Source organism: Moellerella wisconsensis ATCC 35017, assembly GCF_001294465.1.
Taxonomy (GTDB): domain Bacteria; phylum Pseudomonadota; class Gammaproteobacteria; order Enterobacterales; family Enterobacteriaceae; genus Moellerella; species Moellerella wisconsensis.
In genome coordinates, this window is the sequence record NZ_LGAA01000026.1 from 115,344 (window position 1) to 171,262 (window position 55,919).

72 protein-coding genes and 3 pseudogenes (2 of these 75 cut by a window edge) are annotated in these 55,919 nt (G+C 40.6%); 36 read left to right on the top strand and 39 right to left on the bottom strand.

Annotated features, from left to right (window positions below; all coding sequences use genetic code 11):
- The 12 genes from M992_RS12405 to M992_RS12460 all read right to left on the bottom strand — a co-directional run.
- Positions 1-196: the 5' portion of a phage tail tube protein gene (locus tag M992_RS12405; protein WP_053908878.1), read on the bottom strand. It extends 464 nt beyond the left edge of the window; only the first 196 of its 660 coding nucleotides appear in the window; its start codon is at positions 194-196; its stop codon lies beyond the left edge, outside the window.
- 46 nt (positions 197-242) lie between these two features.
- Positions 243-644, bottom strand: a complete 402-nt coding sequence (locus tag M992_RS12410; protein WP_053908880.1) for a phage tail terminator-like protein — start codon at positions 642-644, stop codon at positions 243-245.
- Positions 641-1,222 (bottom strand): hypothetical protein, encoded by a 582-nt coding sequence (locus M992_RS12415; protein ID WP_053908882.1) that lies wholly within the window; start codon positions 1,220-1,222, stop codon positions 641-643. Before M992_RS12415 ends, M992_RS12410 begins: the two co-directional genes overlap by 4 nt.
- A 1-nt stretch (position 1,223) precedes the next feature.
- The gene (locus M992_RS12420) at positions 1,224-1,577 is read right to left on the bottom strand and encodes a hypothetical protein (RefSeq protein WP_053908883.1); all 354 of its coding nucleotides are present in this window, start codon (positions 1,575-1,577) and stop codon (positions 1,224-1,226) included.
- 2 nt (positions 1,578-1,579) lie between these two features.
- Entirely contained in the window at positions 1,580-2,059 is a 480-nt protein-coding gene (locus M992_RS12425) for a DnaT-like ssDNA-binding protein (RefSeq protein WP_053908886.1), read from the bottom strand.
- Positions 2,060-2,097: 38 nt separating this feature from the next.
- Positions 2,098-2,337, bottom strand: coding sequence for an Ig-like domain-containing protein (locus M992_RS12430; protein ID WP_053908888.1), 240 nt, complete (start codon positions 2,335-2,337; stop codon positions 2,098-2,100).
- Between the two features lie 47 nt (positions 2,338-2,384).
- On the bottom strand, positions 2,385-3,338 hold the full coding sequence (locus M992_RS12435; RefSeq protein WP_053908890.1) for a major capsid protein: 954 nt from the start codon (positions 3,336-3,338) through the stop codon (positions 2,385-2,387).
- A 13-nt stretch (positions 3,339-3,351) separates the two neighbouring features.
- A complete protein-coding gene (locus tag M992_RS12440) occupies positions 3,352-4,125 on the bottom strand; it encodes a hypothetical protein (RefSeq protein ID WP_053908892.1) in 774 nt (257 codons plus the stop codon).
- Positions 4,126-4,237: 112 nt separating this feature from the next.
- Positions 4,238-5,359 carry a structural protein gene (locus tag M992_RS12445; RefSeq protein ID WP_053908893.1) on the bottom strand — a complete coding sequence of 374 codons (1,122 nt, stop codon included), beginning with the start codon at positions 5,357-5,359 and terminating at the stop codon, positions 4,238-4,240.
- Complete coding sequence (locus tag M992_RS12450; protein WP_082335439.1) at positions 5,356-6,726, bottom strand: DUF4055 domain-containing protein; 1,371 nt, start codon at positions 6,724-6,726, stop codon at positions 5,356-5,358. The genes M992_RS12445 and M992_RS12450 overlap by 4 nt, the downstream gene beginning before the upstream one ends.
- Positions 6,726-8,300, bottom strand: a complete 1,575-nt coding sequence (locus M992_RS12455; RefSeq protein WP_053908896.1) for a terminase — start codon at positions 8,298-8,300, stop codon at positions 6,726-6,728. The genes M992_RS12450 and M992_RS12455 overlap by 1 nt, the downstream gene beginning before the upstream one ends.
- On the bottom strand, positions 8,297-8,863 hold the full coding sequence (locus tag M992_RS12460; protein ID WP_053908899.1) for a terminase small subunit: 567 nt from the start codon (positions 8,861-8,863) through the stop codon (positions 8,297-8,299). The genes M992_RS12455 and M992_RS12460 overlap by 4 nt, the downstream gene beginning before the upstream one ends.
- A 512-nt stretch (positions 8,864-9,375) precedes the next feature.
- Here M992_RS12460 and M992_RS15665 point away from each other — a divergent pair.
- Positions 9,376-9,588, top strand: a complete 213-nt coding sequence (locus M992_RS15665) for a KTSC domain-containing protein (protein ID WP_162200745.1) — start codon at positions 9,376-9,378, stop codon at positions 9,586-9,588.
- 421 nt (positions 9,589-10,009) lie between these two features.
- Here the strand turns inward: M992_RS15665 and M992_RS12470 are convergent, their stop codons facing one another.
- The 3 genes from M992_RS12470 to M992_RS12480 all read right to left on the bottom strand — a co-directional run bounded on the left by M992_RS12470 (position 10,010) and on the right by M992_RS12480 (position 11,267).
- Positions 10,010-10,486 carry a lysis protein gene (locus M992_RS12470; RefSeq protein WP_053908904.1) on the bottom strand — a complete coding sequence of 159 codons (477 nt, stop codon included), beginning with the start codon at positions 10,484-10,486 and terminating at the stop codon, positions 10,010-10,012.
- 132 nt (positions 10,487-10,618) lie between these two features.
- Positions 10,619-11,092, bottom strand: a complete 474-nt coding sequence (locus tag M992_RS12475) for a lysozyme (RefSeq protein ID WP_053908905.1) — start codon at positions 11,090-11,092, stop codon at positions 10,619-10,621.
- Positions 11,076-11,267: a phage holin family protein gene (locus M992_RS12480; protein ID WP_174721775.1), complete on the bottom strand. Its 192-nt coding sequence runs from the start codon at positions 11,265-11,267 to the stop codon at positions 11,076-11,078. The genes M992_RS12475 and M992_RS12480 overlap by 17 nt, the downstream gene beginning before the upstream one ends.
- Before the next feature lie 208 nt (positions 11,268-11,475).
- Between M992_RS12480 and M992_RS12485 the strand changes: the two genes are divergently transcribed.
- Entirely contained in the window at positions 11,476-11,697 is a 222-nt protein-coding gene (locus M992_RS12485; protein ID WP_053908906.1) for a hypothetical protein, read from the top strand.
- On the opposite strand, the gene M992_RS12490 is transcribed toward M992_RS12485, so the two are convergent.
- The 17 genes from M992_RS12490 to M992_RS12555 form a co-directional block, all read right to left on the bottom strand.
- The gene (locus tag M992_RS12490) at positions 11,674-11,865 is read right to left on the bottom strand and encodes a hypothetical protein (RefSeq protein ID WP_053908907.1); all 192 of its coding nucleotides are present in this window, start codon (positions 11,863-11,865) and stop codon (positions 11,674-11,676) included. The two genes, M992_RS12485 and M992_RS12490, sit on opposite strands and share 24 nt — an antisense overlap.
- Before the next feature lie 325 nt (positions 11,866-12,190).
- Positions 12,191-12,694 carry an antiterminator Q family protein gene (locus M992_RS12495; protein WP_053908908.1) on the bottom strand — a complete coding sequence of 168 codons (504 nt, stop codon included), beginning with the start codon at positions 12,692-12,694 and terminating at the stop codon, positions 12,191-12,193.
- Positions 12,691-12,891: a hypothetical protein gene (locus M992_RS12500; protein ID WP_053908909.1), complete on the bottom strand. Its 201-nt coding sequence runs from the start codon at positions 12,889-12,891 to the stop codon at positions 12,691-12,693. Before M992_RS12500 ends, M992_RS12495 begins: the two co-directional genes overlap by 4 nt.
- On the bottom strand, positions 12,881-13,474 hold the full coding sequence (locus M992_RS12505; RefSeq protein WP_053908910.1) for a recombination protein NinG: 594 nt from the start codon (positions 13,472-13,474) through the stop codon (positions 12,881-12,883). The genes M992_RS12500 and M992_RS12505 overlap by 11 nt, the downstream gene beginning before the upstream one ends.
- A gap of 60 nt (positions 13,475-13,534) precedes the next feature.
- Positions 13,535-13,873 (bottom strand): hypothetical protein, encoded by a 339-nt coding sequence (locus tag M992_RS12510; RefSeq protein WP_053908911.1) that lies wholly within the window; start codon positions 13,871-13,873, stop codon positions 13,535-13,537.
- Entirely contained in the window at positions 13,870-14,013 is a 144-nt protein-coding gene (locus M992_RS15135; RefSeq protein ID WP_156317261.1) for a hypothetical protein, read from the bottom strand. Before M992_RS15135 ends, M992_RS12510 begins: the two co-directional genes overlap by 4 nt.
- A gap of 190 nt (positions 14,014-14,203) precedes the next feature.
- Positions 14,204-14,650, bottom strand: a complete 447-nt coding sequence (locus M992_RS12515; protein ID WP_053908912.1) for a recombination protein NinB — start codon at positions 14,648-14,650, stop codon at positions 14,204-14,206.
- Between the two features lie 224 nt (positions 14,651-14,874).
- The gene (locus tag M992_RS15140; protein ID WP_134473729.1) at positions 14,875-15,048 is read right to left on the bottom strand and encodes a Lar family restriction alleviation protein; all 174 of its coding nucleotides are present in this window, start codon (positions 15,046-15,048) and stop codon (positions 14,875-14,877) included.
- The gene (locus tag M992_RS15145; RefSeq protein WP_156317262.1) at positions 15,045-15,218 is read right to left on the bottom strand and encodes a hypothetical protein; all 174 of its coding nucleotides are present in this window, start codon (positions 15,216-15,218) and stop codon (positions 15,045-15,047) included. Before M992_RS15145 ends, M992_RS15140 begins: the two co-directional genes overlap by 4 nt.
- Entirely contained in the window at positions 15,215-15,475 is a 261-nt protein-coding gene (locus M992_RS12525; protein WP_053908914.1) for a hypothetical protein, read from the bottom strand. Before M992_RS12525 ends, M992_RS15145 begins: the two co-directional genes overlap by 4 nt.
- Positions 15,475-15,762, bottom strand: a complete 288-nt coding sequence (locus tag M992_RS12530; protein ID WP_053908915.1) for a hypothetical protein — start codon at positions 15,760-15,762, stop codon at positions 15,475-15,477. Before M992_RS12530 ends, M992_RS12525 begins: the two co-directional genes overlap by 1 nt.
- Entirely contained in the window at positions 15,762-16,418 is a 657-nt protein-coding gene (locus M992_RS12535; protein ID WP_053908916.1) for a hypothetical protein, read from the bottom strand. Before M992_RS12535 ends, M992_RS12530 begins: the two co-directional genes overlap by 1 nt.
- 25 nt (positions 16,419-16,443) lie before the next feature.
- Positions 16,444-17,823 (bottom strand): replicative DNA helicase, encoded by a 1,380-nt coding sequence (locus M992_RS12540; RefSeq protein WP_053908917.1) that lies wholly within the window; start codon positions 17,821-17,823, stop codon positions 16,444-16,446.
- Position 17,824: 1 nt separating this feature from the next.
- The gene (locus M992_RS12545) at positions 17,825-18,901 is read right to left on the bottom strand and encodes a replication protein (protein WP_053908918.1); all 1,077 of its coding nucleotides are present in this window, start codon (positions 18,899-18,901) and stop codon (positions 17,825-17,827) included.
- The gene (locus tag M992_RS15310) at positions 18,894-19,061 is read right to left on the bottom strand and encodes a hypothetical protein (RefSeq protein ID WP_169774238.1); all 168 of its coding nucleotides are present in this window, start codon (positions 19,059-19,061) and stop codon (positions 18,894-18,896) included. Before M992_RS15310 ends, M992_RS12545 begins: the two co-directional genes overlap by 8 nt.
- Positions 19,062-19,089: 28 nt before the next feature.
- Positions 19,090-19,416, bottom strand: a complete 327-nt coding sequence (locus tag M992_RS12550) for a hypothetical protein (RefSeq protein ID WP_053908919.1) — start codon at positions 19,414-19,416, stop codon at positions 19,090-19,092.
- A gap of 110 nt (positions 19,417-19,526) precedes the next feature.
- Entirely contained in the window at positions 19,527-19,736 is a 210-nt protein-coding gene (locus tag M992_RS12555; protein ID WP_053909092.1) for a helix-turn-helix transcriptional regulator, read from the bottom strand.
- Positions 19,737-19,855: 119 nt separating this feature from the next.
- On the opposite strand from M992_RS12555, the gene M992_RS12560 reads away from it, so the two are divergent.
- From M992_RS12560 to M992_RS15560, 5 genes are all read left to right on the top strand, one after another.
- A complete protein-coding gene (locus tag M992_RS12560) occupies positions 19,856-20,503 on the top strand; it encodes a LexA family protein (protein ID WP_053908920.1) in 648 nt (215 codons plus the stop codon).
- Between the two features lie 114 nt (positions 20,504-20,617).
- The gene (locus M992_RS12565; protein ID WP_053908921.1) at positions 20,618-21,766 is read left to right on the top strand and encodes an ImmA/IrrE family metallo-endopeptidase; all 1,149 of its coding nucleotides are present in this window, start codon (positions 20,618-20,620) and stop codon (positions 21,764-21,766) included.
- Positions 21,763-22,272, top strand: a complete 510-nt coding sequence (locus tag M992_RS12570; RefSeq protein WP_053908922.1) for a DUF4411 family protein — start codon at positions 21,763-21,765, stop codon at positions 22,270-22,272. Before M992_RS12565 ends, M992_RS12570 begins: the two co-directional genes overlap by 4 nt.
- 415 nt (positions 22,273-22,687) lie before the next feature.
- Positions 22,688-23,002, top strand: coding sequence for a transcriptional antitermination N peptide (locus tag M992_RS14830; protein WP_167308885.1), 315 nt, complete (start codon positions 22,688-22,690; stop codon positions 23,000-23,002).
- A 14-nt stretch (positions 23,003-23,016) separates the two neighbouring features.
- Entirely contained in the window at positions 23,017-23,148 is a 132-nt protein-coding gene (locus tag M992_RS15560; protein ID WP_255314233.1) for a hypothetical protein, read from the top strand.
- A 15-nt stretch (positions 23,149-23,163) separates the two neighbouring features.
- On the opposite strand, the gene M992_RS12580 is transcribed toward M992_RS15560, so the two are convergent.
- Complete coding sequence (locus M992_RS12580; RefSeq protein WP_053908923.1) at positions 23,164-23,718, bottom strand: super-infection exclusion protein B; 555 nt, start codon at positions 23,716-23,718, stop codon at positions 23,164-23,166.
- A gap of 217 nt (positions 23,719-23,935) precedes the next feature.
- Between M992_RS12580 and M992_RS12585 the strand changes: the two genes are divergently transcribed.
- The 27 genes and pseudogenes from M992_RS12585 (at position 23,936) to pflA (ending at position 42,821) form a co-directional block, all read left to right on the top strand.
- Positions 23,936-24,127, top strand: a complete 192-nt coding sequence (locus tag M992_RS12585; protein WP_147638188.1) for a hypothetical protein — start codon at positions 23,936-23,938, stop codon at positions 24,125-24,127.
- A 347-nt stretch (positions 24,128-24,474) separates the two neighbouring features.
- Positions 24,475-24,711: a DUF551 domain-containing protein gene (locus M992_RS12590; protein ID WP_053908925.1), complete on the top strand. Its 237-nt coding sequence runs from the start codon at positions 24,475-24,477 to the stop codon at positions 24,709-24,711.
- A 261-nt stretch (positions 24,712-24,972) separates the two neighbouring features.
- Positions 24,973-25,197 (top strand): hypothetical protein, encoded by a 225-nt coding sequence (locus M992_RS12600; protein ID WP_053908926.1) that lies wholly within the window; start codon positions 24,973-24,975, stop codon positions 25,195-25,197.
- The gene (locus M992_RS12605) at positions 25,194-25,400 is read left to right on the top strand and encodes a hypothetical protein (RefSeq protein WP_053908927.1); all 207 of its coding nucleotides are present in this window, start codon (positions 25,194-25,196) and stop codon (positions 25,398-25,400) included. The genes M992_RS12600 and M992_RS12605 overlap by 4 nt, the downstream gene beginning before the upstream one ends.
- Positions 25,397-26,323, top strand: a complete 927-nt coding sequence (locus M992_RS12610; protein ID WP_082335440.1) for a recombinase RecT — start codon at positions 25,397-25,399, stop codon at positions 26,321-26,323. Before M992_RS12605 ends, M992_RS12610 begins: the two co-directional genes overlap by 4 nt.
- Positions 26,320-27,015 (top strand): lambda exonuclease family protein, encoded by a 696-nt coding sequence (locus tag M992_RS12615; protein ID WP_082335441.1) that lies wholly within the window; start codon positions 26,320-26,322, stop codon positions 27,013-27,015. The genes M992_RS12610 and M992_RS12615 overlap by 4 nt, the downstream gene beginning before the upstream one ends.
- Complete coding sequence (ssb, locus tag M992_RS12620) at positions 27,009-27,509, top strand: single-stranded DNA-binding protein (protein WP_053908929.1); 501 nt, start codon at positions 27,009-27,011, stop codon at positions 27,507-27,509. The genes M992_RS12615 and ssb overlap by 7 nt, the downstream gene beginning before the upstream one ends.
- Positions 27,510-27,524: 15 nt before the next feature.
- Positions 27,525-27,803, top strand: a complete 279-nt coding sequence (locus tag M992_RS12625) for a hypothetical protein (protein ID WP_053908930.1) — start codon at positions 27,525-27,527, stop codon at positions 27,801-27,803.
- Between the two features lie 44 nt (positions 27,804-27,847).
- A complete protein-coding gene (locus M992_RS12630) occupies positions 27,848-28,141 on the top strand; it encodes a hypothetical protein (protein ID WP_053908931.1) in 294 nt (97 codons plus the stop codon).
- Positions 28,142-28,189: 48 nt separating this feature from the next.
- Positions 28,190-28,363, top strand: coding sequence for a DUF7167 family protein (locus tag M992_RS15150; protein WP_156317263.1), 174 nt, complete (start codon positions 28,190-28,192; stop codon positions 28,361-28,363).
- 2 nt (positions 28,364-28,365) lie between these two features.
- Complete coding sequence (locus M992_RS12635) at positions 28,366-28,653, top strand: cyclic-phosphate processing receiver domain-containing protein (RefSeq protein WP_047256720.1); 288 nt, start codon at positions 28,366-28,368, stop codon at positions 28,651-28,653.
- A complete protein-coding gene (locus M992_RS12640) occupies positions 28,653-29,108 on the top strand; it encodes an ASCH domain-containing protein (RefSeq protein WP_053908932.1) in 456 nt (151 codons plus the stop codon). The genes M992_RS12635 and M992_RS12640 overlap by 1 nt, the downstream gene beginning before the upstream one ends.
- A 77-nt stretch (positions 29,109-29,185) precedes the next feature.
- The gene (locus M992_RS12645) at positions 29,186-29,764 is read left to right on the top strand and encodes a hypothetical protein (RefSeq protein WP_053908933.1); all 579 of its coding nucleotides are present in this window, start codon (positions 29,186-29,188) and stop codon (positions 29,762-29,764) included.
- Positions 29,765-29,969: 205 nt separating this feature from the next.
- Complete coding sequence (locus M992_RS12650) at positions 29,970-30,206, top strand: hypothetical protein (protein ID WP_053908934.1); 237 nt, start codon at positions 29,970-29,972, stop codon at positions 30,204-30,206.
- Positions 30,199-30,489 (top strand): phage protein NinX family protein, encoded by a 291-nt coding sequence (locus M992_RS12655; RefSeq protein WP_053908935.1) that lies wholly within the window; start codon positions 30,199-30,201, stop codon positions 30,487-30,489. The genes M992_RS12650 and M992_RS12655 overlap by 8 nt, the downstream gene beginning before the upstream one ends.
- A 12-nt stretch (positions 30,490-30,501) precedes the next feature.
- Positions 30,502-30,696 carry a hypothetical protein gene (locus tag M992_RS12660; RefSeq protein ID WP_047256712.1) on the top strand — a complete coding sequence of 65 codons (195 nt, stop codon included), beginning with the start codon at positions 30,502-30,504 and terminating at the stop codon, positions 30,694-30,696.
- Positions 30,668-30,913 (top strand): hypothetical protein, encoded by a 246-nt coding sequence (locus M992_RS12665; protein WP_053908936.1) that lies wholly within the window; start codon positions 30,668-30,670, stop codon positions 30,911-30,913. The genes M992_RS12660 and M992_RS12665 overlap by 29 nt, the downstream gene beginning before the upstream one ends.
- Before the next feature lie 201 nt (positions 30,914-31,114).
- On the top strand, positions 31,115-32,161 hold the full coding sequence (locus M992_RS12670; RefSeq protein WP_053908937.1) for a tyrosine-type recombinase/integrase: 1,047 nt from the start codon (positions 31,115-31,117) through the stop codon (positions 32,159-32,161).
- Positions 32,162-32,200: 39 nt separating this feature from the next.
- Positions 32,201-32,425: pseudogene (locus M992_RS12675) on the top strand (type I secretion system permease/ATPase); the annotation flags it as partial.
- A gap of 179 nt (positions 32,426-32,604) precedes the next feature.
- Positions 32,605-32,898, top strand: a complete 294-nt coding sequence (gene ybfE, locus M992_RS12680) for a LexA regulated protein (protein WP_047256708.1) — start codon at positions 32,605-32,607, stop codon at positions 32,896-32,898.
- A 166-nt stretch (positions 32,899-33,064) separates the two neighbouring features.
- A complete protein-coding gene (fldA, locus tag M992_RS12685) occupies positions 33,065-33,592 on the top strand; it encodes a flavodoxin FldA (protein ID WP_047256707.1) in 528 nt (175 codons plus the stop codon).
- 399 nt (positions 33,593-33,991) lie between these two features.
- On the top strand, positions 33,992-34,444 hold the full coding sequence (gene fur, locus M992_RS12690; protein ID WP_053908939.1) for a ferric iron uptake transcriptional regulator: 453 nt from the start codon (positions 33,992-33,994) through the stop codon (positions 34,442-34,444).
- A gap of 501 nt (positions 34,445-34,945) precedes the next feature.
- Entirely contained in the window at positions 34,946-36,367 is a 1,422-nt protein-coding gene (locus M992_RS12695; RefSeq protein WP_053908940.1) for an MFS transporter, read from the top strand.
- Positions 36,368-36,574: 207 nt separating this feature from the next.
- Entirely contained in the window at positions 36,575-38,332 is a 1,758-nt protein-coding gene (gene ycaO / locus M992_RS12700) for a 30S ribosomal protein S12 methylthiotransferase accessory factor YcaO (protein WP_053908941.1), read from the top strand.
- A gap of 327 nt (positions 38,333-38,659) precedes the next feature.
- Entirely contained in the window at positions 38,660-39,517 is an 858-nt protein-coding gene (gene focA / locus M992_RS12705) for a formate transporter FocA (RefSeq protein WP_047256703.1), read from the top strand.
- A 71-nt stretch (positions 39,518-39,588) separates the two neighbouring features.
- Positions 39,589-41,871, top strand: a complete 2,283-nt coding sequence (gene pflB, locus M992_RS12710; protein WP_053908942.1) for a formate C-acetyltransferase — start codon at positions 39,589-39,591, stop codon at positions 41,869-41,871.
- Positions 41,872-42,080: 209 nt separating this feature from the next.
- Positions 42,081-42,821, top strand: coding sequence for a pyruvate formate lyase 1-activating protein (pflA, locus tag M992_RS12715; RefSeq protein ID WP_047256701.1), 741 nt, complete (start codon positions 42,081-42,083; stop codon positions 42,819-42,821).
- A gap of 286 nt (positions 42,822-43,107) precedes the next feature.
- Here pflA and serS read toward each other — a convergent pair whose 3' ends face one another.
- The 6 genes and pseudogenes from serS to lrp all read right to left on the bottom strand — a co-directional run bounded on the left by serS (position 43,108) and on the right by lrp (position 52,558).
- Positions 43,108-44,397, bottom strand: coding sequence for a serine--tRNA ligase (serS, locus tag M992_RS12720; protein ID WP_053908943.1), 1,290 nt, complete (start codon positions 44,395-44,397; stop codon positions 43,108-43,110).
- Between the two features lie 441 nt (positions 44,398-44,838).
- On the bottom strand, positions 44,839-46,182 hold the full coding sequence (locus tag M992_RS12725; protein WP_053908944.1) for a replication-associated recombination protein A: 1,344 nt from the start codon (positions 46,180-46,182) through the stop codon (positions 44,839-44,841).
- Between the two features lie 13 nt (positions 46,183-46,195).
- A complete protein-coding gene (gene lolA / locus M992_RS12730) occupies positions 46,196-46,816 on the bottom strand; it encodes an outer membrane lipoprotein periplasmic chaperone LolA (RefSeq protein WP_053908945.1) in 621 nt (206 codons plus the stop codon).
- A gap of 149 nt (positions 46,817-46,965) precedes the next feature.
- Positions 46,966-48,669 (bottom strand): annotated as a pseudogene (locus M992_RS15670) (DNA translocase FtsK); the annotation flags it as partial.
- Between the two features lie 801 nt (positions 48,670-49,470).
- Positions 49,471-51,144 (bottom strand): annotated as a pseudogene (locus M992_RS15675) (DNA translocase FtsK 4TM domain-containing protein); the annotation flags it as partial.
- A 919-nt stretch (positions 51,145-52,063) separates the two neighbouring features.
- Positions 52,064-52,558 (bottom strand): leucine-responsive transcriptional regulator Lrp, encoded by a 495-nt coding sequence (lrp, locus tag M992_RS12740; RefSeq protein ID WP_004918089.1) that lies wholly within the window; start codon positions 52,556-52,558, stop codon positions 52,064-52,066.
- A gap of 733 nt (positions 52,559-53,291) precedes the next feature.
- Between lrp and trxB the strand changes: the two genes are divergently transcribed.
- Both trxB and cydD read left to right on the top strand, forming a co-directional pair.
- The gene (trxB, locus tag M992_RS12745) at positions 53,292-54,251 is read left to right on the top strand and encodes a thioredoxin-disulfide reductase (RefSeq protein WP_053908947.1); all 960 of its coding nucleotides are present in this window, start codon (positions 53,292-53,294) and stop codon (positions 54,249-54,251) included.
- Between the two features lie 416 nt (positions 54,252-54,667).
- Positions 54,668-55,919 carry the 5' portion of a heme ABC transporter permease/ATP-binding protein CydD gene (gene cydD, locus M992_RS12750; protein ID WP_053908948.1) on the top strand. The gene runs 536 nt beyond the window's last position, so the window shows 1,252 of its 1,788 coding nt (coding positions 1-1,252); it begins with the start codon at positions 54,668-54,670; its stop codon lies beyond the right edge, outside the window.

Here is a 55,919-nt window from a genome sequence, read left to right on the forward strand (position 1 = left end):
ACTTGACACGTTTAGGGCCATTCAAAATTGGCCAGCTATCACTAATAATTACAATATCACCTACTTTAATATCACCCGGGCTAGCAACAGTAAGAACCACTTCGCTAGCATTTGTTGCGGCTGTAATTTTAATTTCCTCTCCGTATCCACTGGATACGGAAACAATCGAGCCATTAGGAATGTTATATTCCGCCATGATGAACCTCTTTTTGTATATAAAAAAACCGCCCTTAGGCGGTAGCTTATTTAATCGAATCACATCGATAAGATGTGCGTATTGGAATTATGTAATTAGCTTCTCTAGTGAGTGGTGGTAATTGATTTGGCTCACTATTGAGATAAAGTGTCTCGGTCAGCGTTAACCCATTTTCTAGCTGATCTTTAATGCTATCTGCAATGTGTGTTAATTGCTCCTCACCACCTCCCACCTTTCCAACTATATTAATTTGAATGACACCTTTGAAAATTGGCATATCGAGCGCAAGCCCGAGATTATCAGTAGCCGCCGGCATAATATGTATTTGCAAATAAGTGTCGTTAATACTATCGAATGGCACATTAGGCCATGCGACTTTTAACCCTTCTTGATTTGCAATTTTAGCGACCAATAGTCGTATAGATTGATTAATTTCAGACTGCTTCATAACTTCACCTCAACCACTGATTCTCTAAATAACTTATCAAAATCTTCAGCGGTGATGGCCACCATGCCATTCGGTGCTTGCTTTGAGTGCCCCATCTCTAATGGATAGGCATAAGGCACATTATTGGTAAAATAAATCGCATTAGTTCCAACTTTAAATTGCTCTAATACGTATTTACCCACCGCTTTGGTCATATTGCCTGATTTATCAATTCGTCCTGTCTCTCCGTCTGCCGGAGTATCGAACGTCACTTGCCAATTGCCTCGAAAGCGCCCACCGGTATAACCGGGTGGTGCGTTAATATCCATCGAATCATCAACGCGGACGCGCTTTTTTAATAGACGCTTTTTTGGCGTAAGATTATTAGGGTCTTTTCTCAACTCTTCGTTATGGTCAAATACAGCGCGGTTGTAGTCAGCAGCGACCTGATTCACATCCCAAAGTTCTGGATTGCCTACCGGTGACATTTGAACCAACTGAGCCAGAATTTTAAACCCCGTTGCCTTAACTACCGATTCCATATCCACTTGGGCATTATCAATAAACAGGTTAATTGACCGCATAAACGATTGTGACATGTCACGCCCTCAATTGAGATTGATAGCAAATCACAAGTTCAGCGGGTTTAATCGGATTAGGCTCTTGAACACGCAACCACAAGCCATCAACTAACACTCGGTCCCCTTTTTGAATAACCATTTCTGGAGAAAAGACCATTCTGATATCAGTCGACAAGATAAGCGTTCCATCAATATCACTGGGTTTGTATTGCACTTTCACCCCAGTGACCAGAAATTGAGTTTCCGCCTCATGGTGCTCTTTACCCGTATCATCATCGACCCAATATTTGCCATCACGCTTAACTTGATATGATGCGCCGTATTTTTTCAGCATGCGTAACGCAGTGTGATGACCTCGCTGATAAATATTCATGGCTACCTCATTGCAAATGTATTAATGGCAAATCCATCTGAAATATCGATCAGTCCAGACAATAAACCTTTTAACCAAGGGAAATTTGGCGCGCCAGTATTAGTTCCTTCCGCATATTGCACAGTAATCGCGCCCTCAATTCGCTCAGAGGTGATTTCAGCACCTAGCGTGGGCTGTAAGTCATTTTCTCTTGACTCAATAGCTAAACGGCATTGAGCTTGGATTAATTGCTTTGGAATGTCATTACTTGGGATTGCCACGCCATCACGAGATAATCCTGAACGTGGAAAAGATAAAGGTTGATCGGCATCAGTTCGTTTCCCTAACCATTTCTGTGACTCTAGATAGTCCATCGCCTTAATTAGTAATGATTCTAATCCTCCAACTACTAAAGTGATATTTCTATCCTCAGCATATTTCTTTAAATCATCAACACTGGCGTAGCTATTAAATGTTGGAGAATTTTTATCAGGAACAATCATGCTCACCTCAAAAAAAGAGGGGCACAAAGCCCCTTAAATTACTCGTCTGGAGAATTTTTTTCTGTAAATGTGATTGCATCAGTATTTTGTGCAACACCATTAACTGTGGCTGTGGTAATAAACTCACCCGGAGTATCAGAGGTCAATTTCACTGTCGCACCACCGGCTTTGCCCGTCTTAGATGAAGCAGTACTTAACTTACCACCTGTTGTAGACCAGTCTACGGTAGCCCCCTCAATCGGAGAGTCACCTTTGGTATAATTTAGCGATACTGTCACAGCATCTACACTGTCAGCGATAGCGGACGTTTTATCCGCTGACAGAGTTACTTTCCCACTTCAGCAGTCAACTTGATCATGACGCCTGCGGTTAGTTTGTCGCTAGTGAAATGTTTCTTCCAGTTACCCGCTGTACCTAGTTGTGTTAAATCAGGGTTCTTGCCTTTCGATTCATCCCAGCTATAACCCATTACACCAACGTTAACCACACCTTCACCACGATAGCCAATTTCCAAGTTCTCCTTGTCATTGATTTCATAAGAGCGGAAGGTCGGCTCTTGGGATTCAGTGATAGTCACAGCGCCTGGAACTAAACCAAAGATGGCATCTACTGGCGCTGTGTCTGTAACCAGAACAGGCTTACCTAACGTGCCCGGCTGTCCGCCGTAGATAACCACACCTGCCTCTTCATATACCTTATTGTCAATTGCCTGATCAACAATATCGAAGTAGGTTGTGGAGTGCATAACAAACAGATTTACACGATTAAACTTATCGCCGTACTTACGCAAGCCTTTGGTTAACGTCTTCTTGCCGTCTGTTGCAATATCTGCAGTCACTACCATTTCTTTGTTATTGCCGATCGCTGCACCTAAAGCAGCTAAAGAGTATTTAATATAGCCCTCTAGTGAAGCATCTGCTGCATCCGTACCAACCAGCTCAGAGAACTCTGATACATCACGTCCACGGCGTTTAAATGCTTCTTCTGTCGTTGCATAGGGGCCATATTTCCAAGGCGCTTTGACATCAATAGACTCACCTGCACCGATTTTTTTACTCTCAACATCTTTTGTTGAATCAACATCACGATGTTCAATCGAACCGCCGATCTGATAGAAAGCGCGTTTACGGAAGTCACCTTCAACAAACAGGTTATCCAGCACGATGGCACCATTAGAGGCCTGATTAAATACTGCTAAATTATCCTGACGGCGCTCTAAGAATGCCGTTTGTGCCAAGTCATTATAAATTACTAAATCGCTATTAGTCGTCGTAGCCATTGCTTATATTTCCTTACTCTTTTGGAAGTTTTAAATATGCGTCACGCCCGTATCGGCGAATATAATCGGCCTTATCACCTGCGGACATTTGAGAACGTTTGAGATGTACGCCACTTTGTTTATGTTTACCTGCATCGGTGCCAGAAGCTGCGGGGAATAAATGTGGTGCGCTTTCTTTCAGGGATTCAATCCATTCAACAGGGGATAGTGGTGTGCGACCATCTTTGCCCATGACTGGATTGCCATCTTCATCAACGGCTACGGCCTGACCTTCATCGTTGATTTGAAAAATGCCTTTGGCACGCAGAATTAAATCTTCTTGCGCACTGCTTAATGCTCCCGCCTTTCCTGCTGCTGAACGAATTTCATCGCCCAACACACGAGCGCGGAATTTATTGGCAAATATTTCAGCCTTTTCAACTTTGGAATTAGCCTCTTTCAATTGCTTATCAACATCACCACGCAAACGCTCAGTACGCTTATTAATGACTTCATCAAGCTTGCCATCAGCAATAAGCTTAGCTTCTTCATCATTTTCAAAGCGTTTAAGCATTCCTTTCACCGTGTCAGGATCAATGCCTTCAAAGCGTTTTAAATTGTCGCCTTGCTCTTTAACCTTTCCTAGCAACTCATCACGCTTGGCTTTTAGTCCAGATACCTGCTCACTTACCGCCTTATCAATAATAGCTTGAACTTCAGGGGTGATTTCTGGCGTTCCGGCACCTCCACCTTGCGAGCCATCATCAGCCGGTGAGTGGTATTTGCGTTCAATATTCATAAATAACATATGCTTCCCCTTGGGATTAATGTGCGCCTAGCGCGTTGTAATAACTCAGCCCTAAGCTGAATTTAAGTAATAAAAAAGGCCACCGAAGTGACCTTATTAAATAGTTTGTTGATTAGCTGTATCCAGCCTCTATAAATACTTGCTCGTCTATTTCTCTAAGTTGCTCTAGCGAAATAAACTCACCTTTATCTGTATAGAATTCAGAAGGGTGTATGCCGCCTTCTTTCATCAACCTAAATCGAGTTCCACCAAATATTTGTCTTTGCCGCCATTCAGGTTGTCGCTGTATCCAATCAAGAAAATTAGTATCTACTGGCACTTGCCCATCCATTGATGCGCGGGTTTCTGTATCAATTTCATTTGCGTCAATACCAAGCTCTCGCCATGACTTAGTGACTAAGGTTTCGGTAGAGCGGCAATTAAAATGAAGTTTTCCGGGACCTTGTAAATAAGGGATTTTGTGCCCTATTGGCCTACCTTCCAATGTATACCTCAACCTATCTCGAACAATGCAATCATGCGAGGTTTTATTGTCGAGAGTGGATAACCACTGCTTGCAATCAAAAATACTTTTATTTGCGTCAGCAAATTGCTCTCTCGCTGTTGCTTGTAAATGGCTAATGGCAGTCTTAGCTATTGTCATTGCATTAGCTCGACTGAGTTGTAATGCGCTATCTTTATAATCTTGATTTGCATGACCTCTAATTTTACGACCAATATCTACCGTACTATCACCGTTTAAATATCCATTACGAACGACATTATTTATGCGCGCCATGCGGTCTGACTCTAACCCACTTCTCCACTCCGATAATAATTTCCCCTGAAAAGGTCGAGACATTACCGCCGAAAGTAGCATTTCCTCGGTAATGCTCATCAATGGATATTGGCGTAAAGCCACATCAGGCAACAAAGCATCAAATAATGAGGAATAGTAACCAGCCTCATACAATGCGTACTCTCTCATTTCCTCTGTCAGTAACGAAAAAGCACTATCGACAGCCCGCTTGTTAATACTTCTAACACTAGAAAGTAATGACTCTAGTCGCCTTGCTGTAAAGCTATTAATATCAATCGTAGCATCATCCAAAGTCACAATAAGCGAAGCCGTCAATTCAGCATCAAATTCATTGAGCGCTTTTATCATGCGCCTTGCCACCCCGGTAGAATAGCGGCCAGAAAATAGAGAGTGGGCAATTAGCTCATCCATCAATTGCTCATTCACTGATTTCATACTTCACCTGATATTGTCGGATCTTGGTTATTAAGCTCATCTACAACCAAATCAACATCGTCAGCAGGATCAATCACATCATATTTCTGTAAGCTACGTACCAGATCAGATTTGCGAGTAGCACCAGACTGCCATGCAGCAACAATTTCTCGAAGCATCGCACTATCTGCTATGTGATTAACAAGGTCCTTGTTAATTTCGAACGAAATATCACTGGCCTCAAGCCCAAGATATTCAGCGCACCACACAAGAGCCTTACTGCATGCATCAGAAACGTTTGAGCAACAAATACTTAAAATAGAGGTCTGGGCATTTTGCTCACCAACAGATTGAATAACTGTTTTTACCTTACTATCCGCAGAGACTAATTGAGCACCTAACGCAACCATATAATCACGCTTACTGTCCATCGCTTCTTTGGCCAACATATTTGGCTGAGCTTGCGCGTAACCAAAAAAACCTTTTTCTGGCAACATAATTGGCGAACGAGAGCCAACCATAACGCCTTTCTTTTCTAGATGGTCACGCCAATCTGTATTCAACCCACCCAGATACGGTTGTATTTGTCCACAGAAGAACACTGAATCTTCATAATCAGCAGAGTTTCGATAATGCCCAAGATTAATTTTAGCTAAGCCGGCCAGCGGGGCTTCATCGATAGTATGATCATTGTTCTGGGCACCTATGAATGTAAACGGAATTTCATCCCATGCCCCATTACCTGCGCGCTCAGGAATATATTCAGAATCAATCTGAAAAACATTACTCCCACTTAGCTTACGGTATACACGACAAATAAACTTACCATCTTCTATAGCTAAAACTCGATATTGAAGAACATCTTTAAATCCAAACCCATCCTCTTCCTCAACCATTTCACGAAGCACCACCAACGTTAACATGGTTCGGCCATTGATGCGGTCTGTTCGCCAATTAATAATATCTTCAGCACGATATTGGAATATAAACGGAAGTTTAGAATCACTGTTGTAATCCACATACAGACCATGACGACCGACTTCTAATATTGATTCAAGTGAGGACTGAGCAAGCTGATAAATACTTGAGCCGGCACCATCAGCATCTTCTTTTAGACAAGACAGTTTTTCGACAACAGCAACCAGCGGATCCTTTTTAAACGCCATACCTATCATGCCGTTACGTGTGTTACCTGTAATTGGGTAAAATACAGCGCGATCTTGATAATCCTTATTACGTTTCTTTTTACGATTAGCGTCTTGCTCTTCAAGCTCAGGAAGGTAATTTTTTATATCCTCACCCCCCCGACAAACAGAGCGCACCAGCTCCCACTGAGGAGCAGCCGTTTTATACTCCGGTCGAGTGAAATCTACGTTTATCATACTCATCAGAAGGTTGTTCCTAGATTAATTTCAAAGGCTGGGCGAATAGGCCTGTGCAACACTCGATAACGCGTACCATCCCAGTCGTGGTCTTCTTGCTCGGTATCCACATCATCCGGGTTCTTTGAATCGCGCACTAAAACAGGCACACGACTGATCCAGCCTCGACAATAATCAAACACGTAAAAAGCGGGCTTTTCTGCCATTCCTGACTCTGTTTTCTTACCTTCGATCACCGCCTCTAGCATGTCAGCAAATAGTGATGCCCCATTAATACGGGAGCCGGGGTTTTTATTCGCTTTCATCCATTCGACACCTTGAGCTTCCATTTTTTGTGCAATGGAGTCCTCATCATCGTTTGGGGTGTAAATCGAATTATCCGCAGGGCCTTTAATTACTTTTTTACAGATATTGGGCATGATATTCATTTGCCCCTGAGTTAGACCATCTTTGACTATTTCTTGGGGAATAACAGAATCCACCCCCGCCAAGCGCAGGTCAATCCACTTAATTCCTTTAGCAACATTGGTGGATGACATGTTCAGACCTTTATTCAGCTCATCAGGGGGACAACCGTACCATTCGCCGATTAAGATTAAGGATCCGGCCGGTGGACAAAATTGACGGCCATCGGGTAATGTGGCTTCGGTACCATCCGATTGCGCCCACCACAAGTTAGAAAATGGCTTTGACTCTCCCCAGTCATGGGAACGGTCAACAATCCAGCTATCAGGTATTCGAAACGGCTTAATAACGTGATGAGTTGCATTCCAAAGATGGTCAAACCGTCCACCGCTCGTCACATCCCAAGAACCTTCTACCCACGCCTTTTTACGGTTTGGATCTTTAATGCTCATGAGTGTGGCTATGTATTGAGGATCTAAGTACGGATTTTCTTTAAATGAGCCATGGATAGCGACACGAGTTAAAGTAATTTCTTCGTCGCGCTCAGTTTGCGGGTTAAACACTTTCTGTGTTTCCCGAATCACGGTTCCTCGTGGCTTTGGTTCGATAAAACGCTTTTTCACCCATGTATGACCAATGCCAAACGGGTTGGTCGTACTGAAAACCTCAAGCGGAATAGGCTTTAGTAATGTGCCATTTTCAAGAGGGTAATCTTTTGGCCTAAACGATGAGCGCCGACACGAGAACATTGCCTCATAAAAATCAGATGACTTTTGCTTAGTTAATTCGTTAAAGCCAATAAAGGGGAACTCTTGCCCATGATAATCCCAATAATCATCCGCTTCTTTACCAAAACGAAATAGTAGCTCTTCGCCAGTTGGCCATACCCACCTCAATTCTGAAGCTGAAGCAAGAAAGCGAGCGCCATCTTTAAACAACCGATACATACGTTTTGATTGCGTGATGATGTCAGCAAGGTTTTTGTACTCCGTATCAAATATGATACCGCGCCAAAATGAACCATAGCCAATACCCACATTGCGCCTAAAACGAGCTAATTGAGCCGCTGTTTTGCCGGGGCCTCGTGTTCCTTCATACAATATTTCATTACAGGGGCAACTTAGTGATAACGATTGAGATCCGGGTAAAGGTTTCCAAACTACATTGTATTTCATTCACCTAAAACCTCACCTTGTTGTTGCTGTGCAGCTTTCTCCCAACCATCTACATTGTCGCAAGATGGTACTGGCATGATGTTGTGTGTTGCTTCAACTTTCTGCTCAATCTGTTCTTTAAAAGCCTGAACCCTAACATGCTTGCCGAGTAACTCAAGGTTCTTCACCTTGTCAGGCCATTTGATTTTTTTGAGTAATGCTTCAGAACCTTCTTCGCTAGATGACATTACCATGACATCTAAGCCGCTTAGTGTTGTGCGCCATGACTTAGGCCAGCTTTTGACAGGTTTCAGGTCACCGGTTTCGGTGAGTATGTCTAGCACATCCATCTGATCTATTTCGACTAATCGCTTAAGGACGTAATCAGAGTCTATTTCAATACGCTCATTTCTATTTAATTTAAGTTCTTGAATTCTATTTTGAATGTTAACATTTATTAACAGTCGGCTTGATTGTGCGTTCGCAGTTTTCTCGCTGTACCCCGCACGAATAGCCGCTTGTGTGGCATTTAAATCGATGAGGTACTCGCGACAAAACATTTCTTGTTTATCGTTGAGTGCCATATTCATATCCTCATAACAAATTAAAAAGCCGGCTCACTCGAACTGGCTTTGTGACTTGCAATAAAAAAGGCCGCTGAGCGACCTATTCAATATTTGGCAAGTACATTTGAGCTTCTTTCACAACTCGCTCTCTTGCGGTTAGTAGCAATGTTTTCTGCCCCAACGCCCAGTTAGCAATCGTTATTGCGCAAATACTTATATTTTTAGTTGCAGTGTTGATTATCTCTAAGGCTCATTACCTAAAAATTGGTTCGATGTTTTTTAGATATGTGTTCATGTGGTGCACAGGATGAAAATCGGAGATAAAAACACTTAAAAGTAATACTTATATTTCAACTAAGAATGCTATTAACCGCAAATATATTATAAAAATTAATATATTTTTATTCTTTTTTTCGGATAGGATGTACAATAATGATATGATATTAAAAAAGTCAAACTATGTTTATATCCCTCTCAGCATATTAATGCTGTCTCTCAGTACCGTTGCAAGTAAAATTAAGGCAATACTAATGTTTAAACATCACGTTAATTCCCCTAATATTTATACCATTGGTTACGATAACGAGACAAAAGTACTTGAAATTAATTTCATTTCAAATCGTACTATCAAATATATCAATGTACCACTGATTAATTATCAACGATTAACTGTAGCAAAAGATAAAGAACATTATATTGAAAAGTATATAAATAACAAATACCTAAAAATAAAAGATTGCTAGATAAGATTCTATCTAGAGTCAATTACTTTCTTGTCTAAGCTATCAAATTCATATCATCTACCACCACTATTATTAAATAATGTTCGCATCGAATTTAATTGTTCTCGTAGCATTTTGTTGTAGTTCATTACATATATTAACTAGCTATTTCAGTATGCTAATGATGCGTTACTTGCTGATGTTAATATAAAAAATAAATGAGAGCGATAGAATGGAAAATACTATAATTCGGAAACTCATTGAGTTAACACACAACGAAAATAATAAAATCAAGGTTACTGCGATATCAGCCCTTGGTGAGTTATAAAGCTGCCACAGGATAAAAAGCTGCAATCTCAAGGCTTATTCAATTATGCGATGACAAACAGGAATAGATAGCTGTTTGTGCAGTTTATGCATCAGGTAGGCTTTCTTTGCATTTCTAATATGAATTACACTGTTCTTTAATGTATTCCTGAAGCCCTAATATCATTTGCTTGGACTCTGCGATTCGTTGTCTGAGTAACCAATAATTTCCGATAGCGGTGTCAGTAGGTCTGGCGGTTGTTCCATTATCCAAGCTGGCGGTTGAATTGGCTTCGCTTTTCGGACAACTGGCTCTGATGTACACCCGCTCAGGATTACGCTCAGCAGCAATACGCAACTGGTCAATTTCAGCTTTAGCATTTGTGAGTTCCGTTGTGTGTTTGGTGTCGAGTTCGTGAATGGAGTTAATGCGATTTTCGTAGTCTGTAGTAATAGCTACTTGCTCATTTAGGGCATTATTCAATGACTCCTTCTCTTTTTTTATCTCAATATTTTCATCTGCTAGCTTTTGATTTTCACTCACCTGCCAGTTAAGCAGCCCACCCAAAATAATGACACTAACTAGTGTAAATGCTGTTATTTTCCAATTCACATCACCCCCGATAATGACTTAGTGCAACTTGGCAACGCTTTTCTATCCCCTGCGGATCATTGCGACAGGTATCATCAATCAATAAATATGCGCCCGATCCAATAAACAAAATAAGGTAAGCAACCAAGCAGACTATAGACTTCCAAGGCATACGGTCTTTTCTATTTCTCTGCGTGTTATCAGTCCTTTCCATTGTTTTCCACCTGCGTATATCCAGCGGTTTAACTCGTTACATGCTCCGTCAATATCGCCAGCGTTTAGTTTTTTAAGTAACGTTGATCGAGAAAATGCACCTACACCAAAGTTGTATGTGAATGAATAAAGAGCAGCTCGAGTCTCATCGCTAATATCAACTTTGATCAGCGGGTCTATACCGCTGCGAACTTTGCTGAGGTCTTTTTCAAGCAAGGCTAGGCACTCTTCCTCGGTATATGTTTTCCCGTAAACAATGTCGCTACCAGTGTGCCCATAACAAACCGTTGTAACACCCACCACGTCTTTGTATGGCTTGTGTTCTACGCCTTCAAATAGTGAAATCATTGCAACTGACAGACCAATAACCCCACTACCAATCGCGACCGCTATCTTCTTAGGTATTTTTGCCATCTTTCACCGCCTTTAGATTGAATTCTTTGCGCTTGTAATAAAAATTCACTGCGAACGTTCCGACTATACAAAGGATCCCAATAAAAACAGCCCACTGATCTAATGACATAGCACCGATAGTGGCGGTGAATACACCCCACGCATAAGCAAAGGGGCTTGAGTATTTTTCTTGCATGTGTATATACACCCCCTTGCGGAGTGTTCCGTGATTAAAGTTAATGAGATGCCGACTCACAGATCTTATGTGAATATGATGTGTTGTGATTGATTCTGCGGTCGGCATATTTAGATTAATGAATCCAATTAATATTTAAGTTAAGTTAGAGGTTCAGCCCTATGTGACTTATCGAAGGGATGGCGATTAACTTCGGTGTGAGGATTTTATGTCTAAATTTGTTGTTCGTGGTGTTTATGATTTATCTCATGCTTACATAGTAGATCCAATTCCCAATATTAATTATTTGGTAAATGTAAGTTTAAGCGTCAACGGTATAAGTACAATGATTGGTATTGATGCTGTTTCGAATGACTTAAAAAATAAAACAATAGATGAAATTGGAAAATTAGCCTATCAGAAATTTTTAGCTAGCACGAAGTGTGACTAACAGCCTCAGTTCGTTTATTGCTGTTACGTTGGTTTCTTGTGTGCATTTAACAGCTTGATTGACGCTATCAAGCTGTTTTTCTAATGCTGCAACTCTTTTTTCTAAACTACGGTCAGCTTTTACCTTAGAAATGCGGGTAATTCGTGCTTTTTTGATATTTCGACTCATAACTACCTACCTTAAATACAAAAAAGGCCGCACTAGGCGACCTCTTGGATGTGAACTATCCGCAAATTCCGGAGAGCTGGAATACTACAATGCAAACAAGCACTCTGGAATAATATCAATGAGTTAGACTATGCTACCCTCATTGATGAGGGAGACAAAACCCTCGAATTCGGGGGAATTAAAATCCGTCAAACTCATCAAGCATGTAAACCTCTATAACGAGAAAAGCCCCTACCGGAGTAGAGGCTCTATTAATCTGGTTAAGCCAACCTAAGAACAGTTAAGGCAGCTTACCTGATAAGTATTGCTAATTTGCTATAACGTGTCAATAGCAAAGTTCACTTATTTTCTTTATTTTCGCTACACGTTTACGATTATTCATAGCATTTCGAAGAGGTTCATACAATAACCACTGGCAAGCCTTTAACTTTTTGTCTACTTCATTCCTGCAAGTTCCGAAAGATGGCTTTTTAAGTCTGTTGCCTCCTCTTGTTTGCATTTTGCGGGGTTTTGCGACTGAGTGGTAGTAAGATGCTATCGAAAGCTTGGAAGCCCCACACGCATAGTAACTAAGTAATATCTTGTAAGCCCGTTCATCTGTGGCGATGATTGAATCTACGACCTGAGAAATCAACATTCCTTCATCGTCACTGCACATCGGTCTGGTTGGGGTATTATCCGGCTCAACCGTCTTCATGAACTTATAAATCATATTGATCATGCGTATATTTAAACGCCCTGAATGAACCCACGCCCCCCATAACTCAAGCAAATTATCAACATAATCTAATTGCTCTTTTGTAAGCTCTTTCTCCCCGATGTAGCTCATCTTACCTCCGGCAATACAGTGTGATGCCTGTCGCTTTTTGTGCTGAACATAATTGCTAGGAAATGGTGTTTTTCAGCCCTGTGATTAGTTTCAATCTTCATTTCACGCCCACTTTTCTGCACCACCGCATAATCAAATTTGAGCTGTTGCTTTAGATATCTAGCCTCTTCAATTGCTGCGTCTATATCAGTGAACATCTTTCAGCTCCTTCAATTTCTTCCGGTAGTGATCCCGTATTCGCTCATAGTCCTCGCGCTTCCACTTTGGTAACTCATGAAATCCCATCAAAATATCGAATCGCTCCTGTCCGATTTTCTCTATCAGATTAGGCGTGTATTTTTCGATATTGCCGGAAAGGTGGTTATTGCATGGGGCACATTGCTTATGACAGTTGTCCTCATTAAATCTAAGCTCAGGATTTGCGCCAGTGGTTCGATAGTGTCCAGCGTGATATTGGCCTTCGTGAAATCGCCCACAGGAGATGCAAGGTTCGTTTAGGTCTCTATATCGGATGTAGGCGTTAAATGCGTTCTGAGCTTGCTGCGTGAAGTATTTGAGGGGTTTTACTGCTAACTTTCTGATTTTGAGTTTATCGCGGGATTCTTTTTCTTTTTTCTGACGTTCTTTTTTGAGTTTAGCCTGTGCTTTTTCGTAATCCTTTTGCCTTCGCTTTACCCCTAGTTCAGCTCCATGCTCTGGGCTACACCACTCGATATTGTCATACTTTGGGTGAAAACAACTTCTGCAAATTGCACATCGCCGCCGTATTGGTTTAGCCATATATAACCCCCATCGCTAAAGTGACAATCGAAAAGAATAGAATCACGTGTCGGGTTCTAATCATGCTCTAGCTCCAGCCAATAACGAGTTAAATCTTTCTATCAAGTAGTCGGGGAATGCTCGGCTAAACGCGCCTTCTCTGCTGTTTAATTTGCTGGACTCCCTCTTTTTTATCTCTGCGTTGATGGCAATACTCACATCACCGATTATCTTAAATGTAGCAATCTTACCCCTTTGCTTTTGCTTGGTTACTGCACCCCACACAACAAGGTCATTCAGCACCGACGAGTAATTATTTAAATGCACGCGCCCATTGTCTAGATCTCGAACAATGACAGATGTAATCACATCGCCAACTTTGAAGTTTTTAGCAATTATCTCCGCTATAACAATATTCACTTACTCGCCCTCCGCTTCTTGGCTTCTGGCTTCTCTTTGGGATCTTCGGTGTCAGCTTGCTTTCCCTGCGGCTGTAAGCACTGAGGAATCACTTCCATCCACTTTTTCATTTGCTCAAGTGCGTTAGTTCGCTTTGCCATTATTTCTTATTCCTCCGCTTCTTGGCTGCTCGGTTTATCTTTGAGTGACCTGTGATGCGCTTGGTGGACATGGGGTAACTGTAACAACTGCGACTATGGTTGATAGCCCATAAGGCGCTCTGTGCTGATAGTGACGCAAGAAAACGCGCCATTGTTGATATGATATTCATCGCTCTTGCTGCTCCTTGAGTTATTCCCTGTGCCCGTAGTAGTTGTATTCATAACGAGTTGTGCGCAGCTTTACGCCACTTTCTACCGCCCAAGCTGTCGAGTATTCAATTAAGCTACTCATGCGCTTCTTGCCCATCTGAGACGTGCTCTCACGTATGTTTAATAGCTCACCTTCGATACCACGAATTAACGGTGACTCTTTCGCCCCTGTCGTAACCATCCAGTGACCAGACACAAAGACATTCTTCCACTGCCATAATTTCAGTGGTTCATTGTTGAGTGTCATTTGCTTTGATACATCACCACATAGCGCATGAAACATATCGTTCTGCGGTAGTGTTCGGCTGGATTCTGATATTTTTACTTCTAGGGGGAATTCTTCGTTGAGGGGTAAGGCGTGTAGTGCTGCTATCAGGTTATCTCGTATTCGTTTATTTCTTAGAAGAAACTTTGTGGCTTTCTCCAAGTTAACCTCCTATTCAATTTTTTAGAAACACGTTGTTGAATAAGAAAAAACAAATATAAGCCATGGATATTAACCAGAGAATTATCGCTGCCGCTGATATAACCTTCATTATGATAACGAACCAGTTATTATCCCCGTCAAATACCTTCAGCATGATAAATGCCATTGCAAAGCCTAACCCGCAAAATAGGTTCATGCTGATTTTGTACATCAATGTTATTGGGTCACTCACTGTTAGCTCTCCTGTTCCATGCTGCTATGGCTTCATCCCACGATGGCTGCGCCATGCCTCGATGCGTACAACAATGGCAAATTACAAACCACATTGGGAATTTTAGTTTTCTAGCGACACCAACTTTTGTTGATTTACATTCAGGGCATTTCTTAAGTTCGGTCATAGTTTCCCCTCAATAACTAAAGCCGCTATGACTACCGCTATTGGGTAAGTGATTATTTTGAAGTAGAAAATTAACATTTCTTTTTTGGTTGGTTTCTTGACTTGAAGTGCTCGTTGCTTCATTTGACGCCCGAGTAATTTTATATACTCATCACTAATTGGCTTCATCATTCACCCTCTGGCATTGGTGGTGAGCACCAATCAGTTACATTGCTCAGTATTCTGCTTTTCCCGTTTCGACTAAAGTGAATAAAAGTTGGCTTTTCCTGCTCATCGTAGATAAATATAGCTCTAGCATTTGCACCATTGTTTTTAGTCAAAACTACTGCGTAATCGTTAGGCAATTCCTCGCTCACCTTAACCCAATTAGTTCCCTGCATTAGATGCTCCCCGCGATCTGTTTGATTCTTGAAATTTAAAACTTTCATCACTCAATACCTCGCTTAATTGCCAGCTTAGCTTCTCTGCGAATTGCTATCCCCATTCGTTCTAGCCAGTCGGCGTATTTCAAAATTGCTTCAAGTTCGTTGCCGATACTTGGAAAATCATCATTGCTTATGTCAACTTCAAACCGACCAAATTTGTCTTTTTTTACCGTCAAATCTTGCTCAAGAGTGGTGACGCCGTTGTGGTGAGTGACTTTAAATCGTTTCAATCTGCAATCTTTTTCAAGCTTATAAAGTTCTAGCTTCATCTTGGTTTGCTTGGTTTTCATTATTTATCCCACTCGTAAATAGGTCTATATTCTCGACAGTAAATATCAAGACAGCCGCTAAATGTATAAGGGTCATATTGCCAGCTAATTTTCCCGCAGCACGGACAGTTCCATCGTGTTTTTCCGCTATTGCCTTTGCGTCTACGTTGCTTTTTAAGCCACTCAGGAACGCGCAAGCCTGCACTTTGCACCATTGAACGAGCATTGAAGTTAGCTAATCGGAATGTTCGTCTTTTCTGTGCATCAGCAATATCTAACGGTAGCCAGACAATGTTATCCATCGTTAAATCTGGAGTGGTGAATCGCTTAGCTATTGAAAAGTTTGTTGATGGGTATCCGCGGTCATTCAGCCAGTAAACATCATTACCGTCCCAATCTCCTTTCACGTAGCCAACATAACTAGTGCAGCCTTCCTGAATTACTGTCTCGCGCGGTATGTACTGACAATCGACGTGATATTCAGCAAGTGATAGAACACTTTCAGTGCATACAGGCTGGTCAATACTTCTTCCGTGCTCCCACGCCTTCTGCGCTTCCTCTAACGTGTATATATGAGCCTTATCGATATCAGTGGCATAACCTTTGCCGTCCTTGCAATGAAATGATGCGTTGCTACCCACCGTGTCACGGGTGCATATCATGTAAAATGATTTCATCTAGAAGTCCTTATGATTTGGTGTGTTAACACTCGATGTCTGCATCCTGGTAACGATCTAGCACGCTCCGCGATAAATCAGTTTGGTCTAGGCCGCCTCGGGTGTGAGTGAAGTAATAGGTTTTTTCTGCCCCTGGTGCGTGACGTGACTTTGTGCAAATAACCTCTGTTACGCCCTTCATTTCAGTGCCCGGATTGTATTTTTCATCTCGATAAATCATGAAAATAACATCAGCCTCCTGCTCGATTACTCCAGATTCTCTCAAGTCTGAGTTTCCAGGGCGTTTATTCGTCCGCTGCTCAAGGTTGCGGTTTAATTGTGCCAGGGCGACAACCGGGCATTTTAATTCTTTAGCCAGGTTCTTTAGTCCCGTTGCAATTTCACCTACCGATTGATTCATGTTTTCAGGGTTAGTCATTTTCATCTTCTGTAGGTAGTCCACGATGATCACCCCTAGACCGCCCGTCTTTTTGTGCATTCTCCTGGCGTCAGCTCTGATTTCATGAATACTCAAGGATGGCTTGTCATTGATGTAAATTGGCGAGTCCTTAATCTCTGCTAGCGATCCGGATAATCTTGCCCAGGCTTCATCCATGTGCATTTTTGATTTTTCTTTCCCCAAAAGAGATTCCTTATCAACTCCAGCATGATGAAAAGCAACTCTCTCAGATATCTGCCAGGCTGGCATTTCTAGGCTGTAAAACATGACTGGCTTATGATTTTTAAGTGCTACAGACTTCGTTATAGCTGTACTCATCATTGTTTTACCCATTCCTGGACGACCACCAATCACAATGAGATCCGTGTTATTGAAACCCCAGAAAGCCTTATCGATGTTTTCCATCCCGAACTCAGTTTTATACTTCCAGATATCACCATTAATCATTGATTCGATAATCTCTAGCGACTCCTCAACTCCTGTCATAATATGCTGAGTTTCCGTAGCCTGATCATTGCTAACGCTTGATATTTCTTCCTGGATTTGCCCAGCAATATCGTGAACGTGAGTTACTCCGGCTTCGTTTATCCTGGATATACCACTTTGAAGAATTGAAATCGTTCCCCTGGCCAGTGATAGCTGCTTAACTTTTTCGACATATCCAGGCAGCATCTGGATGCTTGGTAAGTCTTTAGCGCATTCTGCTAAATATGAAAAACCACCACTATTTTTGCTATCACCAACTTGCTCAAGCTCACTGTTAACCATTATCAGGTCTATCTTTGCACCTGCTTGGTTCATTCGCTTCATAGCTCGAAGGATTAACTTATTACTAACCGATGTGAAGTCGTCTTCTGACAGGGTTTCAATCGCACTTACAGCCATATCCCCATATTCACCAGATGCATTTAAAATGCCGCCAATCACTGACTTTTCAGCGTATAAATCACAAAACTTGTTGTTCATGTTAAATTCCTTTTTTACGCTCTGAGTATTCGCGTTTAGCTTGCTCGTAGGTTTGCGACCATCTAGCAGGGGTTAAGATCCAATCCAGGGTCAACCAACCTTTTTCACTCAAACCAGAAAATAAACTTGATTGAGATATGAGCCTGAAGCAGGTATCCATGTGCTGAACCTCTCGCCACTGGCCTTTGTTAGTCTTTCCATTCCAAACAGCTTCCAGGTCTTTGTATGCAGGTCTGCGAGGTGTCCACTCCTGGGTGTCAATCGCTCTCTCAGGGATGTATTTATTCCAAATTTTAATCAGCTCATCGTGTGGGCAATCAACTGGGTTAATCCCGTCACGACTTTTCCATTTCAGCGCACCAGCTAGGTATCCATCAAAACGTTTCATCCTAAAAATATTTTCAATTGTGGGTCTAAATGACCAGGTGCTAATCACATACTCCATCACCAGTTTTATTTCATCAGGCGTATAACATTCACCTTTTGATTTAACTGTGTTGAGAGCTTTCAAAATTGGTGCAGTAGATTGGAACTTGGAATTGGTTAGCTGGTTGTAATAATCAAGAATTTCGAGAGCGATATTTTCCCCCTCGGGGGTAAGGGGGATATTGTCTTTATTGTCTTTTGTAATATTGTCTTTTGTGGTTGACCGTTTCGGTAAAACCTCTTTTACTGTTTTGGTAAAGCTTTTCTTTACCGTTTCGGTAAATGTTTTACTCTTTTGGTCAATGTCAGTATTCCAGTCAGAAATATCTTTATTCATTCCAACTTTTCTGCCTTCCTGGATAAATACTTTCATGCGGATTAATTGATTTTTAGCTGTCGAGCATTTAGTGCTATCTAGCCTGGTCATCTTTTCTAGTTGAGGGTTGCTTACCCAATCCATTTTTTTGTTAAAGCCATATGTTTTTCTCCATACGGCCATAACGATAAGTAATTGATGCTTAGTAAGCCCAGCAAGCATGATTGCATCCAGTAGCTCATTAGCTATTCTGGTGTAGCCGTTATCAAGATCTGCCACTGTAGGCCTCTCTTGCCGTTGTTGTTTGCTAAAATCAGCGTATGCAACGTTACCCATGCTGTTTCCCTCCTGTGACTTCCTGACGATGCTCAAGCCGTAATTTTGCATCTTCCAATGCTGACCTGAGCGCCTTAGCTCCCTGCTCAGTGACCGAGCGATTAGCCCGATCACGCATGACGTTTTTATGCACAGCGCTGTAATTAAATTTATTTCTCATGTATAATTACCTCGTTAAACAGTTTTGATTAATGCGCCTCAACAGTTCCCGCTGCTGGGGCGTTTTCTTGTGTTCTCATCAAAGAAAGCTCGCCGATTTGTTTCCATAAAAAGCGATATTCCTCTTCAGATATTTTTCTCTCACCTTCCAACACAAAATCTTTAATCCCCGATGCTGCCAGCGTTTCGCATAGCTCAGGAAATTTGTCAGTTCTGCGTAGAATTGTTGAGTCGTGGACGCCTAACGTTTTAGCCACTACAGACTGAGTTTTAGCTCTCAATGCTTGTAATGCGGTGGCGATTAGGTGATTTGATACAAATTGATTGAAGTTCTTGCGTGTAGTTGCGTAGTCCATAATTTATATTCCATTAAATAGTTACAGTTAGTCCGTTGCTCACGATCCTGTGAGTTGAGTTTTGTATTGATACCCTTTTTCAGGGCTGGGGATTTAAAGAGCGATTAAATCTATGCTGCTTTTGGTGGAAAAATGTCATCGATAGTGACGCTAATCCCATTGTTATTAAAAAAGCTAACTAGCTGTCTACATACTTCAAGGTCTGCTTTACGTCGCCCATTTTCATAATGGCTAATGTTTCCTTTTGTGCAGCCCAGCTCTTTAGCTAAATCTGTCTGCGTAAGCCCAAGTTTTTTTCTATATCGGCTTATATTATTCATCTGAACCTCCTTATTGTTCACAATGAGAGTATACATAAAGTATCCGTTAATTCAACATAAAAGTATACATATTGTCTGTCTACATTTATGTATACATATCGTATTATTGGGTTATGAAAATGAAATGGTATGAACTAGCCAAGTCCCTTATGAAAGATAAGGGCATTACATACGATCATCTAGCTGAGCATTTTTCGGTATCTAAAGGTGCTGTTGGGCATTGGATGACAGGAAAGAGGGAGCCGGCATTTAATGAGATTGCCGGAATACTCGCATATGTTGGCATCAATAACCCAACCATAAATCAAGATGGTACTATTAGCATTGATGCAGATTCGATCAGTAGAGCTGAGCCGACTTACGAATACCCTCTGCTCTCTAAAGTGCAGGCTGGCTCATTTACTGAAAACAGCAATTCTTATACAGAAAAAGATGCAATCGCATGGATACCAACAGCCAAGAAAGCTAGTGATAGCTCATTCTGGCTGGAGGTTGAAGGTCACTCAATGACAGCCCCTCAAGGTGGTCGCCCTAGCTTCCCTGAAGGAATGCTGATACTTGTTGACCCCGATCAGGATGTAGACTTCGGTGATTTTTGTATAGCACGATTACATGGTGATGAGTTTACATTTAAGCGGTTAATTAGAGAGTCGGGGCAAGATTATTTGGAGCCATTAAACCCACGGTTCGAAATGATACCGATTAATGGCAACTGCCAGATTATAGGCAAAGTGGTTAAGTCTCAGTGGCCTGACGACACGTTTTAGGGTGTGGTTGGTGTGATGTACTTGGAATAATAGGTATAACCTGATTGACCCACATTAATTTTGCATTAATACTTTATCTATATATTTTGTGTGTTTTTTTAAGTGGGTGAGGATATGGCGACAATAGAGTTAAAGTTGTCCCCAAAAATTATTGAATGGATAGCAGATAAGCAAGGCGTTTCTACTCTAAGCCTAGCTCAAGACCTTACACCTAAAAAACAAGATCATTTTTTGGAAGGTAAAGTAACTAAAGGAATCGCGGAGAAGCTTGCTAAATTAGCAGGCATTCCTTTTGGTTACCTTTTCTTAGATCACCCTCCTGTTGAGAAAAAGTTAGAAATACCTGATTTTAGAAGGTCTCCTGAGTACGTTGAGTTATCTAGAGATTTCACTGAAACATATAAAGATGTCTTATTTAAAGTAGACTGGTATAAAGACTATTTGAAGGACGTCGGTGCAGATATACCACTACCTTTTATTGGCAAATACACCATAAAAAGTAATGCTGAGACTGTAAGCAAAGATATAGCAAGTGTAATTGGCTTTGATATCGAAGCTATTTTAAAAAAAGTTAGGTTTGATAGTTACTTCGGAGCTGCAAGTAAGCTAATCGAGAATGCAGGGATTCTCGTGTTTAAAAATGGAATAGTTAAAAACAGTACAAAAAGAAAGTTAAACATAGATGAGTTTAGAGGCTTTTCTATAGTTGACCCTGTAGCTCCTGCAGTATTTGTTAATGGTGCAGACTCCTTTTCAGCTCAAATATTTACGTTATTCCATGAAGTTGCACATATTTGGATTGGTAAAGGTGGTATATCTGACTGGGATTATGAAAACAAAATAGAAGCTTTCTGTAATAAAGTTGCGGCATATATATTAATGCCTGACGATCTATATATAAAGAAATGGAAAAGCGAAGCGCATAGCACCGAAGAGAACATATATATAAATAGGCATGTATCTAAGTTTTTCAAGGTTAGTGAGTACGCATGTGCCATAAAAGCTAAAGACCTTGGTCTAATTGATGACGAAACGTTCGTGATGATTAGACGCGCGTGCATTCGTAATTATAATTCTGCCGAAAAGAAGAGTGATGGCGGCTCTCCATACTACACAATACCTTATCGTAATAGCAATAAAATCACCGATGCTGTTCTTGCTCTAACAATGAGCCAAAGTTTACCAATTAGAGAAGCTGGTAGAATTTTGAATATTAAAGCAGACACGGTCATAGAGTTATATAAGAAAAGGACGTCTAGATGATGAACTCTGATCGCTTCCTAATTGATAGTAATGTGTTTATTGAAGCTAAATATTTTCACTATAACTTTAATTACTGCCGTAAATTTTGGGATTTCATACTAGAACTACACAAGACAGGACTGGTATATTCAATCAACGCAGTTAAAAAAGAGCTTATCAGAAAAGAAGATGAGCTATGCTTATGGGTTAAAAATGAAGTGCCTGATAGTTTTTTTGAAGATGAAGCATCATCCATAGGGAACTATGCAAAGCTGATGGTTTGGTCGCAAAACTTAAATGTACACGACAAAGCTAAAGAAGATTTTGCAGATATATCTAAGGCTGACGCGTTCTTAATAGCTCATGCTATGACACATAAGATGTCACTAATAACTCAAGAAAAAGAACAGGCAGGGGCCAAGAAAAGAATTTTAATACCAAATGCAGCAAAAGAAAATGGCGTCAAAACTCTAACCATATATGAGTTTTTAGCCAGGTATTCTGGACAAAACTTTTCAATAAAATAACCCCCCCCAAGCCCTCCCCGCGAGGGCTTTTTTGTGCCCGCAATTCCCCGCCAGTGTGATATTCCTCGCAAGATAAATAATTTTTTGAAAATAAATTGCCTGTAAATACAAATAGTTGACTTTAAATAAAGAAATAAGTCTACATTATGTATTTACACCCATCTACTAATCGTATACATTTAAACACATCGAAGGCATGGAGCCATAGATAAACAGGATGTTCGCTCTTTAAGCAGATAGCGCTGTAAAAGCGCAAACCAAAGACAGTATGTTTTGGGATTGGTGAACGCTAAGGCTGATTAGCAAGATAGGGATCGGCAATAACTCAGTAAGTCGCATGTCGCATGACGTAACACCGAAAGTAGGAGATCAGCACCTACCACCAATCACCAAAGCAAACTGAAAGGAGAAAACTATGTGTAACTTTCACGGCTATAACAACGCCAGATCACGCAGAATGGAACGCAGAAAAGCATTGCAGGAAGCGCACGCATTAACTGAAAGATTAAAAACTGCAATACATGGCGAATCAGTAGAAGAAATAAAACGCCCTACCTTATCACTAACACGCAAGCCAATTAGCCGAGTTGAAAAAGCAATTTCAGTTCGCAGCACTAAAGTTTATGACTCAGCAGATAATACCTGCTTGCCAAATTCTAGTATTTACTCAGCTAAATATCGTAAGTCAGGAACATTATTAGAGTCTGGCGAAGTGACAGCGAGAGCCTAAACAAGGGGTATACCATGGAAAATAAAGCAGAATTACAACGCGACTATGTTGAATACAAGAAAAGAGCTAAATCAGCGAAAAGCATGAGTGTTCGCATGATGTATATATCTATGGCTCTAACGTTAAGAGCCGAATTGAGAGCTTAAAGCCCACGGATGGGCTTACCTTACCTCTTCATATGCTTTACGTATTTTAGTGTTATTTACTAGGGCGTATTCTATATCTTTAAGGTAATTTCTAGTAATCCTATATCTGCAATTAGGCTCGTTAATATAGTCACCTCTAATTGGTTCGATTATTCCTTTATTAAATAATTCGATGACACCTTTTTCATTCATTGAATCAAAAGACAATTCGCTATCCAGACCTATTTCAGCAAAGATTGCAATAATCGAAGCTTCCTTGTCGGTGACATTATTAATATTGTTTTTCTTTTTTTTATTTAATCTTACTTGTGTTAACGCTCTGTTTAAGTCAATACATAACTTAATGAATAACTTAACAAAATATGAAATAAAGTAACTCACTGGAACAAAAAATAATGACGACACTATATATGGATTGTCCCACTGAAGGAGCTTGGAGTTAATAAATTCAATATACCCAATGGGAGTAAATATTAATAACGCAAACCAAGATAACAACCAAAACATATTGAACCTCAATGATGTGTTTTGTTTTAAATAGGCAATCACTGCCTCAATCCAATTCGGCATGGTTGATAATCTCTTATTCTGTAGGGGTGAGTGGATTATAGCCGATTTCTCGCTGTAGGGGTACAGGAGAACCACCTCGCCTGACGTGGTTAAAAGCAGGCACAGTTAACTAATTACAGTCCATTGCGGTGGGCTGTGGTGAGTTGATTAATAGATAGGAGATAGAGCAACTATTTCCAAAATGGAAACTGTTGCCTTAGTTAATAACGGATGGAGTATGACAGATAAAAAGAATTTACCGTGGCAACTGGAAGAATTACGCGACAAGTTCGCTATGGCTGCACTAAATGGGTGTTTATCTCATAGTGATGCGAGTAATGTCGCTTTTACTTCGGTTAAAGAGGCTTCTGATTATTATGCAAAACTTGCTTATACGTATGCAGATGCAATGTTAAAGGCTAGGGGGTGATATGGAGTTTAAAGGCACGCCTGCACCGTGGTTTAATCACGATGGTTTTATATAAGGACATAATGACTCGCTTATTGCCGAACTAACAAAGCAAACACTCCTAGCACGATAATTAAGATTACTGGTATTCCTATAGTGAACTTCAAATACTTAATAAAAGATCGAGTTATCGCTTTCTCTACTGCTTTTTGAATGACTTCTTCAAGCTGTTCAGGGGTTAAGTTCATATTAAATTATCCATATAAGCCCAATGTTAGTTTTTCAGAATAACTCATATTAACACTATTCATCAATAGTATTCATATCGCTATTAATAGTGAGGAATACGCACATAAGGAACATAGGAAATGGCAAATGATAATAACGGCTGGATTCGCTGCGATGAGCGACAGCCAGAACTTGGTGATTACTCCGTATTAGCTTATTGGGAGGGTCACGGCGGAATGGATATGGTTCATGTGGATGACTATTTCGGAGACATAACTAACGGACGAGATGAACACGGAAATCTAATGCATACGAAATGGTATTTAAGCCAAAAAGTCACGCATTGGCAACCTATGCCAGAAGCACCAATCAAGTAACCCACCGCACCAACACCAGACCCCAAATAACTATCGCTATCGAAAGATACGTGAGGATTAATCATGCATACAAATCAGAAATATAACCGTGCAATGCGAGATGGATTCATGGTTAAGCCAAGCAAACCGCAAGCCACTCGATCATCTATAGCAAGCAAGCGTCAGACAAAAAAAGATGAGCCAAGTTGGAAGCTCTACTTTGCAACGATAGTGGTTATGACTTTTATCTTACTCCCGTCTTTTTTGAACTAGGAGCCATTTATGTCCGTAACAATTAAACATGGAGGAGCCTACACCAAGGACGGTGAAATAATCATCGAATCACGCGATGTAATAGCAGTAACCGGCGACACGGACGCGCTATTTTTGGCTATGGAAAGCCCATTTGAAGAAGTAATTAGTCATGCAGCTAAGCATGGATCGCTAGCTGAGTTATTGGATATGGTGCAAACGGAAATTGCGAAGATGGCCAAGGAGGCAGCATGAGAATTTCAGAGTATGAAAATTTCGTCAATATTCCAGACCGTGAGCACCTAGCAAATCAGGATGATGAGCTAACTAATGAAATGGCTCAGCGGTTTTATGATGCCCTTCCCTCATCGGTCATAAGGAAAATGACCACTCAAGAATCAGATGAAGCATGGAACGCTTTTTTTGAGGCTGCAAAAAGCGAAAGGAGGCTATTGTGAGCACAGCAGTTCAAAAGGTATATGAAATTATTAACCCGCTTAAAACGGAGTTTGAGCAGGTATGCAGCGAGCCAAGCATAGCATTTAAAAGGGAGTCTGAATTTGCTATGCAGATATTTGCTAATAATGACTTTCTGGCAAATGTCGCTGTGAATAACGTTGTTTCAGTTCGAAGTGCTGTAATGAATATTGCGGCAATTGGCATTAGCTTAAACCCAGCGCAAAAACTAGCTTACTTAGTTCCTCGTGATAAGAAAGTATGCCTAGATATTAGCTACATGGGATTAATGCATATAGCCCAGCAGTCAGGCGCTATCAAGTGGTGCCAATCAAGTATTGTACGCCAGAATGATAACTTTCAGCTCACCTCAATAGATACCGCACCTCGCCATGAATACAACGCCTTTGCTACACAAGAGCAAAGAGGCGAAATAGTCGGCGCTTACACGGTAGTCAAAACAGAAGATGGCGACTACTTAACTCACACAATGGCTATTGCAGATATCTATGCAATCCGTGATAGGTCATCAGCTTGGAAAGCTTGGATATCCAAAAAGGCAAAATGCCCTTGGGTTACAGATGAAGAGCAAATGATACTGAAAACTGTTGTTAAGCAAGCTGCTAAATACTGGCCTCGCAGAGAACGACTAGACCAAGCCATTGACTACGTTAACACCGAAGCTGGTGAAGGCATCGACTTTAAAAATGAACGGTCACAGCCTCGTGATGTTACTCCCGCTAGTGAACAGCAAATGAATGAAATCACAGCGCTCATGATCAAGGTAGATGGCGAATGGAGTGATGCATTTATGGAATTCATTAGCAAAAAATTCAAGCGCACAATATCACACCCTACTGAGATAACAGCATTTGAGGCAAATGTGATCATTGACATGCTAAGGAAAAAGGCAACAGGAAAATGATTAGCAATGACATCATTCTAAGCAAAACAGGTATCGATTTAACCAAAGTAGAGCAAGGAAGCGAAGAGTGGTTGTCAATCAGGTTAGGAGTTGTAACCGCCTCAGAGGCATGGAAAGTTATCTCTAAACCAAGGTCCGGCAATAAATGGCCAGACACAAAGAAAACATATTTAAACACCCTTATTGGTGAAGTCTGCACGGGAGTTTACAAGGAAGTATCAGCGAGGACGCTGGAATGGGGTAAAAACTACGAATTAGAAGCAAGGATGACATTCGAGTTTTACACCGGGTTAACGGCAAAGGAAGTGCCAATAATATTCAAAGATGAGCAACTACGGATAGCTTGCTCACCGGACGGAATTTGTAGTGATGGCTCAGGATTAGAGCTTAAATGCCCAAATAACACGGACGTATTTATAGACTTAGCATTGAATGGAATCGATGCAATGAAAAGGGAATATGTGGCTCAAGTTCAATATTCCATGTGGGTTACAGGTAAGGATATCTGGCACTTTGCAAACTATGACCCTCGGATGCCAGCAGGGAAAGAAATCGCATATTTCCCTGTCGTTCGTGACGAAAAAATGATGAAAGAATTCGACGAATTCGTACCCGAGTTCATTGAAGTAATGGATCAGGGTTTAAATAAATTAGGTGTTCAATTTGGCAATCAGTGGGGTAAGCCGTGCTAAACGAAGTAAATATTATTGGTCATCTTGGTAATGACCCTGAAATTCGATACCAACCTAGCGGTGACGCTATCGCAACTATGTCTATCGGATGCTCTGAACGATGGAGAGATAAAAAGTCTGGTGAGCAAAAAGAAAAAACTGAATGGATACGTGTTGTTGTGTTTGGAAAGTTAGCTGAAAACGTTGGTGAGTATCTTAAAAAAGGTTCACTAGTTTTTGTAAAGGGAAAATTCAGGACTAGAAAATGGCAAGACCAATCAGGCCAAGATAAATATTCGACTGAGGTCACTGTGGGCATGGACGGCATCGTGAAGTTTCTAGACAAGAAACCACAGTCACAATCAACACAGCAACAAGGTGGATGGGGGCAACTTCAACAGTCACAGCAAAGGCAACCAGCTCAGCACAACGAACCACCGATGGACTTCTCAGATGATATCCCATTCGCGCCTATCGGCCTCCCCTACCCACGCCACGCTATTTATGTGATTTAACCAAAGGATATAGCCATGAGTATTGATTACGAGCCAAAGTTAATTGTTGGCACTGATATGGAAAAAGTAACTATTGATGAAGAGGCAATCGACGAATTACTGAATGACGATTACACACAACACGGATCATATTTCAGTGGTCGATTTAGTTTTATTGGCAAAGAGGTGAGCGTAGAGGAAATTAATGACCCTAATTTCATGCTGAAATACCTATCCCTCAAACACGAAGTAGCAAAAGAGTTAGGCGTTACACCTGATGATATCACGCTAAGGAATGGCGTGTTAATCATGTAATTCAACCCACGGACTCAGTGCAAGGATGCAAACAGGAGATAGATATGACAAGAAAAATGAAATTAGCTGCATACGATGAATTCGGCAATGAAGTGAATGGTGTTTCGTTAAGCGTTACCGAGAGTCAGTGGAACGCTATGAGTAGAGATGAGCAAGTAGAAATAGAGAAAAACACTCTGGCTATGTTATTCGAAGTTCGTGTTTCTCCATTCTTGGATTCAAATAAAATTAACGAATACAAGATGAAAGATATGATTTTTGATTATTGCAAAGGCGAAGGCGTTGAACTTAATGAAGGCATTAGACAAATCATTGATTTATTAAAAGCACAAATATAGCTGGACAGCTTAATTTAACTCGCAGGGATGCAATGAAGAGGAATGAATATGGATAAGCAGATGCTGCTATATGCAAGAACGAACAATCAAGGCTCTACATGTAGCACTGATATTGGTTACACAGAATCAGAATGGGAAAAATTATCTGAAGATGAAAGGGCAGAGATTATAGCTGAAATCACGGGTGATGTTGTTGATATGTGGGTACAGCCTGAGGAATGAACATGAAAGTCTATCTCGATGATGAACGCCAAACACCAAAAGGATTTGTGCGTGTTTACTGGCCTGATGAAGCAATTAAATTACTGGAAACTGGCGAGGTTGAATTAATTAGCCTAGACCATGATTTAGGTGATGACGAACGCGGTACAGGCTATGACGTTTTATTGTGGATAGAAGAACAGGTTTACTTAAACGGATTTAAACCGCCTGAAATTATTGTTCATTCATCTAATTCATCAGCACGTCATAAAATGGAATTAGCAATTGCAAATATTAAAAAGGTGGAGTGATGAAAGACAGAATCAAGTTTAACGACGCAATGTTAGCGGCTGTCATGGATGGCAGAAAAACGCAGACTCGCAGACCGATTGAGCCACAACCAAAAGTAACCGAGGAAGAGTTACGCAAGTTAGGTGCATGGCAGGAAGGTTACACACTATCAGAGCAAGTATGTTCTGCATGGCGGCATGGGTTTGTTGATGTTGATTGCCCGTATGGTGAAATTGGCGACATCATCAACGTTGCAGACAAGGACGGTAATATCAAAGGGAAAATAGAAATTACTGATGTTTGGTTGCAGCAAGTAAATGATATCAGTGAAAGCGATGCTAAAGCCGAAGGGTTCGATGGGAAATTGAATTCATGCACATCTGACTTCGCCGCTGTATGGATTGGCGTATACGGAATTGATAGCTGGATGAATAACGATTGGGTATGGGTGATTGAGTTCAAAAAGGCGAGTTAAGGAGGCATTTTGACAGTGGATTAGTCACATGGATGTGAGTATGATTCCTGCTTTAATTTATGTTAAGGACAATAAAAATGAGTGAAATATCACACTTAGCTACAGATAAAGATATTGTGACAATGGGAACGGCAATTATAAGTGTAGTTTGTTTGGTAATTGGTGGTGCTATTGGATTTTTTACCAAGTATTTTTATGAGAATAAAAAAATCAATGAAAGTAAAAAAGCACTACGCCAGCAAATGATAACAAATAATATTGCGCCAATGAGGCAGGCTTGGATTAATGATTTGAGAAAAACATCATCAGAAATAATTGGACACCTACAGTTCATCATACAAATAAAATCATTAATAAAATCTCGCGATACCAATGCTAAACTTTTTTATATAGAGCATAGATCTAAATACTATGAACTATTATGTCAGATAAATTACCTAGAGTTGCTTTTACCTGCCAATAAAGATGGAAGTCAACCTATAGAATCATCAAATGTAAAGACAAAACTAGAAAATATTTTAAATCATTTAAATAAAAAAACCACAGACAACAACTTAAAAAAAACAAGAAATGAAATAGAGCAACTTTCTATTGAAATAAAAGTTATTTTAAAAAAAGAATGGGAAGTAACCAAATCTCTCAATGAAATGAAATAATCATCACCCTGCACTAGCAGGGTTTTTTATACCTAAAATTCAGAGCAACAATTCATGCAAATAATCGGATATGTATTACTCATGCTAATACAGGGTTCTGCTGTGCCTGTTACAGAGCAAATATACACACAGCAAGAATGCGAGAGCCGTGCTATGCAAATAATGCAGGTGCGGGATGTTGAAATTAAGTGCGGAGAGGTGTGGAATGAAAATTAAATTATTAAATGATGGTGGTTATAGTGGTCATGAAGGATTTACCTTCACTAAAAAATTTCCTATTACTGCTAATCTCATGAGAATAGATGGAGGAATAAGTGATGGTCTAGCATACGTATCTGGCGAGGAGATGATTAACATTGGATGTGTGTGTGACCGTAAAGAAGTTTTTAATTCGCCATTTTCTTTTTATATAGGTTACGAATGCGAGGTTATCAATGAATAAATACACCGAACTCTCTGACTTCGAGATTAATGAAAAGATTGCTGAGAAATTGAGGTTAGATTATTGGGGCGCAGAACCTAATATTTATGTTGATGATTATGTTTACTCTCCATGTACTAATCCTATCCAAGCAATGCCAATTATTATTGAGAATGGTATTAGCATGGTGCGAGTTAATAATACTTGGTCAGCTCGTCAATTTAATAATCACTGCATAGAAATTATTGGTGATAATTATTATCGAATTGCCATGGAAGTTTATTTATTAATGAATGGAAAATAGCATAGGTGAATTATGGATATTATCGACTCAGCAAATGAACTTAATGAATTAAATATAAAAAATGCAATGTTAAATCGACCTCCAATAATTAAATCGATAAATGGAATGTGCGTCTGGTGCGAAGAATTACCAGCGGCAACTAATAGCGCATATTGCAGCAAAGATTGCGGAGATGATCATGAGCAATATAAACGAAAAAATGGATGATGTAATACTAGAAAATGGGCGCAGGAAGATAGCCCGCGAATGCCGCAATAAGTTAAAACAACTCAAGAAACTCAGCGATAAACAAAGCACTTTAATTCTTAATCAATACCTGCCTAAATTTAAATTAACACTCACAGATAAACATAAAAATTTCACGCCTAAACTTTGGCTTATTTGGTATGTGAATAATATCGATAAGGAGATTAATAGTGAATGACTCGTATTACACGGTAGAAGAATACTCAAAGCTATTAAATCTATCAAAAGGCACCATATATAGAAAGCCATCAAAATACTACATGTTTAAGGTCGGTGGATCTTGGCGTGCAAACAAGGAAAGCCTGAAAAAATTTGAACAGGCGCAGTTTAACGACAATAATGTCTATCGGCTGGCTGTAGTCGGTAGTGGGAGAAAAGCATGCCGATCTACAAAAGAGGTAAAAAATACTGGGTTGACGTCGCAACACCAAGCGGAGAGAGAATTAGAAAATCTGCTTGCACGGAGGATAAAGTCAAAGCTCAGGAATATCATGACAAGTTAAAACATGAACTATGGCAGATGGAGAAGTTAGACAAATTGCCTGATAGGTCATTTGAAGAAATGATATTACTCACCTTAAAGGACGCAGAAGGTCAAGCCTCATATCAAGTAAAACTTGCTTATGCAGACTACTTTCTGCAGATCTTTAGGGGGAGAAAAATATCCACCATAACCAGCGATGAGATAGCTCACTCTTTGCCACTGTACAACCCTCAAACAAAGAGAAAGCTATCCAACGCTACGCAAAATAGATACCGCTCATTTATTATGCGTGCTTTTTCGTTGGCTCACAAGATGGGATGGTTGCTTAAATCATCCTATATACCCAGAATGAAAGAGCCGACTGTAAGGGTTAGGTGGCTAGAAAAGCGGGAAGCTGAGCTACTCCTTTCTAATATTAAAATTAAGTGGATGAGAGATCTTGTGTCAATAGCACTCCTAACAGGGATGAGAAAAAGTGAGATCCTTTCTCTGAAATGGAAAAGTGTTGATGTGGCTAGACGGGTAGCCCATGTTACTGCTGATAATGCTAAATCAGGAAAAGCTAGACCAGTTCCTCTAAATGATGTTGCCATTGAAATACTCAATAGCATTGAAAAGGAAGGCGACTATGTTTTCTCCAATAACGGAATGAAAAGAGCTGGTTATTATCGGGAATGTTATGACAAGGCATTAGCTGACTCAGACATAACAGATTTCACTTTTCATGATCTAAGGCACACATGGGCAAGTTGGCATGCACAAAGTGGAACGCCGCTCATGGTGTTGAAAGAAATGGGAGGATGGGAGACATTAGAAATGGTTCAGAAATACGCTCATTTCAGTGGTCAACATTTAACCAAATATAGTGAGCACGTCACAATTTCGACACAGTCGAATAATAAAGCCAGTCAAAAGCCACATCTAACTCTTTTAACTGGCTGATATGTAAAGGTTAAATTCACACATCCAGCAATCACAATTACATCGACTTTAGATTATGAATCTGAAGCTGCAATTATGACTAATATGGCAGAAATCACCACCGGTAGAACCGTAATTAGTATCGCACATCGGCTAAATACTCTACGGTATACCGACAGAATTTGCGTTATCCATAATGGCGAGATTGTCGAGTTTGATAATCATCATAATTTGCTACAACAACAAGGCTTATATGCGCAATTATGGCAACAGCAAACCCGTTAATTAGTATCAGTAGTTAGAAGTTGCTGTTTTTTTATTCGCTCGGGATATTTTTTTAAATAAGCGCTGATATTTTAATCGATAACAGCGCTTCATCGCTCCGCAATAGTAGCGATATGCAGGCAGCTAAGGTATGATTGCGCGCTGGATCCTTGGTACTCGCCCTTTAACACTTACTAGATATGGCAAAAGAACAAACTGATCGCACCACTCTTGATTTGTTCGCGAACGAACGTAGGCCTGGGCGACCGAAGACAAGCCCGTTATCACGGGATGAACAATTAAAAATCAACAAACGCAATCAATTAAGACGAGATAAAGTCAAAGGATTACGTCGGGTTGAACTAAAATTAAATGAAGACGCCGTTGCAATACTGAACCAATTGGCAGAGCAACAGAACATCAGTCGCAGTGAACTTATCGAACAGATATTGATGGCTCAGCTTGAGCAGTCACTTCTGCCGGCGAAAGATTAAACGTCATCATCCACAATGCTAACCACACAAATTTGACAGATTTATCCTGATAGTTTGGCCAAAATAGAAAGCATAATGCTATCATTAATGGTAATCATTCAGCACAAATTTGGCGTCAGAAACTGACTGACAGCCCTGACAGAAACAGAAGAGGTTGACTCACTTTATGGCAATCGTAGGTATTTTCTTCGGTAGTGACACAGGTAATACAGAAAATATTGCCAAAATGATCCAGCAAAAACTGGGTAAAGATGTGGCAGAAGTTCACGATATCGCAAAAAGCAGCAAAGAAGATATCGCTGAATTTGATATCCTGCTACTGGGTATTCCAACCTGGTATTATGGTGAAGCTCAGTGTGATTGGGATGACTTTTTCCCTACGCTCGAAGAAATTGATTTCGAGGGTAAATTAGTCGCTCTTTTCGGTTGTGGTGACCAAGAAGATTATGCGGAATATTTCTGCGATGCAATGGGCACTATTCGTGACATTATTGAACCAAGAGGCGCTGTTATTGTTGGTCATTGGCCAACTGAAGGCTATCACTTCGAAGCCTCTAAAGGACTGGCGGATGATAGTCATTTTATCGGTTTAGCCATTGATGAAGACCGGCAACCTGAACTCACTGAAGAGCGAGTGGATGCATGGGTTAAACAAATTTCTGACGAGATGTCTCTCTCTGAAATTATTGGTTAATATCACATGTGGCTAAACACACATGTGGCTGAGCAGAAAGTTACTCAACATAATTTTAACTGTAGATGAACTACAGTAAACATGAGTCGCAGTTGGCTATTTTTTCAACTATCTAACGTTTATTTTGGCGCGATATGCAGCAAATAATGTCACTAACGACCAATAAATAGCATCGTAAACATAGATAGAACGCGAAAATATAACCTAAAAATTGATTCAATAAACACGGCGACTGCAATTTATATGATGTTGGGTATATGGTAATAATGAGACATGATTGGTTTCTATTTACTCTCACTAAGCCTATAATTGTGAAATCGTTTAATAGAAATCTCTTTTTTCTGTTAATTATGTTTAGTTATTATTAAATTCATGAATAAAGTTACAGGATAAATCCGCATGACCGACAACAATAAAGCATTAAAGAATGCTGGGCTGAAAGTTACACTTCCACGCTTGAAGATACTGGAAGTGCTTCAAGATCCTGAGTGCCATCATGTCAGTGCGGAAGATCTCTATAAAAAGCTGATTGATTTAGGCGAAGAGATTGGCCTCGCAACAGTGTACCGTGTATTAAACCAATTTGACGATGCTGGTATTGTGACTCGCCATAATTTTGAAGGTGGTAAATCTGTCTTCGAACTAACACAGCAGCATCATCATGACCATCTTATCTGCCTTGATTGTGGCAAAGTTATTGAATTTACTGATGAATCAATTGAGACTCGTCAGAAAAATATCGCGGCGCGTCACGGAATTAAATTATCAAACCACAGCCTATACCTGTATGGTCATTGTGCTGATGGTGATTGCCGTGATAACAATGATGCTCATGAAGCGAAAGGTGAATAATAGTATCTTTTTATTGGCTCTGTAACTTCATCCTATAGCTTGCCGTATAACTTGGCTATATCGGTGTTTTGTGCTCTGGTTATGATCTGTTTTAGTCATATGCATTACTTTTAATGTCCAGTAAGTAACCAAAACGCTACGGAGCAATTATTCTAGTCAATTTCCTCTGAAATCCGTATGTGCAAACCACATGCGGATTTTATTTTGCCTCGTATTTGCATTCTCTAACCAATAAATTTGATAATCACTCGACGTAATATTACACTAATCTCTAGTATCAAAAATCACATTAAAAGACCGCTTAAACAATCAGTTTTCAAAGACTAACTATCAAAAATTAACGTTCAAAAGAACCCGTATCTAAGAACGATCCCCCAAAGACTAAACGCAGAAACAACAAACAGAACAAAGTAAGCGAAATGAGAATACGATGATATCAATAGCGACTCATTGATTTCTCATCATAAATATCGCGCTAATTGATTGTTGAAGGATGAATGAATGAGTCAAACGGAACAACCCAATCATGGCGGTTGGAGCACATTACTTACAGGTCAATATCTTTGGTTCATCTTGGCGCTAACCGGAGGGATCGTTCTGCATGCGGTCAATGTCTACATCACTATTACGACTTTACCTTCCGTAGTACGTGATATTGGCGGCCTAGACTTTTATGCTTGGAACACCACACTGTTTATTCTGTCATCCATTATTCTCTCGGCTCTGACTTCTCGAATTTTATCCCGCCTCGGTCCGAGAAAAAGTTATCTTATCGCAACACTGATTTTTATTACCGGCACGATTATTTGTGCCCTCACCCCCTCGATGCTACTCATGTTACTAGGACGTATAATTCAAGGCGCTGGCGGAGGAATTTTACTCACCTTATCTTATTCCATGGTTCATCTTGTTTTCCCTCAATATCTCTGGTCAAGGGTACTGGCAATGATGTCGAGTATGTGGGGAATGGCAACACTTTTGGGGCCAGCATTAGGTGGTTTTTTTGCAGAATATACTCTTTGGCGCGGGGCATTTTGGTGTCTAGCTATCGTTGGGCTGCCCTATATGTATCTTACATGGCGTGTATTGCCTAATCAAAATCATCGCAGCACCGTGCTAGAAAAAATTCCCTATCGCCAATTATTGCTGCTTTCGATGGCGGTTTTGGCTATTTCTCTCGGCAGTCTCAGCCAAAAAATATGGGTGCCCATTTTAGGACTTATGGCCGCTTGTACATTATGTTATGCCCTAGTCAATCTTGAAAAAAGAGGAGTAAACTGCTTATTTCCACAAGATACTTTTCGGCTATCCGCTCCTTTAGCGCCAATTTATTTGACCATGGCGTTATTAGGTTTTAGCGTACAAACAGAAGTTTTTGTTCCTTATTTTTTACAAGTTCTGCATGATGTTCCTCCCTTAGCCTCGGGATATCTCGCGGCATTAGTCGGAGCCGGTTGGTCTTCTAGCGCGATTTTAGCCTCCGGAGTAACGCCAGTAATCGCCCGCAAATTAATCTGCCGTGGCCCTACACTCACACTATTTGCCTTAGTTATTCTCGCGCTGTTTATCACGAATATTATTGAGCTAGAAAATTATCAATTAATAATAATTTGCCTCGCATTATTTTTTGCTGGCAGCGGAATAGGAATGGCATGGCCCCATTTACTGACGCGGATATTAACTGTTTCACGTCAACAAGATGCGGATAAAGCCTCTGCGGCGATAACTACACTACAACTATTTTCAACCGCCTTTGGTGCATCTATAGCTGGCTTAATCGCTAATTCAGCAGGGCTTTCGCTCCCCGGAGGAATAGATGGCGCTAAATCAGCCGCCGCTTGGCTATTTATATTATTTGCAGCAGTCCCTCTATTCGCATTAATTAGCGCTAATATTGTGGTTAAACAAGCGAATAAGCACTAGTCAATCGCAAAATTCTCTTTTAATTTAGTTGATTATTAATTATGTACAAAAAATAATAAAACTATATTCCACATTATATTCAAAGCGATATTTAAAACCATGTACAGCTATCGAACACGTTGTTGGCTAAACAGTAAAAAGCATAGAGAGAATAACAAAAAGTCCGTATCATAGGTTTTCTAAAAACATCATTATCAAGTGACTGACATGACTCAAACATTTATCCCTGGCAAAGATGCCGCCCTCGAAGATTCGATAGCCTCGTTTCAAGATAAATTACACTCTCTAGGATTTAATATCGAAGAAGCCTCCTGGCTGAATCCTGTACCTAACGTCTGGTCAGTACATATTCGTGATCGTGACTGTTCGCTGTGCTTTACCAACGGTAAAGGCAGCACTAAAAAAGCCGCATTAGCCTCTGCTTTGGGTGAATATTTTGAGCGTCTCTCAACCAATTATTTTTTTGCTGATTTCTATTTAGGTAAAAACATCGCGGACGGTGAATTTGTTCATTATCCTAATGAAAAGTGGTTTCCTTTAACCGAAGATGACAGCTTACCCGACGGAATTTTAGACGCAGGTTTATTAAAATTTTACGATCCTGATAATGCCCTAGGTGGCAGCCAATTGATTGATTTTCAATCCGGCAATACCGAACGTGGGATCTGCGCGCTACCATTCACGCGTCAATCAGACAATCAAACGGTATATATTCCAATGAACATCATTGGTAATCTATATGTTTCAAACGGTATGTCAGCGGGAAATACCGCTAACGAAGCACGAGTTCAGGGATTATCTGAAATTTTCGAGCGCTATGTTAAAAATCGTATTATCTCTGAATGTATCAGCCTTCCGCTGATCCCTGCTGAAGTAATGAATAAATACCCAAGCGTGGTAGAAGCGGTAAATACCTTAGAACAAGAAGGCTTTCCAATTTTCTGCTATGACGCATCATTAGGGGGCGAATATCCAGTTATTTGTGTGATTTTATTCAATCCAGCCAATGGTACATGCTTCGCTTCGTTTGGTGCACACCCCGATTTTAGTGTCGCCCTAGAGCGTACAGTGACAGAATTATTACAGGGTCGTGGTTTAAAAGATCTCGATGTGTTTAATGCACCGACGTTTGACGATGAAGAAGTGGCGGATAATACTAATCTCGAAACTCACTTTATTGATTCAAGTGGTTTAATTAGTTGGGACTTATTTAAAAAAGAGGCTGATTATCCATTTGTCGAGTGGTCATTTAAAGGGACAACTCAAGAAGAATTCTCTACCCTTATGGCTATTTATAATCAGTTAGATGCTGAAGTTTATATCGCTGATTACTCTCATTTAGGCGTCTACGCATGCCGTATTTTAGTGCCTGGTATGTCCGATATTTATCCTGTGGAAGATCTGCATATTGCGAATAATACCATGGGGGCACATCTGCGCGAGGTGATTATTAGTCTGCCAGAGAGCCAATGGTCAGCTGAAGAATATTTATCATTTATTGAGCAACTGGATGACGAAGGCTTAGATGATTTTACCCGCGTACGTGAATTATTAGGTCTGGCAGTAGGCAAAGATAATGGCTGGAGTAATTTGCGCATCGGAGAATTAAAATCCATGCTAGCATTAGCAGGTGGTGATTTAGAGCAAGCGCTTATTTGGGTTGAATGGACGCAAGATTTTAATAGTTCCGTGTTTACCCCTGAACGTGCCAATTATTACCGTTGTCTACATACTTTATTGCTGCTTAATCAAGAAGATGAAAGAGATCCTGCTCAATATTATGATGCATTTGTACATATGTATGGCGCAGATACCGTAGATGCAGCATCATCTGCCATCGCTGGTGAGAATTGTTTTTATGGCTTATGGGCTATCGACGAACAATTATCCTCGCTTCCCGCACATCAGGCATTATTAGCTGCCTATGAAAAATTACAAAAAGCAAAAATAACCGCTGCGAAATAACCATACTAATACAATGGGTTAAGAACAAATAGCTGTTATAAAGTAAAAATCAGGTTAATAAGTCAATCATCAATAACATTAAACTGACATTTTAGCCTGATTTTTTACTTTTAGGATGTTACTAGCGGGTATTTTAAAAAAATCACACAAATATTAAAATTTATTTTTTCTTTTATTTTCATTAAATTACAGATTTATTTAACATAATTTAAACATAAAATCCTTAAATCTACGCTGAGTTTATGATCCACGTCAAATATCTATTTTCCCCCCTTTGATACTATAATTGCGTACAATAATTAATTAACTTTATAAGAGAGTGTTAGTATGAAAGCTGACAACCCTTTTAATCTTTTACCTCCGGCTATCATGGCAAAAGTTGCTGACGATGCTTGTGTGTATAAAGCAAACAAACATCCGGCAATTACTTATTTGTCAGCCTTCACCGCCGGGATTTTTATTTCTATTGCTTTCGTTTTCTATATTACAGCAACTACAGGTGCCTCTACCGCTCCTTTCGGATTTACTAAATTAATTGGCGGTATCTGTTTCTCTCTCGGTTTAATATTGGTGGTTATTTGTGGTGCTGATTTATTTACATCAACAGTATTAACCATTGTATCTAAAGCCACCGGTCGAATTACTTGGGGACAAATGTTCCTCAACTGGTTTAATGTCTATATTGGTAATTTGATTGGCGCATTATTCTTTGTTGCACTTATTTGGTTCGCGGGCCAATATACGGCAGCAAACGGTCAGTGGGGATTAAATGTATTACAGACCGCTGATCACAAGTTACACCATACCTTCATTGAAGCCGTTTGCTTAGGTATTCTAGCCAATATGATGGTTTGCTTGGCTGTCTGGATGAGCTATTCAGGCCGCAGTCTTACTGACAAGTTATTAGTGCTTATTCTGCCTATCGCGATGTTTGTCGCTAGCGGCTTCGAGCATAGTATTGCCAATATGTTTATGATCCCTTTAGGTATTGTCATAAAAGAATTTGCTCCTGCTGAGTTTTGGGCCCAGATTGGTTCAGCGCCAGAGCAATTTTCTCATTTGACTATCGGACATTTTATCTCTGACAACCTAATTCCAGTTACTATTGGTAATATCATAGGTGGTACGTTGTTAGTCGGTTTGATTTACTGGTTTATGCACTTACGTGATGATAGTCATCAATAAGACTCTTCATTATGTAGTTGAAAAGTTTATTAAGATCCTTAAAAGATCCATTGTTAAAAGGTAAAAGTATCATGACCGAATTAAATGAAAAATTCGCTTCAGCATGGCAAGGTTTTACACAAGGTGAATGGCAGAACGAAGTTAATCTGCGTGATTTCATCCAGAAAAACTACACCCCGTATGAAGGCGATGAATCCTTCCTGACCGGTTCTACCAAAGCCACTGATGCTTTGTGGGACAAAGTTATGGATGGCATCAAAATTGAAAACCGTACACATGCGCCGGTCGATTTTGATACTGACATTGCTTCGACTATTACCTCTCACGATGCGGGTTACATCGAGAAAGATTTAGAACGTGTTGTTGGCTTGCAAACTGATGCGCCACTGAAACGTGCTCTGATCCCATACGGTGGTATTCGTATGATTGAAAGCTCATGCAAAGCTTACAATCGCGAACTTGACCCGATGGTTAATAAAATTTTCTCTGAATATCGTAAAACCCATAACCAGGGTGTATTCGATGTTTATACACCAGACATCATCAAATGTCGTAAATCAGGTATCCTGACAGGTCTGCCAGATGCGTATGGCCGTGGCCGTATCATCGGTGACTACCGTCGTATCGCGGTATACGGTATCGACTACCTGATGAAAGATAAAGTTAAACAATTTAATTCTTTGCAAGCAAAAATGGAATCCGGTGAAGATCTGGAAATGACCATTCAGCTACGTGAAGAAATCTCTGAGCAACATCGCGCACTAGGCCAAATGAAAGAAATGGCTGCTAAATATGGTTGCGATATCTCAGGCCCTGCTAAAAATGCTCAAGAAGCTGTTCAATGGACTTACTTCGGTTATTTAGCCGCTGTTAAATCTCAAAACGGCGCGGCAATGTCATTTGGTCGTGTATCGACTTTCTTAGATATCTACATCCAACGTGATATGGATGCGGGTAAACTAACTGAACAAGAAGCTCAAGAACTGATTGACCACTTGGTCATGAAACTGCGTATGGTTCGTTTCCTACGTACACCAGAATATGATGAACTGTTCTCTGGTGACCCAATCTGGGCAACGGAATCACTAGCCGGTATGGGTCTTGATGGCCGTACTCTAGTAACTAAAACCACTTTCCGTTTCTTGAACACACTGTATACCATGGGCCCATCTCCTGAGCCTAACATGACTATTCTGTGGTCAGAAAAACTGCCTCTGAACTTCAAAAAATATGCCGCTAAAGTTTCTATCGATACATCATCTATCCAGTATGAAAACGATGACTTAATGCGTCCTGACTTCAACAGCGATGATTACGCTATCGCTTGCTGCGTCAGCCCAATGATTGTTGGTAAACAAATGCAGTTCTTCGGTGCTCGCGCTAACTTAGCGAAAACCATGCTGTATACCATCAATGGTGGTGTTGATGAAAAACTGAAAATGCAAGTAGGTCCAAAACACGAACCGATCCTCGACGAAGTTCTTGACTTCGACGTAGTGATGGATCGTATGGATCACTTCATGGATTGGTTGGCAACTCAGTATGTCACTGCACTGAACATCATTCACTACATGCATGACAAATACAGCTATGAAGCTGCATTGATGGCACTGCATGACCGTGATGTTTATCGTACTATGGCGTGTGGTATCGCTGGTCTGTCAGTTGCTGCTGACTCACTGTCTGCTATCAAATACGCTAAAGTTAAACCTATCCGTGACGAAGATGGCATTGCTGTTGACTTCGAAATCGAAGGTGAATATCCACAATTCGGTAATAACGATTCACGCGTCGATGATATCGCTTGTGACTTAGTTGAACGTTTCATGAAGAAAATTCAGAAACTGCGTACTTACCGTAATGCGGTACCAACTCAGTCAATTCTGACTATTACTTCTAACGTTGTATACGGTAAGAAAACAGGTAACACTCCAGATGGACGTCGTGCTGGCGCACCATTCGGACCAGGTGCTAACCCAATGCACGGACGTGATCAGAAAGGTGCAGTTGCATCACTGACTTCTGTTGCAAAACTGCCGTTTGCTTATGCGAAAGATGGTATTTCTTATACCTTCTCTATCGTTCCTAATGCGTTAGGTAAAGATGATGATGTTCGTAAAGCTAACCTTGCGGGTCTGATGGATGGTTATTTCCATCACGAAGCTTCTATCGAAGGCGGTCAACACTTAAACGTCAACGTTATGAACCGTGAAATGCTGTTAGATGCGATGGAAAACCCAGAAAAATATCCACAGTTAACCATCCGTGTTTCTGGTTATGCAGTGCGTTTCAACTCACTGACTAAAGAGCAACAAAAAGACGTTATTACTCGTACATTTACTGCTTCAATGTAATGACTTGCTAACGCAACACCAACGGGATTCAAGGGTCACAATCTCTAGTAACCTGAACTGGATAACGTAATTAACGTGACAGTTCAGGTATAAAAAAGAATGTAGCCAGCCAATATACAACTTGAACCCCTATTGGTGTTACAATAGAATAAATTAAAGGCCCCGCATTTGGGGCCTTTTTATCTCGTCAGTTTTGGGAGTCTTCTGTCATGTCCGTACTTGGTCGTATCCACTCTTTTGAATCCTGCGGTACTGTTGATGGCCCCGGTATACGCTTTATCGTATTCTTTCAAGGCTGCCTAATGCGCTGCCTATACTGTCATAACCGTGATACCTGGGATACCCATACAGGTACTCAAGTTACCGTTGAAGAATTAATGAAAGAAGCGGTGACTTATCGTCACTTTATGAATGCTACTGGTGGAGGCGTTACTGCCTCAGGTGGCGAAGCTATTTTGCAAGCTGAATTTGTACGTGACTGGTTCCGTGCTTGTCAAAAAGAGAATATTCATACTTGCTTAGATACTAACGGTTTTGTTCGCCGTTATGATCCAGTGATTGATGAATTACTGGATGCTACTGACCTGGTGATGTTAGATCTCAAACAGCTGGATGATGAAATCCATCAAAAACTGGTTGGCGTATCCAATCATCGAACCTTAGAATTTGCTCGCTATTTGGCGAAACGTAATCAAAAAACATGGATACGTTATGTGGTCGTTCCCGGCTGGAGTGATGATGATCACTCGGTACATTTATTAGGTGAGTTCATGCAAGATATGAAAAATATCGAAAAAGTTGAACTACTTCCTTATCATGAGCTGGGTAAACATAAATGGGAAACCATGGGTGAAGAATACAAATTGAATGGGGTTAAGCCTCCGTCTAAAGAAATTATGGAGCGTGTTAAATCCATTCTCGAAGGCTATGGCCTCAAAGTAATGTATTAAGCCTTCAGCCCCCCATCGATTAACCATCTTATTTAAATCTGATTAATAATAGGCAGAGCCGGTACAAATATCACCACTCTGCCTGTTTATTCTCAAGTAGCATAATATTTATCAGTTTCTTTCTTTACTATACTTTGACTATACTCTTTATAGTGATAAATATTTCTATCATATTCTTTTTAATCCTACCGTATCAAATCATACAAATCATACAAATCATGATATAAAAAACCGCCGGTTTTTAACCAGCGGTTTATCATTTTCTAACTCAAGCTATCAGTCAAGATTAACCAATATATTCTAAACCTTTCATATAAGGACGTAGAACTTCTGGGATCTCAATACGGCCATCTGCTTGTTGATAGTTTTCCATAATTGCCACTAAAGTACGTCCGACAGCTAAGCCAGAACCATTTAGTGTATGAACCAATTGTGGTTTCTTATCATTTTTACCACGGAAGCGAGCTTGCATACGACGCGCTTGGAAATCCTTCATATTTGAGCAAGAGGAGATTTCACGGTAAGTATTTTGCGCTGGCAACCATACTTCTAAATCGTAGGTTTTGCATGAACCGAAGCCAATATCACCGGTACATAACAACACTTTACGATAAGGTAAGTTTAATAATTGTAGAACTTTCTCTGCATGGCCAGTTAGTTCTTCAAGCGCTTCCATCGATTTTTCAGGATGAACAATCTGTACCAACTCAACTTTATCAAACTGGTGCATACGGATCAGACCACGCGTATCACGACCATATGAGCCCGCCTCAGAGCGGAAACACGGGGTATGCGCTGTCATACGTAATGGCAATGACGCTTCATCTAAGATTTCACCACGCACTAGATTGGTTACCGGTACTTCTGCGGTTGGGATCAACGCATAGTTACTTTCACTTTCTTCTTCTAATGGCTTGGTATGAAATAAATCTTCGCCAAATTTAGGTAATTGTCCGGTACCGTATAAGGTTTCGCGGTTTACCAAATAAGGGACATACAGCTCTTGGTAGCCATGCTGTTCAGTATGTAAATCGAGCATAAACTGAGTCAAAGCACGGTGTAAACGCGCGATCTGACCTTTCATCACGACAAAGCGTGAACCTGTCAGCTTAACGGCTGAGGCAAAATCTAATCCTCCTGATAATTCACCTAAGCTCACATGATCTTTCACTTCAAAATCATAGTGGGCTGGCTCACCCCAACGGCTAATTTCAAGATTTTCAGTATCATCTTTACCATTAGGGACACAATCATCAGGAATATTAGGTATGCTCAATGCAATATCACGGATTTGGTCTTGCAGCTTATCTAATTCCGATTTCGCTGAATCCAATTTCTCACCTAATTGGTTTACTTCCTGACGCAGCGCATCAATATCTTCACCGCGTGCTTTAGCCGCGCCGATAGATTTCGATCGAGAATTGCGTTCTGCTTGCAGGGTTTCAGTTTCAACTTGTAAAACTTTGCGGCGTTCTTCTAATTCACGCAGCTTTTCCACATCAAGGGTAAAACCCCTGCGAGCCAGTTTTTCAGCAACCGCGTCTAGCTCTGTACGCAGTAAATTGGGATCGAGCATGCTTATCCTGTGATTCTTGTTGTTTAAGTGATGAGATAGAGCCCTGTATTTGATAGATCAAGTAGTTACTCCTGTTTATCACTGAAGTATCTACTGAAGCATGGTTTAACTGCATCATAAAATAAATAATGCAGTTAAACATATTTCAATGAGTCTATCGTAAAATTATTTAACTCTGCCTTTAAGCCGAGTAAAAAATAAAAAACATACAGGATTTACAATATTATTTTTTCTAAACAGTTTAGTTGCGGTAAATAGCTAGCTTGTGTTTTGGTCTATATTTTAGGCCTACATAGCAGACAATAAAAATAATGCACCATTGGTATACAAAATAGTCCAATTGTATACCAAACGATTATGATAAAAACTACGATAACAAATAAACCAACAACTTAAACTATCTAAGCGATACTAACTTATAACCTTACCGTATAGCTATAATTAACGATAGCGTTTTATTGAGCTATTTTGATCCTGTTCAGTTAACCATGCTAATTTATCACTAATTTTACTTTCTAATCCGCGGTTAGTCGGAAAATAATAATGGGTCTCTTTCATATCTGGCGGAAAATAATTTTCGCCCGCAGCATAGGCGTTAGGTTCATTATGCGCATAACGGTATTCTTGCCCAGCCCCTAACTGCTTCATTAATTTAGTCGGCGCATTGCGTAGATGATCAGGAACATCATAATCCGGCTGTTCTCTGGCATCAGCCAAAGCAGCTTTAAACGCAGTATAAACCGCATTACTTTTGGGCGCGCAAGCTAAATAAACAATCGCTTGAGCAATTGCTCTTTCACCTTCTGCCGGCCCGACGCGGGTAAAACAATCCCATGCCGAAATAGCCACTTGCATCGCACGGGGATCAGCGTTGCCCACATCTTCAGAAGCGATAGCCAATAAGCGACGAGCAACATATAACGGGTCGCCACCGGCAGTTATTATTCGAGCATACCAATATAAGGCTGCGTCGGGCGCTGAACCACGCACTGACTTATGCAACGCCGAGATTAGATCATAATAACGATCGCCTTTATTATCAAAGCGTGCACTGCGCTCTCCGCTAACTTCTTTCAATAATTCAGGCGTTAAAACACGTTGCCCTTGCTCATCAGCATTAGCCATATCAGCCATCATATCTAATAAGTTGAGCGATCGTCGGGCATCGCCATTGACTAATTTAGCAATTAGAGTACGTGTTGAATCTGGCAAAATAATATTTTTACCGCCTAACCCATTGATAGAATCAGTCATTGCCTGTAATAAGACTTCTTCAATATCATTTTCATCCAATGATTTCAGTAAGTACACTCGTGCTCGTGACAATAAGGCTGAATTCAACTCAAAAGATGGGTTTTCGGTCGTAGCACCGATAAAGGTGATAGTGCCGTCTTCTATGTGTGGCAAAAATGCATCTTGTTGGCTTTTATTAAAGCGATGGACTTCATCAACAAATAAAATTGTCCGTCTACCTGCATTACGATTTTGACGCGCTTTCTCTATCGATTCACGAATTTCTTTAATTCCTGAGGTCACCGCAGATAAGCGCTCAATATCCGCCTGGGCATAATGACCAATAATTTCAGCTAATGTCGTTTTACCGGTACCTGGTGGTCCCCATAAAATCATCGAATGCAGATGCCCTGCCTTAATAGCTCGAGGCAAAGGCTTTCCTTCAGCCAGAAGATGCTTTTGGCCAATATAATGTTCGAGATCAATTGGACGCATGCGCGCAGCTAAAGGCTGAAATTCATTTTGCGAAAAATCGAGAGACAGATTACTCACTACGCCCTCTTATTTATTTGGCTGAACGTTGATCATCCAAAGTCACACCCTGCGGAATTTTTAACCTAAATTTACTTTTATCCACCGGACCATTTTTCTGTGTATTCAACTGATAAGCACTTACTTGACCATCTTGTTCTATGGCTGAAAATTTCTCTATTGTGCCATCAGGGGAAACCGTGATTGAAAAACCTTTAAGTGTACCGTTAAGCTGCTTAGGCTTCAGATCAAAGCTATTGCCTTGTTGAATAATAGAATATTGCTTCCAATCCTGAGGATTATTGCGCGTAATCAACATAAACGGCGTATCATTAGTCGCGTCGTTCAGTGACGTTACCGTTACCTGTTCAACGAAAGGATTATAAAACCATAAATCTTTACCGTCTGAAATCAAAACACTTTCATCAGGCGACGTCATATTCCAGTTGAACAAGTTTGGTCTTTGTATCCATAATTCGCCACGACCTTCTTGAATTAAATCACCTTCGGCACTGGTAACTTTTTGACTAAAATTAGCATGGAAGCTATTCACTTTATTTAGACGGGTTTGCAGGTCTTGACTAGCATCCGCCAAAGTCATCGCTGAATACAAGCTCACCACTAAAGCCGCGCCTAACAATATCATTTTCTTCATTATTCAATGACCTTTTAAATACACCCAAGTGAATGCTTTTAAATCGATAACCTATATGTTCAAAAAATATAGATCGTAAATTATCTACACTATCTAGTCCCATAACTAACTGAATATTCAGACCGATTAACAATAATCCATCAATAATATTAATGCTCCATCGACGGTGGGGCTAATACTTCACGATTACCATTATGTCCCGGCTCACTGACAATTTGCTGAGCTTCCATTTGCTCAACAATTCGTGCGGCACGGTTATAACCTATACGGAATTGACGTTGTACACCAGAAATAGATACTCGTTGTTTTTCAACCACAAAAGCCACCGCCTGATCAAATAACGGGTCTAATTCTTCAGCTGCTCCATCAAAACCACCTGCACCATCAGATTCATCACTGCATTTAGTAATACTTTCAATATATTCAGGACGACCTCGTGCTTTCCAATCATTAACCACTGCGTGAACTTCTTGGTCCCGAACAAAGGCACCATGAACACGCATTGGAATAGATGAGTTTGGTGGCAGGTAAAGCATATCCCCCATTCCCAATAATGATTCTGCGCCACTTTGGTCGAGAATAGTTCGAGAATCTATTTTACTCGATACCGTAAAGGCAATACGGGTTGGAATATTAGCTTTAATCAATCCGGTAATAATATCCACAGAAGGTCGCTGTGTGGCCAACACTAAGTGAATACCTGCTGCACGCGCTTTTTGTGCCAAACGAGCAATTAATTCTTCAACTTTTTTACCCGCTGTCATCATTAAATCAGCAAACTCATCGACCATGACGACAATATAAGGCTCTTTCTTTAAGACCGGATGTTCGGTTTCCATGCTATCACCCGGCTTCCAGAATGGATGAGGAATAGGCCGGTTCATTTCTGCCGCTGCTTTAATTTTCTCATTATAGCCCGCGAGGTTACGTACCCCTAAAGCTGACATTAATTTATATCGACGTTCCATTTCATTAACGCACCAACGTAACGCATTGGCTGCGTCTTTCATATCAGTAACTACTTCAGTTAATAAATGCGGGATACCTTCATAAATAGAAAGTTCGAGCATTTTAGGATCAATCATAATGAAGCGAACATCTTCGGGTTTCGATTTATATAAAATACTGAGGATCATTGCATTGACCCCAACAGATTTACCCGATCCAGTTGTCCCCGCAACGAGCAAATGAGGCATTTTCCCTAAATCAGCCACCACCGGTTCGCCTTCAATATCTTTGCCTAATACGATAGTTAATGGAGACGGATCATTACGGAATTTATCGCAATCCAGGACTTCTCTAAGATAAACCGTTTGACGTTTTTTATTCGGTAATTCTAATCCGACATAAGGTTTACCCGGTATGACCTCAACAATCCTTACCGCAGTTGTCGATAAAGAACGTGCTAAATCACGGGATAAATTAGAAATTCGCGCAGCTTTAACTCCCGGTGCTAAATCTAGTTCAAAACGCGTGATCACCGGTCCTGGTGAAAAACCGACGACATCGGCTTTAACACGATAATCATTCAGTCGAGCTTCAATTAGCCGAGATGTCTGCTCAAGAGCAAACATATCTACCGGTTCTTCTTGTGCCGGAGGGCTGCTCAATAAATCTAGCGATGGCATTGGCGTTGTCGGTTTCGGCAACGGCTGCTCGTTACGCACCAAAAACGGATGGAATAAACTATCTTGCTGCGGTTGCTGCGGTTGCTGCGGTTGCTGCGGTTGCTGCGGTTGCTGCGGTTGCTGCGGTTGCTGCGGTTGCTGCGGTTGCTGCGGTTGCTGCGGTTGCTGCGGTTGCTGCGGTTGCTGCGGTTGCTGCGGTTGCTGCGGTTGCTGCGGTTGCTGCGTAAAAGTATGTGTTGCTGGAGTGATCGCGTCTAGTGTTACCGCAGGATTATTTTCCCTAGATTGTTCCTCTTCCCGAGAATTAAACGACGGCATGAACACCGGTTCAGTCGGTTGATCATTAAGCAATTCTTCCGCCGATGAGATTGAGTCTAATGCAGATAAACCGGCAAAAGGATCCTCAATATCGGTAGCTTTACTCTCGCTAGCGTCACCTGCCCGCAAATCATATTCTGGGTGATGACCACCATCATCATCGTACGGCTGATGTCGATGCGGCGAATGATTGTCCTGCTGAGGATACCGCGATTGAGAGTCAGATGATTGCTGACTCATATTTTGCGATAAATCTTCCGCAACTGTCGTCTCAGAATCAGTCGCAGAGAAAGAAGAACCATAATCTTTTGTGGCCGGTGAAGCAGATGGCCAGCGATGAATATTCTCAGGCTGAGTGTATACAGGCTGTTGTTGCTGAGATAAGTCAATAAATGAGTTAGTTACCGCAGATCCTTCCTCACGCGTAATCTCACTGTTATTCTGCATCATACTGTTGTTCTGCATCATACCTTGTTCGTTTGATGCAGACGTAACTGTTATTTCAGCTTCAGTTTCTTCAGCGGAATGACGATTTTCTGTAGGATCCTCAGCGGTTGATTCACCATAGCGCTCGCGTTGTTGCTGTAAGAACTGCTGGCGTAATAATTCATCCTGCTCTAAATCTTCCGCAGTTTGGCTATCGTCAGCATCATTCCACTGCCCCATAGCCTGTTGACGCTGTTTTTCTTCCTCTTTACGGCGTTGAATTTCTGCTGCACGCTGTGAAGGAATACGAACACCATATAGCTCTCTACGTGTCGGTAATCTGACTGGATTTGGGCGAGGTAATTCGGGGCCAATACCTTGTTTTACTTGAGCATGACGCTCAATCGCTGCCGCAGAAATTCCCGCGGCCATTAAAGCAGAATTATCTTTGATTGACGCGGCTTTATTTACCGATGACGTTGATGAGCTCGCTGTTGAATATGCAGACTCAGGAGAAGCGACATTGGTCTGGTCTAAGTGGTTGCTTGCCGAGGTAATACCCGTAAACGCATCTGATACTGTCTCAACAGGTGTGTGTGTATCTGCTGCCGGTGGCATTGTTTCTTGATGGATAAATGCACTGCTCGATGCCATCGCTGTCGGTATTGGCGTTTGCATATCATCGTGAGCGTTATCTGTTGAATACTGTGTTGTTTGCTGCGACTCAGAAGAAAATACTGGGTCAATTATCGACTGAGCAAAATCACCAAGCACCGGTTCTTGATTTATCTCTGATTCAGGCATTTGCAGATTGTAATCAGCGTATTCTTTCGGTACATCAAAGCGATAATGTTCAGGATGCTGTTCTGGTGCCTCTGATGTCGCCGAGAAACTAGGTAGATGCTCTTCTTGCTCAGAAATTTGAGATTCTAATTTTTGAGATTCTAGCTGTTGCGCAGCGTCACGATGATTAGCTGCCAGTGGTGCTCTTGACGTATCTGTTGAAATAGCAGGATTTTCAGCCGCTGATGCAGTATCAGTAACCCCGGAAGGCGTTACCTTCATTGGCGATAATTCCGTACTGGCTAATTCAATTATTGAAGGAGATGAAAAAAGGACATCATCAATATCTAATTCATTTTTATTCGACTGAATGTCAGATGCTTCAATATGGCTGGCTAATGCCGAAGCAGACGCAGTTGTATCAATAGCATTAGATGAAGTAGATTTAACCTGACTATCAAATACTGGTTCAGCGCTATAATCACTAGTTAATGCTGTTTTATCAAGTTGATAGTCTTCATCTTGATCATCATCGTAATCATCATATTCTTCACCGCGCGCTCGATTAGTAATTAGTGTTAATGGGATCAATATCGCTGCGCCAATTTTTTCAGCAATTGTTAACCACGACCACCCAGTAAATAACGTAAAACCAATTGCCCAGAGAAAAATCAGTGCCAAAGTCGCACCAAGCGAATTAAACCACGGCATGATGGCATTACTAAACACACTGCCTATTACCCCACCGGATGAAAAGTTAGGTAAATCATCAAAATTAAGCGCAGCAAGACCACAAGAACTGAGTATCAGCGTTAATGCCCCAATAACACGCAAGGAAAGTGAGAAAAAATCAACATAACGCTGTTGGCTTTGGGAATGATAGATCCCCCAGCATCCGAGAATAAGCAATGGAGGAATAGCAAAAGCTAACATGCCAAACGCCGAAAATAGAATATCAGCGCTCCATGACCCGATACTGCCCGCTAAATTCTTAACTGGCTCATTCCATGTAGTTTGTGACCAGCTTGGATCTGAAGGATTAAAACTTACCAGTGCGACTATCAAAAAAATCGCGCCGAGTGCAATGGCAAGTAAAATAGCTTCGAGCAAGCGCCGACCAGTGCTTAGCTTCTTAAATCTTATATGCTTATCTTCTGTGTATTCCTGGCTCATTATAATTACTTTGTTGATTTACCTAATATTTCATGACTAAACGGTAAGATGAAGATTAACAGTAATTAGTTCGATAGCTTATGATATCGTTCATTTGATAGCGTTTAATTTAATCGCGCTGATTTAATATAGTTGATTGATTTTATAAGCTTTAATACAAACTTTTTACGTTAAACTCAACTCTGTATAATTATTCTTGCTTAATACGATAAGCGTTGTTAAACGCCTCCCCTACTCGGATATTTCTATCTGTACTGTCATTATTCTCGTGCTGTTTGGCCTATACATACCATCTAAAATATCACAGCACAATACATATGTTTAAAAACACAGTAGTTAATAGATCAATAATATCTTTGTTCAACACTAGCACTTATACTTTTCTGCACAAATATTATCACTATCTTCCTGTTCTAAAAGGATTGAGTTTGCTAGTGCACAATAATGCTCATGCAAGAATTCTACCATTTTTTATCTGTTATTACTTATCAGAGTTAGTGGATTTTATTCATTTTTAGCATTCAACAAGATGATTTAAGTTTTCCGAGAAACTTTAGTAGTATAGCAACCGTATTTAACCCATACCTTTCATTTAAATCATACTCAGTATTTCATCTTAACTACTTTGATTCAATTTGTATTTATGGACAAAAATCTTAATTTTTGAGGAAGGAAATATAGGATAAATTGCCAGTAATTATCAATGAAATATACGAGGTAATATGACTCCAACGAAGTTATGGCTGAAATAGCGTTGGAAAATAATATGGGAAATCAATCATTGCAAAAAAACTATAATTCAGTAGGTTTATCAAGTTCCCCTTTAAAAACGGAACAACGCTGGCATAACCAGCGTTGAAACTGCAGTGCATTACACAGGAAAAACCTGCATGGCACTTATGAGATGATAATAAACGTATTAACGCGTTTTAATGACTAAACGGTTACTTTGTTTAACTTCTTCCATCACTACATAAGTGCGAGTATCGTTAACGCCAGGCAGACGCAAAAGTGTTTCACCCAGAAGTTTACGATAAGCTGACATATCAGGCACACGCGTTTTCAACAGATAGTCAAAATCACCAGAAACTAAATGGCATTCCTGAATTTCCTCAAGTTTTTGAACCGCCGTATTAAATTGTTCAAATACATCTGGCGCACCACGGTTTAGCGTGATTTCCACGAAAACTAATAATGATGCATCTAGATAATGTGGGTTTAATAATGCGGTATACCCTGAAATAAACCCTTGACGCTCAAGGCGACGAACACGCTCGAGGCAAGGAGTAGGTGATAATCCGACACGTTTAGACAGCTCTACGTTAGAAATACGACCATCTTTCTGTAGCTCATTCAAAATGTTCCTGTCAATACGATCAAGATCTTTTCCTGGACGCTTTTTATTATCAATCATCTCTTTATCTCTCTTTCTCTAATTGTATTTTCCACACCGACTTACACCTTTACCCATCCACAATCACTTTGGAGCGGCAGAAATGTCTTAGGCCAGATTTATCTGTGTATTTATTAAAAATCTGCGTAATTTACAAAAAATAAATCACAATGGAGTATCCATTTTTATTAATATTTGTAGTGTAAGCGTTATCGCTATCTTTACTGTTCAATTTTAACTCAATTGTATTGACCAAATAGATGATTAACTCTTACATAGATGTTTTCGCAAATGCGCAGCCGATTGTCAAAGTAAATGAATGAAAATCAGAACAACATTTGGCTGTTTCTTCTAGTTAAACGTTTCGATGATATAGAATCAAGAAAATTCTTAAAAAGATGAACCCCATTTAATCAGTAGTTTTTAGTCAATTTTATTTTTTGATAGTTTTGCTCGATGATTAAAATAACCAGAATCTCAGCAGATTTCCATGCAAAATGCTTTTTTTACCCCACTAATTCTCCTACAATCGCTGAATAGTTATTCGAGAAATAGATTGAGTTGGAAAATCGATTGTATAAAAAGGTGGCCTAATTATCCGGTATATTAACTACTACTCATTATTTTAGCCATCAATCGACGTTACTTACTGATAAATTGGTTAAAGTACCTAGTGAAAACAGTCTATAGCAGGCCATCAATTTGCAACTCTAACCACAAAAGAGTTATTTAATTCTAATAAAATGAGGTATCCATGAGCACAGCCAAACATCGCCAGTTGATTATTCTTGGTTCGGGCCCGGCGGGCTATACTGCTGCAGTTTATGCAGCTCGCGCTAATTTACATCCAGCCCTAATTACCGGTGTTGAGAAAGGTGGTCAGTTAACCACGACGACTGAAGTTGAGAACTGGCCCGGTGACCCAGAAGGTTTAACAGGACCTGGATTGATGGATCGGATGTATGAACATGCCGCTAAATTTAATACTGAGTTTTTTGCTGATCAGATTCAAAAAGTAGATTTAAGCCAGCGTCCTTTCCGTCTATTCGGTGACGAGGATCAATATACTTGTGATGCTTTGATTATCGCCACTGGTGCTTCAGCACGCTATATCGGCTTACCTTCTGAAGAAGCATTTAAAGGTCGTGGCGTCTCCGCTTGTGCTACCTGCGACGGATTTTTTTATCGTAATCAAAAGGTTGTTGTCGTGGGTGGCGGAAATACCGCGGTAGAAGAAGCACTGTATTTATCAAACATCGCCGCTGAAGTACATTTAGTTCATCGTCGCGATAGCTTCCGCGCTGAAAAAATCTTGATCAATCGCCTAATGGATAAAGCCGAAAATGGCAATATTGTCCTGCATACCGATAAAACTTTGGATGAAGTACTCGGTGATGAGATGGGCGTAACCGGTGTTCGTCTGCGTGATACCAAAACAAATGCCACTGAAGAACTCGCCGTTATGGGCGTATTCATCGCAATTGGTCACAGCCCAAATACAGCCATTTTTGCCGATCAATTAGAACTGAATAATGGCTATATTAAAGTGCAATCAGGCACCCAAGGTAATGCAACTCAAACCAGTATTCCGGGGGTATTTGCAGCCGGCGATGTAATGGATCATATTTATCGTCAAGCAATTACCTCTGCGGGTACCGGATGCATGGCTGCCCTCGATGCAGAGCGCTACCTAGATTCTTTAAACGATAAATAATGATTAAAGAACATTAAATTTTTCTGGGCACTATTTCGATAGTGCCTTTTTGTCGGTAACATATTGTCTATAACTAGGTATAATAGAAAACGATTATCATTCTCTACTGCACTATATTCCGTTTCAGCCAATATTCAGCAATAGATCGATTGGCTATGCGGTAATACTAATACAGACTATCCAAATCACTTATTTCACACTAAGCTGGCGGGATACCTTGATTAATAGTCATTCTATAGCAGTATCGTTTTAGATAAGCGTACTCGGTTTTAAACACCTATTCTGTTTATTTAACCTCTCCGCTCAGCTGGCTTTATATAGTTCTATCAATAATTATCGCCACAACTGATGTTTCTATGAGGTTAACAAACGCCATATCCACCAACTAAGGACTCATGCCTGTACACTGAATCATTATGGATAAAACAAGACAAAATGAACTGGTTCGCTGGCTAAAACAGCACAGTGCCCCTGCGAAGCGTTGGCTACGCTTATCAATGATGTTAGGCATAGTCAGTGGATTTTTAATCATCGCCCAAGCTTGGTTTTTAGCCGTAATCTTACAAGCGCTGATTATGGACGGCATCCCGCGAGAGCAGTTAATTCTGCCTTTCGTCTGGCTTCTTATTGTGTTCGGCCTACGGGCTATCGTCACGGTTATCCGTGAACGTGTCGGCTTTCGTTGTGGTCAAGTTGTACGCCAACAAGTTCGTAAAATGGTGCTTGATAAACTTGAGGTTCTTGGTCCGGTTTGGGTTAAAGGGAAACCAGCAGGCAGTTGGGCAACCATTATTCTCGAACAGATAGAAGATATGCAGGACTATTATTCGCGTTATTTACCGCAAATGTATTTAGCCGGCATTATCCCTATTATGATCCTCATCGCTATTTTTCCGTTTAACTGGGCCGCCGCATTAATTTTATTTGCGACAGCACCATTAATCCCTATTTTTATGGCATTAGTTGGGCTCGGCGCTGCAGATGCTAACCGACGTAACTTTGTTGCTTTAAGCCGTTTAAGTGGCAGCTTTTTAGACAGCCTACGCGGATTAGATACTCTGCGACTGTTTTTCCGTGGTCAAGCTGAAATAAAACAAATTCAAGATTCAACAGAAGATTTCCGGGCTCGCACCATGGAAGTCCTGCGTATGGCCTTTTTATCTTCCGGCGTACTAGAATTTTTTGCTTCTATTTCAATTGCTGTAGTCGCGGTATACTTTGGTTTCTCCTATTTAGGCGAATTAAACTTTGGTAGTTATGGTTTGCCCGTCACTCTATTTGCTGGTTTCTTAGCGCTAATTTTATCGCCAGAGTTCTTCCAACCCCTGCGTGATTTAGGCACATTTTATCATGCTAAAGCCCAAGCAGTCGGTGCGGCAGAATCTCTTGTAACGTTGCTCACTAGCGAAGGTGAACAAGCTCCCGCGGGCGGTGATAAAACGCTCGGTACTGGAGATTCGCTGTCGATTCGAGCTAAAAACCTCGAAATACTCTCTCACGATGGGCAAGTATTAGCTGGCCCTCTCGATTTTGAACTTAATGCGGGTCAACGTATTGCCTTAGTCGGCCAAAGTGGCGCAGGTAAAAGCTCTCTGCTCAACCTATTACTAGGATTCTTGCCCTACCGTGGCTCAGTAACGCTACGCAGTACTAGTCATCCACAAGGAA

What these genes read in the sequence shown, in the direction of transcription:
- M992_RS12410 (WP_053908880.1), bottom strand. Translation starts at nt 644, where the DNA reads ATGAAGCAGTCTGAAATTAATCAATCTATACGACTATTGGTCGCTAAA.
- M992_RS12415 (WP_053908882.1), bottom strand. Translation starts at nt 1,222, where the DNA reads ATGTCACAATCGTTTATGCGGTCAATTAACCTGTTTATTGATAATGCC.
- M992_RS12420 (WP_053908883.1), bottom strand. Translation starts at nt 1,577, where the DNA reads ATGAATATTTATCAGCGAGGTCATCACACTGCGTTACGCATGCTGAAA.
- M992_RS12425 (WP_053908886.1), bottom strand. Translation starts at nt 2,059, where the DNA reads ATGATTGTTCCTGATAAAAATTCTCCAACATTTAATAGCTACGCCAGT.
- M992_RS12435 (WP_053908890.1), bottom strand. Translation starts at nt 3,338, where the DNA reads ATGGCTACGACGACTAATAGCGATTTAGTAATTTATAATGACTTGGCA.
- M992_RS12440 (WP_053908892.1), bottom strand. Translation starts at nt 4,125, where the DNA reads ATGTTATTTATGAATATTGAACGCAAATACCACTCACCGGCTGATGAT.
- M992_RS12445 (WP_053908893.1), bottom strand. Translation starts at nt 5,359, where the DNA reads ATGAAATCAGTGAATGAGCAATTGATGGATGAGCTAATTGCCCACTCT.
- M992_RS12450 (WP_082335439.1), bottom strand. Translation starts at nt 6,726, where the DNA reads ATGAGTATGATAAACGTAGATTTCACTCGACCGGAGTATAAAACGGCT.
- M992_RS12455 (WP_053908896.1), bottom strand. Translation starts at nt 8,300, where the DNA reads ATGAAATACAATGTAGTTTGGAAACCTTTACCCGGATCTCAATCGTTA.
- M992_RS12460 (WP_053908899.1), bottom strand. Translation starts at nt 8,863, where the DNA reads ATGGCACTCAACGATAAACAAGAAATGTTTTGTCGCGAGTACCTCATC.
- M992_RS15665 (WP_162200745.1), top strand. Translation starts at nt 9,376, where the DNA reads ATGTTTAAACATCACGTTAATTCCCCTAATATTTATACCATTGGTTAC.
- M992_RS12475 (WP_053908905.1), bottom strand. Translation starts at nt 11,092, where the DNA reads ATGGCAAAAATACCTAAGAAGATAGCGGTCGCGATTGGTAGTGGGGTT.
- M992_RS12480 (WP_174721775.1), bottom strand. Translation starts at nt 11,267, where the DNA reads ATGCAAGAAAAATACTCAAGCCCCTTTGCTTATGCGTGGGGTGTATTC.
- M992_RS12485 (WP_053908906.1), top strand. Translation starts at nt 11,476, where the DNA reads ATGTCTAAATTTGTTGTTCGTGGTGTTTATGATTTATCTCATGCTTAC.
- M992_RS12490 (WP_053908907.1), bottom strand. Translation starts at nt 11,865, where the DNA reads ATGAGTCGAAATATCAAAAAAGCACGAATTACCCGCATTTCTAAGGTA.
- M992_RS12495 (WP_053908908.1), bottom strand. Translation starts at nt 12,694, where the DNA reads ATGAGCTACATCGGGGAGAAAGAGCTTACAAAAGAGCAATTAGATTAT.
- M992_RS12500 (WP_053908909.1), bottom strand. Translation starts at nt 12,891, where the DNA reads ATGTTCACTGATATAGACGCAGCAATTGAAGAGGCTAGATATCTAAAG.
- M992_RS12505 (WP_053908910.1), bottom strand. Translation starts at nt 13,474, where the DNA reads ATGGCTAAACCAATACGGCGGCGATGTGCAATTTGCAGAAGTTGTTTT.
- M992_RS15135 (WP_156317261.1), bottom strand. Translation starts at nt 14,013, where the DNA reads ATGGCAAAGCGAACTAACGCACTTGAGCAAATGAAAAAGTGGATGGAA.
- M992_RS15140 (WP_134473729.1), bottom strand. Translation starts at nt 15,048, where the DNA reads ATGACCGAACTTAAGAAATGCCCTGAATGTAAATCAACAAAAGTTGGT.
- M992_RS15145 (WP_156317262.1), bottom strand. Translation starts at nt 15,218, where the DNA reads ATGATGAAGCCAATTAGTGATGAGTATATAAAATTACTCGGGCGTCAA.
- M992_RS12525 (WP_053908914.1), bottom strand. Translation starts at nt 15,475, where the DNA reads ATGAAAGTTTTAAATTTCAAGAATCAAACAGATCGCGGGGAGCATCTA.
- M992_RS12530 (WP_053908915.1), bottom strand. Translation starts at nt 15,762, where the DNA reads ATGAAAACCAAGCAAACCAAGATGAAGCTAGAACTTTATAAGCTTGAA.
- M992_RS12535 (WP_053908916.1), bottom strand. Translation starts at nt 16,418, where the DNA reads ATGAAATCATTTTACATGATATGCACCCGTGACACGGTGGGTAGCAAC.
- M992_RS12540 (WP_053908917.1), bottom strand. Translation starts at nt 17,823, where the DNA reads ATGAACAACAAGTTTTGTGATTTATACGCTGAAAAGTCAGTGATTGGC.
- M992_RS12545 (WP_053908918.1), bottom strand. Translation starts at nt 18,901, where the DNA reads ATGGGTAACGTTGCATACGCTGATTTTAGCAAACAACAACGGCAAGAG.
- M992_RS15310 (WP_169774238.1), bottom strand. Translation starts at nt 19,061, where the DNA reads ATGAGAAATAAATTTAATTACAGCGCTGTGCATAAAAACGTCATGCGT.
- M992_RS12550 (WP_053908919.1), bottom strand. Translation starts at nt 19,416, where the DNA reads ATGGACTACGCAACTACACGCAAGAACTTCAATCAATTTGTATCAAAT.
- M992_RS12555 (WP_053909092.1), bottom strand. Translation starts at nt 19,736, where the DNA reads ATGAATAATATAAGCCGATATAGAAAAAAACTTGGGCTTACGCAGACA.
- M992_RS12560 (WP_053908920.1), top strand. Translation starts at nt 19,856, where the DNA reads ATGAAATGGTATGAACTAGCCAAGTCCCTTATGAAAGATAAGGGCATT.
- M992_RS12565 (WP_053908921.1), top strand. Translation starts at nt 20,618, where the DNA reads ATGGCGACAATAGAGTTAAAGTTGTCCCCAAAAATTATTGAATGGATA.
- M992_RS12570 (WP_053908922.1), top strand. Translation starts at nt 21,763, where the DNA reads ATGATGAACTCTGATCGCTTCCTAATTGATAGTAATGTGTTTATTGAA.
- M992_RS14830 (WP_167308885.1), top strand. Translation starts at nt 22,688, where the DNA reads ATGTGTAACTTTCACGGCTATAACAACGCCAGATCACGCAGAATGGAA.
- M992_RS15560 (WP_255314233.1), top strand. Translation starts at nt 23,017, where the DNA reads ATGGAAAATAAAGCAGAATTACAACGCGACTATGTTGAATACAAGAAA.
- M992_RS12580 (WP_053908923.1), bottom strand. Translation starts at nt 23,718, where the DNA reads ATGCCGAATTGGATTGAGGCAGTGATTGCCTATTTAAAACAAAACACA.
- M992_RS12585 (WP_147638188.1), top strand. Translation starts at nt 23,936, where the DNA reads ATGACAGATAAAAAGAATTTACCGTGGCAACTGGAAGAATTACGCGAC.
- M992_RS12590 (WP_053908925.1), top strand. Translation starts at nt 24,475, where the DNA reads ATGGCAAATGATAATAACGGCTGGATTCGCTGCGATGAGCGACAGCCA.
- M992_RS12600 (WP_053908926.1), top strand. Translation starts at nt 24,973, where the DNA reads ATGTCCGTAACAATTAAACATGGAGGAGCCTACACCAAGGACGGTGAA.
- M992_RS12605 (WP_053908927.1), top strand. Translation starts at nt 25,194, where the DNA reads ATGAGAATTTCAGAGTATGAAAATTTCGTCAATATTCCAGACCGTGAG.
- M992_RS12615 (WP_082335441.1), top strand. Translation starts at nt 26,320, where the DNA reads ATGATTAGCAATGACATCATTCTAAGCAAAACAGGTATCGATTTAACC.
- M992_RS12625 (WP_053908930.1), top strand. Translation starts at nt 27,525, where the DNA reads ATGAGTATTGATTACGAGCCAAAGTTAATTGTTGGCACTGATATGGAA.
- M992_RS12630 (WP_053908931.1), top strand. Translation starts at nt 27,848, where the DNA reads ATGACAAGAAAAATGAAATTAGCTGCATACGATGAATTCGGCAATGAA.
- M992_RS15150 (WP_156317263.1), top strand. Translation starts at nt 28,190, where the DNA reads ATGGATAAGCAGATGCTGCTATATGCAAGAACGAACAATCAAGGCTCT.
- M992_RS12635 (WP_047256720.1), top strand. Translation starts at nt 28,366, where the DNA reads ATGAAAGTCTATCTCGATGATGAACGCCAAACACCAAAAGGATTTGTG.
- M992_RS12640 (WP_053908932.1), top strand. Translation starts at nt 28,653, where the DNA reads ATGAAAGACAGAATCAAGTTTAACGACGCAATGTTAGCGGCTGTCATG.
- M992_RS12645 (WP_053908933.1), top strand. Translation starts at nt 29,186, where the DNA reads ATGAGTGAAATATCACACTTAGCTACAGATAAAGATATTGTGACAATG.
- M992_RS12650 (WP_053908934.1), top strand. Translation starts at nt 29,970, where the DNA reads ATGAAAATTAAATTATTAAATGATGGTGGTTATAGTGGTCATGAAGGA.
- M992_RS12655 (WP_053908935.1), top strand. Translation starts at nt 30,199, where the DNA reads ATGAATAAATACACCGAACTCTCTGACTTCGAGATTAATGAAAAGATT.
- M992_RS12660 (WP_047256712.1), top strand. Translation starts at nt 30,502, where the DNA reads ATGGATATTATCGACTCAGCAAATGAACTTAATGAATTAAATATAAAA.
- M992_RS12665 (WP_053908936.1), top strand. Translation starts at nt 30,668, where the DNA reads ATGAGCAATATAAACGAAAAAATGGATGATGTAATACTAGAAAATGGG.
- M992_RS12670 (WP_053908937.1), top strand. Translation starts at nt 31,115, where the DNA reads ATGCCGATCTACAAAAGAGGTAAAAAATACTGGGTTGACGTCGCAACA.
- ybfE (WP_047256708.1), top strand. Translation starts at nt 32,605, where the DNA reads ATGGCAAAAGAACAAACTGATCGCACCACTCTTGATTTGTTCGCGAAC.
- fldA (WP_047256707.1), top strand. Translation starts at nt 33,065, where the DNA reads ATGGCAATCGTAGGTATTTTCTTCGGTAGTGACACAGGTAATACAGAA.
- fur (WP_053908939.1), top strand. Translation starts at nt 33,992, where the DNA reads ATGACCGACAACAATAAAGCATTAAAGAATGCTGGGCTGAAAGTTACA.
- M992_RS12695 (WP_053908940.1), top strand. Translation starts at nt 34,946, where the DNA reads ATGAGTCAAACGGAACAACCCAATCATGGCGGTTGGAGCACATTACTT.
- ycaO (WP_053908941.1), top strand. Translation starts at nt 36,575, where the DNA reads ATGACTCAAACATTTATCCCTGGCAAAGATGCCGCCCTCGAAGATTCG.
- focA (WP_047256703.1), top strand. Translation starts at nt 38,660, where the DNA reads ATGAAAGCTGACAACCCTTTTAATCTTTTACCTCCGGCTATCATGGCA.
- pflB (WP_053908942.1), top strand. Translation starts at nt 39,589, where the DNA reads ATGACCGAATTAAATGAAAAATTCGCTTCAGCATGGCAAGGTTTTACA.
- pflA (WP_047256701.1), top strand. Translation starts at nt 42,081, where the DNA reads ATGTCCGTACTTGGTCGTATCCACTCTTTTGAATCCTGCGGTACTGTT.
- serS (WP_053908943.1), bottom strand. Translation starts at nt 44,397, where the DNA reads ATGCTCGATCCCAATTTACTGCGTACAGAGCTAGACGCGGTTGCTGAA.
- lolA (WP_053908945.1), bottom strand. Translation starts at nt 46,816, where the DNA reads ATGAAGAAAATGATATTGTTAGGCGCGGCTTTAGTGGTGAGCTTGTAT.
- lrp (WP_004918089.1), bottom strand. Translation starts at nt 52,558, where the DNA reads ATGATTGATAATAAAAAGCGTCCAGGAAAAGATCTTGATCGTATTGAC.
- trxB (WP_053908947.1), top strand. Translation starts at nt 53,292, where the DNA reads ATGAGCACAGCCAAACATCGCCAGTTGATTATTCTTGGTTCGGGCCCG.